The organism is Alloacidobacterium sp. (genome assembly GCF_035631355.1).
Taxonomy (GTDB): domain Bacteria; phylum Acidobacteriota; class Terriglobia; order Terriglobales; family Acidobacteriaceae; genus Alloacidobacterium.
In genome coordinates, this window is record NZ_DASQIX010000085.1 from 1 (window position 1) to 57,671 (window position 57,671).

General features: G+C 55.4%; 46 protein-coding genes and 1 tRNA gene (1 of these 47 running past the window's edge). 26 read left to right on the forward strand and 21 right to left on the reverse strand.

Going from position 1 to position 57,671, the window contains the following annotated elements; translation table 11 throughout:
* Both VEV40_RS15650 and VEV40_RS15655 read right to left on the reverse strand, forming a co-directional pair.
* Window positions 1-528: hypothetical protein (locus tag VEV40_RS15650; RefSeq protein ID WP_324833663.1), on the reverse strand; the 528-nt coding region annotated here is incomplete at its 3' end.
* 88 nt (window positions 529-616) lie between these two features.
* A complete protein-coding gene (locus VEV40_RS15655; protein ID WP_324833665.1) occupies window positions 617-1,996 on the reverse strand; it encodes a DUF1501 domain-containing protein in 1,380 nt (459 codons plus the stop codon).
* A gap of 220 nt (window positions 1,997-2,216) precedes the next feature.
* Between VEV40_RS15655 and VEV40_RS15660 the strand changes: the two genes are divergently transcribed.
* Entirely contained in the window at window positions 2,217-3,839 is a 1,623-nt protein-coding gene (locus tag VEV40_RS15660; protein WP_324833667.1) for an amidase, read from the forward strand.
* A 3-nt stretch (window positions 3,840-3,842) separates the two neighbouring features.
* On the opposite strand, the gene VEV40_RS15665 is transcribed toward VEV40_RS15660, so the two are convergent.
* The 3 genes from VEV40_RS15665 to VEV40_RS15675 form a co-directional block, all read right to left on the reverse strand.
* Window positions 3,843-6,014 carry a hypothetical protein gene (locus tag VEV40_RS15665; protein WP_324833668.1) on the reverse strand — a complete coding sequence of 724 codons (2,172 nt, stop codon included), beginning with the start codon at window positions 6,012-6,014 and terminating at the stop codon, window positions 3,843-3,845.
* A gap of 23 nt (window positions 6,015-6,037) precedes the next feature.
* Window positions 6,038-8,485 carry a hypothetical protein gene (locus tag VEV40_RS15670; protein ID WP_324833669.1) on the reverse strand — a complete coding sequence of 816 codons (2,448 nt, stop codon included), beginning with the start codon at window positions 8,483-8,485 and terminating at the stop codon, window positions 6,038-6,040.
* 130 nt (window positions 8,486-8,615) lie between these two features.
* Window positions 8,616-9,791 (reverse strand): catalase family protein, encoded by a 1,176-nt coding sequence (locus VEV40_RS15675; RefSeq protein ID WP_324833670.1) that lies wholly within the window; start codon window positions 9,789-9,791, stop codon window positions 8,616-8,618.
* Window positions 9,792-9,944: 153 nt separating this feature from the next.
* Between VEV40_RS15675 and VEV40_RS15680 the strand changes: the two genes are divergently transcribed.
* From VEV40_RS15680 to VEV40_RS15695, 4 genes are all read left to right on the forward strand, one after another.
* Window positions 9,945-11,840 carry a GMC family oxidoreductase gene (locus VEV40_RS15680; RefSeq protein ID WP_324833671.1) on the forward strand — a complete coding sequence of 632 codons (1,896 nt, stop codon included), beginning with the start codon at window positions 9,945-9,947 and terminating at the stop codon, window positions 11,838-11,840.
* Window positions 11,841-11,986: 146 nt separating this feature from the next.
* Window positions 11,987-12,427 (forward strand): hypothetical protein, encoded by a 441-nt coding sequence (locus tag VEV40_RS15685; protein WP_324833672.1) that lies wholly within the window; start codon window positions 11,987-11,989, stop codon window positions 12,425-12,427.
* 77 nt (window positions 12,428-12,504) lie between these two features.
* Window positions 12,505-13,722 (forward strand): hypothetical protein, encoded by a 1,218-nt coding sequence (locus VEV40_RS15690; RefSeq protein ID WP_324833673.1) that lies wholly within the window; start codon window positions 12,505-12,507, stop codon window positions 13,720-13,722.
* Window positions 13,723-13,730: 8 nt separating this feature from the next.
* Window positions 13,731-15,224, forward strand: coding sequence for a hypothetical protein (locus tag VEV40_RS15695; protein ID WP_324833675.1), 1,494 nt, complete (start codon window positions 13,731-13,733; stop codon window positions 15,222-15,224).
* 47 nt (window positions 15,225-15,271) lie between these two features.
* Here the strand turns inward: VEV40_RS15695 and VEV40_RS15700 are convergent, their stop codons facing one another.
* On the reverse strand, window positions 15,272-15,586 hold the full coding sequence (locus VEV40_RS15700) for a helix-turn-helix transcriptional regulator (RefSeq protein ID WP_324833676.1): 315 nt from the start codon (window positions 15,584-15,586) through the stop codon (window positions 15,272-15,274).
* A 421-nt stretch (window positions 15,587-16,007) separates the two neighbouring features.
* Here VEV40_RS15700 and VEV40_RS15705 point away from each other — a divergent pair, with 421 nt between their 5' ends.
* Window positions 16,008-17,468: a sigma-54 dependent transcriptional regulator gene (locus tag VEV40_RS15705; protein WP_324833677.1), complete on the forward strand. Its 1,461-nt coding sequence runs from the start codon at window positions 16,008-16,010 to the stop codon at window positions 17,466-17,468.
* 145 nt (window positions 17,469-17,613) lie between these two features.
* Here VEV40_RS15705 and VEV40_RS15710 read toward each other — a convergent pair whose 3' ends face one another.
* Window positions 17,614-18,870, reverse strand: coding sequence for a divalent metal cation transporter (locus VEV40_RS15710; RefSeq protein ID WP_324833679.1), 1,257 nt, complete (start codon window positions 18,868-18,870; stop codon window positions 17,614-17,616).
* Window positions 18,871-18,968: 98 nt separating this feature from the next.
* The gene (locus VEV40_RS15715) at window positions 18,969-20,222 is read right to left on the reverse strand and encodes a magnesium transporter MgtE N-terminal domain-containing protein (RefSeq protein WP_324833680.1); all 1,254 of its coding nucleotides are present in this window, start codon (window positions 20,220-20,222) and stop codon (window positions 18,969-18,971) included.
* A 191-nt stretch (window positions 20,223-20,413) separates the two neighbouring features.
* On the opposite strand from VEV40_RS15715, the gene VEV40_RS15720 reads away from it, so the two are divergent.
* On the forward strand, window positions 20,414-20,878 hold the full coding sequence (locus VEV40_RS15720; protein ID WP_186747503.1) for an ATP-binding protein: 465 nt from the start codon (window positions 20,414-20,416) through the stop codon (window positions 20,876-20,878).
* A 25-nt stretch (window positions 20,879-20,903) separates the two neighbouring features.
* On the forward strand, window positions 20,904-21,248 hold the full coding sequence (locus VEV40_RS15725; RefSeq protein WP_414637852.1) for an STAS domain-containing protein: 345 nt from the start codon (window positions 20,904-20,906) through the stop codon (window positions 21,246-21,248).
* A gap of 71 nt (window positions 21,249-21,319) precedes the next feature.
* Here the strand turns inward: VEV40_RS15725 and VEV40_RS15730 are convergent, their stop codons facing one another.
* From VEV40_RS15730 to VEV40_RS15745, 4 genes are all read right to left on the reverse strand, one after another.
* A complete protein-coding gene (locus VEV40_RS15730) occupies window positions 21,320-21,583 on the reverse strand; it encodes a hypothetical protein (protein ID WP_324833685.1) in 264 nt (87 codons plus the stop codon).
* Between the two features lie 62 nt (window positions 21,584-21,645).
* The gene (locus tag VEV40_RS15735) at window positions 21,646-22,140 is read right to left on the reverse strand and encodes a MerR family transcriptional regulator (RefSeq protein ID WP_324833687.1); all 495 of its coding nucleotides are present in this window, start codon (window positions 22,138-22,140) and stop codon (window positions 21,646-21,648) included.
* Window positions 22,141-22,252: 112 nt separating this feature from the next.
* On the reverse strand, window positions 22,253-23,365 hold the full coding sequence (locus VEV40_RS15740) for a DegT/DnrJ/EryC1/StrS family aminotransferase (RefSeq protein ID WP_324833688.1): 1,113 nt from the start codon (window positions 23,363-23,365) through the stop codon (window positions 22,253-22,255).
* A gap of 62 nt (window positions 23,366-23,427) precedes the next feature.
* The gene (locus tag VEV40_RS15745; RefSeq protein WP_324833690.1) at window positions 23,428-23,835 is read right to left on the reverse strand and encodes a carboxymuconolactone decarboxylase family protein; all 408 of its coding nucleotides are present in this window, start codon (window positions 23,833-23,835) and stop codon (window positions 23,428-23,430) included.
* A gap of 214 nt (window positions 23,836-24,049) precedes the next feature.
* Between VEV40_RS15745 and VEV40_RS15750 the strand changes: the two genes are divergently transcribed.
* On the forward strand, window positions 24,050-24,343 hold the full coding sequence (locus VEV40_RS15750) for a GYD domain-containing protein (RefSeq protein WP_324833691.1): 294 nt from the start codon (window positions 24,050-24,052) through the stop codon (window positions 24,341-24,343).
* Between the two features lie 3 nt (window positions 24,344-24,346).
* Here VEV40_RS15750 and VEV40_RS15755 read toward each other — a convergent pair whose 3' ends face one another.
* Window positions 24,347-26,752 (reverse strand): ABC transporter permease, encoded by a 2,406-nt coding sequence (locus VEV40_RS15755; RefSeq protein WP_324833693.1) that lies wholly within the window; start codon window positions 26,750-26,752, stop codon window positions 24,347-24,349.
* A 405-nt stretch (window positions 26,753-27,157) separates the two neighbouring features.
* On the opposite strand from VEV40_RS15755, the gene VEV40_RS15760 reads away from it, so the two are divergent.
* On the forward strand, window positions 27,158-28,084 hold the full coding sequence (locus VEV40_RS15760) for a hypothetical protein (RefSeq protein WP_324833694.1): 927 nt from the start codon (window positions 27,158-27,160) through the stop codon (window positions 28,082-28,084).
* Window positions 28,085-28,249: 165 nt separating this feature from the next.
* Window positions 28,250-30,808: an ABC transporter permease gene (locus VEV40_RS15765; RefSeq protein ID WP_324833696.1), complete on the forward strand. Its 2,559-nt coding sequence runs from the start codon at window positions 28,250-28,252 to the stop codon at window positions 30,806-30,808.
* A gap of 117 nt (window positions 30,809-30,925) precedes the next feature.
* Here the strand turns inward: VEV40_RS15765 and VEV40_RS15770 are convergent, their stop codons facing one another.
* Window positions 30,926-31,651 carry an SDR family NAD(P)-dependent oxidoreductase gene (locus VEV40_RS15770; RefSeq protein WP_324833741.1) on the reverse strand — a complete coding sequence of 242 codons (726 nt, stop codon included), beginning with the start codon at window positions 31,649-31,651 and terminating at the stop codon, window positions 30,926-30,928.
* A gap of 245 nt (window positions 31,652-31,896) precedes the next feature.
* On the opposite strand from VEV40_RS15770, the gene VEV40_RS15775 reads away from it, so the two are divergent.
* On the forward strand, window positions 31,897-32,460 hold the full coding sequence (locus tag VEV40_RS15775; protein WP_324833742.1) for a DUF4232 domain-containing protein: 564 nt from the start codon (window positions 31,897-31,899) through the stop codon (window positions 32,458-32,460).
* A 16-nt stretch (window positions 32,461-32,476) separates the two neighbouring features.
* Here VEV40_RS15775 and VEV40_RS15780 read toward each other — a convergent pair whose 3' ends face one another.
* Complete coding sequence (locus VEV40_RS15780) at window positions 32,477-32,989, reverse strand: carboxypeptidase-like regulatory domain-containing protein (RefSeq protein ID WP_324833697.1); 513 nt, start codon at window positions 32,987-32,989, stop codon at window positions 32,477-32,479.
* A gap of 256 nt (window positions 32,990-33,245) precedes the next feature.
* On the opposite strand from VEV40_RS15780, the gene VEV40_RS15785 reads away from it, so the two are divergent.
* The gene (locus VEV40_RS15785; protein WP_324833699.1) at window positions 33,246-36,950 is read left to right on the forward strand and encodes a TonB-dependent receptor domain-containing protein; all 3,705 of its coding nucleotides are present in this window, start codon (window positions 33,246-33,248) and stop codon (window positions 36,948-36,950) included.
* Between the two features lie 328 nt (window positions 36,951-37,278).
* On the opposite strand, the gene VEV40_RS15790 is transcribed toward VEV40_RS15785, so the two are convergent.
* Window positions 37,279-37,842: a hypothetical protein gene (locus VEV40_RS15790; RefSeq protein ID WP_324833701.1), complete on the reverse strand. Its 564-nt coding sequence runs from the start codon at window positions 37,840-37,842 to the stop codon at window positions 37,279-37,281.
* Window positions 37,843-38,578: 736 nt separating this feature from the next.
* On the opposite strand from VEV40_RS15790, the gene ligD reads away from it, so the two are divergent.
* Window positions 38,579-39,871, forward strand: a complete 1,293-nt coding sequence (gene ligD / locus VEV40_RS15795) for a non-homologous end-joining DNA ligase (RefSeq protein ID WP_324833703.1) — start codon at window positions 38,579-38,581, stop codon at window positions 39,869-39,871.
* A gap of 4 nt (window positions 39,872-39,875) precedes the next feature.
* Here ligD and VEV40_RS15800 read toward each other — a convergent pair whose 3' ends face one another.
* Window positions 39,876-40,961, reverse strand: a complete 1,086-nt coding sequence (locus VEV40_RS15800; RefSeq protein WP_324833704.1) for an ATP-dependent DNA ligase — start codon at window positions 40,959-40,961, stop codon at window positions 39,876-39,878.
* 267 nt (window positions 40,962-41,228) lie between these two features.
* On the opposite strand from VEV40_RS15800, the gene VEV40_RS15805 reads away from it, so the two are divergent.
* The 6 genes from VEV40_RS15805 to VEV40_RS15830 all read left to right on the forward strand — a co-directional run bounded on the left by VEV40_RS15805 (window position 41,229) and on the right by VEV40_RS15830 (window position 52,164).
* Window positions 41,229-43,091, forward strand: a complete 1,863-nt coding sequence (locus tag VEV40_RS15805) for a M61 family peptidase (protein ID WP_324833706.1) — start codon at window positions 41,229-41,231, stop codon at window positions 43,089-43,091.
* 1,118 nt (window positions 43,092-44,209) lie between these two features.
* Window positions 44,210-45,442 (forward strand): hypothetical protein, encoded by a 1,233-nt coding sequence (locus VEV40_RS15810; protein WP_324833707.1) that lies wholly within the window; start codon window positions 44,210-44,212, stop codon window positions 45,440-45,442.
* A 375-nt stretch (window positions 45,443-45,817) separates the two neighbouring features.
* Window positions 45,818-46,429: a carboxypeptidase-like regulatory domain-containing protein gene (locus VEV40_RS15815; protein ID WP_324833708.1), complete on the forward strand. Its 612-nt coding sequence runs from the start codon at window positions 45,818-45,820 to the stop codon at window positions 46,427-46,429.
* Between the two features lie 3 nt (window positions 46,430-46,432).
* Window positions 46,433-49,042: a hypothetical protein gene (locus VEV40_RS15820; RefSeq protein WP_324833710.1), complete on the forward strand. Its 2,610-nt coding sequence runs from the start codon at window positions 46,433-46,435 to the stop codon at window positions 49,040-49,042.
* Between the two features lie 22 nt (window positions 49,043-49,064).
* Window positions 49,065-50,690: a hypothetical protein gene (locus tag VEV40_RS15825; protein WP_324833711.1), complete on the forward strand. Its 1,626-nt coding sequence runs from the start codon at window positions 49,065-49,067 to the stop codon at window positions 50,688-50,690.
* A gap of 22 nt (window positions 50,691-50,712) precedes the next feature.
* Window positions 50,713-52,164: a hypothetical protein gene (locus tag VEV40_RS15830; protein WP_324833712.1), complete on the forward strand. Its 1,452-nt coding sequence runs from the start codon at window positions 50,713-50,715 to the stop codon at window positions 52,162-52,164.
* 63 nt (window positions 52,165-52,227) lie between these two features.
* On the opposite strand, the gene VEV40_RS15835 is transcribed toward VEV40_RS15830, so the two are convergent.
* Window positions 52,228-52,302 (reverse strand) — tRNA-Asn (locus VEV40_RS15835).
* A 211-nt stretch (window positions 52,303-52,513) separates the two neighbouring features.
* Here VEV40_RS15835 and VEV40_RS15840 point away from each other — a divergent pair.
* Genes VEV40_RS15840 through tsaA form a run of 3 tightly spaced genes read left to right on the forward strand, consistent with a single transcriptional unit; the run spans window position 52,514 to window position 53,550 of the window.
* On the forward strand, window positions 52,514-52,918 hold the full coding sequence (locus VEV40_RS15840; protein WP_324833714.1) for a carboxymuconolactone decarboxylase family protein: 405 nt from the start codon (window positions 52,514-52,516) through the stop codon (window positions 52,916-52,918).
* 1 nt (window position 52,919) lies between these two features.
* Window positions 52,920-53,072 (forward strand): hypothetical protein, encoded by a 153-nt coding sequence (locus tag VEV40_RS15845; RefSeq protein WP_324833715.1) that lies wholly within the window; start codon window positions 52,920-52,922, stop codon window positions 53,070-53,072.
* 19 nt (window positions 53,073-53,091) lie between these two features.
* Window positions 53,092-53,550, forward strand: coding sequence for a tRNA (N6-threonylcarbamoyladenosine(37)-N6)-methyltransferase TrmO (gene tsaA / locus VEV40_RS15850; RefSeq protein WP_324833716.1), 459 nt, complete (start codon window positions 53,092-53,094; stop codon window positions 53,548-53,550).
* A 184-nt stretch (window positions 53,551-53,734) separates the two neighbouring features.
* On the opposite strand, the gene VEV40_RS15855 is transcribed toward tsaA, so the two are convergent.
* Together VEV40_RS15855 and VEV40_RS15860 are read right to left on the reverse strand one after the other, a co-directional pair.
* Window positions 53,735-54,487, reverse strand: a complete 753-nt coding sequence (locus VEV40_RS15855) for a CAP domain-containing protein (protein ID WP_324833718.1) — start codon at window positions 54,485-54,487, stop codon at window positions 53,735-53,737.
* A gap of 59 nt (window positions 54,488-54,546) precedes the next feature.
* Window positions 54,547-54,918 (reverse strand): septum formation initiator family protein, encoded by a 372-nt coding sequence (locus VEV40_RS15860; RefSeq protein WP_324833719.1) that lies wholly within the window; start codon window positions 54,916-54,918, stop codon window positions 54,547-54,549.
* A 315-nt stretch (window positions 54,919-55,233) separates the two neighbouring features.
* Here VEV40_RS15860 and cutA point away from each other — a divergent pair, with 315 nt between their 5' ends.
* The 3 genes from cutA to VEV40_RS15875 all read left to right on the forward strand — a co-directional run bounded on the left by cutA (window position 55,234) and on the right by VEV40_RS15875 (window position 57,296).
* Window positions 55,234-55,551 carry a divalent-cation tolerance protein CutA gene (cutA, locus tag VEV40_RS15865; RefSeq protein WP_324833721.1) on the forward strand — a complete coding sequence of 106 codons (318 nt, stop codon included), beginning with the start codon at window positions 55,234-55,236 and terminating at the stop codon, window positions 55,549-55,551.
* Between the two features lie 212 nt (window positions 55,552-55,763).
* Window positions 55,764-56,363 (forward strand): biotin transporter BioY, encoded by a 600-nt coding sequence (locus VEV40_RS15870; protein WP_324833722.1) that lies wholly within the window; start codon window positions 55,764-55,766, stop codon window positions 56,361-56,363.
* A 45-nt stretch (window positions 56,364-56,408) separates the two neighbouring features.
* Window positions 56,409-57,296, forward strand: coding sequence for a menaquinone biosynthesis family protein (locus VEV40_RS15875; protein WP_324833723.1), 888 nt, complete (start codon window positions 56,409-56,411; stop codon window positions 57,294-57,296).
* Window positions 57,297-57,440: 144 nt separating this feature from the next.
* Here the strand turns inward: VEV40_RS15875 and VEV40_RS15880 are convergent, their stop codons facing one another.
* A protein-coding gene (locus VEV40_RS15880) for an alkaline phosphatase family protein (RefSeq protein ID WP_324833725.1) crosses the window boundary here: on the reverse strand, window positions 57,441-57,671 show its final stretch. 1,491 nt of this gene lie beyond the right edge of the window; 231 of the gene's 1,722 nt are visible here — the last part of the coding sequence; its start codon lies off the right edge, out of view — the gene reads right to left on this strand; its stop codon occupies window positions 57,441-57,443.

Here is a 57,671-nt window from a genome sequence, read left to right on the forward strand (position 1 = left end):
GCATGGGCCGGAATTGCAGCCCATCTTCGTCATGACGGGCAGTACGTCATTGCGGAAGCTCCAGATCGCGACATCGTTATAACCCTTGACGCTCAACGGCGCATTTGCGCGATGCCCCTCGACGGTCGCGAGGACAGTCGCCAGCCCTTCGCCTTGCGGGACAGCGAAATTGTCCTTGTCCACGATGGCGACCTTTGTATCCGTAACAGCGATATTGGCATGCGAGGTTACGTCCTCCTGATGACCGTCGGCGAAGGTTCCTTCAACCAGAAGCCGCTGCGCATAGTGCCGTCCGGTGATGGTGATTGAGGAAGGAATGATCTCGATCTTGGCGAGGCCGACGAGCGGGCGATGATCGCTGGCAGCTGACTTGTGCCCTGCTTGCGGCGCAGGCTCAGGCTTCATCATCTCGGGTGGATGGTAAGGAGTGTCGTTCTTTGTTTGGGCTGCTACGCCGGGAAAGCCAACTGCAGCGGCGACTATGCTCAACAGCAGAACATGATGGAACCTTATGGAGTGCTTATTCACTCTGATCATTCCCTGAACAATTTGGAAATTATCTTGCAAACGCTTCCATTCCGCGACCAATATTCGTTAACTGAGCGACGTTCTTTACCTAAACCAGCAACTCATCAATGGGGTCAAAACCATGATCCACAAGGCGCACCACTCGGCCCTGCGGAGTCTTCAATTCCAAATCCACCGGAATCCCAAGGCACTTATAAACCGTGGCCGCAACGTGAGCAGGCATTACTGGCCTGTCCTGCGGCGCAGCGCCGATCGCATCTGACGCGCCGACCACCTGCCCGCCCCTGATCCCGCCTCCGGCCAGAACCACCGTCCAGCATTGTGGCCAGTGGTCGCGCCCGCCGGCGGGATTGATGCGCGGCGTGCGCCCGAACTCACCCGTCGCCAGCACCAGCGTGGAGTCAAGCAACCCGGCGTTGCTCAAATCTTCGAGCAGCGAACTGTAGGCATTGTCAAACATGGGGCCTACGAGGTCGCTGTAGCAACTGATAGGGCTGAAGGGAGCGGAGCCGTGAATGTCCCAGGTAATGTCATTAAACACGGTCTCGAACATATTCAGCGTGACGAAGCGCACGCCCCGCTCCACCAGCCGCCGCGCCAGCAGGCAGCCCTGACCAAAGCGGTTCATGCCGTACCGTTTGCGCACGTCATCCGGTTCCTGCGTAAGCTCGAATGCCTCGCGCGCTTTGGTGGAAGTCATGAGGGTATATGCCTGATTGAACGTCGAATCCATCAGCTTCGCGTCCTGATTCGACTCCTCAAAATACTTCACCGATTGGTCGATCTCATTGCGCCAGCTTCGCCGCCGGTCGACGCGCACCGCCGAAATGTAATCGGGCGGGAGCATATCGGGTACTTTGAAGTTTGGATCGGAGGGATCGGCATTCAGTACGAACGGATCGTAGCTCTTGCCCAGAAACCCGGCTGTGTCGCCGTGAGGCAAGTTGCCACCGAGTTGGCCGATCATATAAGGAACCAGCACGTTCGCCGGCATGTCGCCTTTCGCGCCTTTTTGAAATCTCAGCACGGAGCCATAATTTGGCGACTCAAGACCACCCTGGAAGAGCCTTCCTGTCTGCATCATCTGGCAGCCGGTGTCATGCACCGCCGCCGCTGTGTGATAGCAGGACCGCAGCAGCGCGAACTTGTCGGCGTGTTTTGCCATGCGCGGAAATATCTCGGATATCTGGATGCCGGAAACATTAGTCTTGATGGGCTTATACGGTCCGCGAATGGACGACGGCGCATCGGGCTTCATGTCCCAGGTATCGAGCTGGCTGGGGCCGCCAACGAGCATTAACTGGATACAGTTGATGTCCTTATTAGGCTTTACATCAGCGGCTGCCCGGAGTTTGAGGAACTCCGGCATGGTGAGACCTAGGAAAGCTAGAGACCCCGCATGCAGAAAATCCCGCCGAGTCACGCCGTCACAAAAATGGACACGCCTGTCAGCGTCGAGCCGAAACATCGAAAACCAGACCCCCTGCCGAACTCACCGGAATTATAGTCCCGTCATCGGACATCTTGAGCCAGGTTGTGTGTTTTTATAAGAGTCGAACATTACCGAGGATTCATTGAAAATGCGACCCAGCCTCTGCTGCCTGCTTATAGCTCTCTCAATTTCTGCACCGTGCTTAAGGGCGCAGATCCAAGCCCAGCCCAGCAAGACCACGGCTTCGCAGGCAGACATGGACCGCGATCTGCTCGAAGTCACGATCCCAAGATTAGAAGAGTTATACAGCAGCCATAAGTACACCGTCACTCAAGTCGTGCAGTGGTATTTGGGACGCATTGCGAAATACAACGGAATCTACAGGGCAGTACAGAGTCTCGACGTTCCTGGAGCCATGGCAACAGCCGCCCGAGAAGATGCTGAGGCAGAGGCCGGCGGAGCCGGCTTCAAACGCGGCACGATGTGGGGTGTTCCGATTGTCATCAAGGCGAATACGTCCATCAAAGAGCTGATCACTACAGATGGATGGAAGGGCTACATGATTCCGGGACATGAATTGATAGCGCCAAAGGACGCGACCATCGTCGCCCGATTGCGGGCAGCCGGAGCAGTCATTCTCGGACAGACGAATATGCCGGACTTTGCTGCGAGCGACACGAATCGCAGCACAGCCTACGGACGAACCGGCAACGCATATGACGTACGATTCAGCCCAGGAGGCTCTTCTGGAGGCACCGTCACTGCCGTCACTGCAAATTTGGCAATTCTCGGCAACGGAACCGATACAGGCAACTCGATTCGTATGCCAGCCGCAACCAGCTCAGTTCTGGGCGTCTTTCCTACTCGCGGACTGGTGAGTATTGCCGGCATTGCGCCGCTCGACTGGCTGCTCGACAACACCGGACCCATCGCGCGCAACGTAACCGATGCCGCCATTGCGCTCGATGTGATGGCAGGAAAAGACCCGATGGATCCACGAACCGCCGAATCTGCGACGAAAGCGCAGCCCGGTCCTTATACCCAATATCTGAAGAAAGACGCGCTCAAAGGCAAACGCTTCGGCGTGCCTGCTTTCATTCTCGCGGGAGCAGGCATTCCCTTCCGGGGCATACCAGCGGCGGAGTCGTCGAGTGAAGCGGCGAAAGAGAGGGACGCCGCTCGCCTTCCTTTGCGGCCGGAAACACGCGCAGCTTTTATGAAGGCAATCGAAGGGCTGCGCGCTGCCGGTGCAACAGTGATCTTTGATGATTCCATACTGCCTGACAGTTTTGCTGAAATTGCATCGCACGTCTGCACGCTTCCTTATGTCCGCGAAGGAACCGAAAAATTTCTAGCCAGCTATGGCCCATCGCAGTACCACTCGGCTGAAGAGTACGAGAAAGCTGTTGGCTCTCCTTTGCCCGAGACGATTATCGGCGGCATGAACAGTGATGACCGGAAGGACCGCCCACAGGCTGTTCAGACAACGCTGGAGAGCGATCCGCAGGCCGCGACAAACTACTTTGCTCCGCGACAAAAAATGCTCGACGCATACAATGAAGCCTTGGACCGGCTGCATCTCGATGGATTCGTCTATCCGGCGATACAGATGCCTCCACCCGATGAGACCATGCCGCAAGACGGGCATCTGAGCGATGGCCCACACAGTGATACAAGCTGGGTCAACATGATTGGCGTTCCGGCTGTGGTTGTTCCCGGTGGGTTCTACGCCGATGGCCTGCCGTTTGGTCTGGAGATTTCTGCGCGGCGATGGAAAGACGGCGATCTGCTCGGCTGGGCCTATGCCTATGAACAAGCCACGAAACACCGCCATCCCCCTGTGCTGGTGGACAAGGGCCTTCTGCCTGATGCGCCATAGTTGCTAAAAGGTCTTCATGAATTCGATCAGGGCGCGCTTGTCAGCGTCGGGGAGGCTGGTTCCGAAGTAATGGCCGCGGTCCTCGACAAAATCCGGGCATTTGCTGATTTTTAGCAGGCCTGGCACCAGTTTCAACAAGACTGCCTGCGCCTCGTCGGGCTTCAGCTTTTCAATCTTGATTCGCAGCAATGCAGCCTGAACTTTTGCCAGGAGCTTCAGACGATCCGCTTCTTTATTCGGATTCGACAGATCGATGTCCGCATTTGCCAGAAGGTTTATTGGAGTGTTTGCAGGGATGGGGCCGATGCGCAGGTAGCCGTCTGCTGCAAACTGATTCATTTCGTTTGGAAGATAAGCAATTGGGATTTCTATGTAGCTTTGCGCCGTCGTGCGCAGGACGGATTTCAGCCCGGCACGCTTATCTGACCACAGCAGTTTCTCCATTGAGTCCTCAAATGCGGCGACTCTGCCTTTGCTCGATGGGTCTCCGGTGGGATCTCCAATCGCGCTGTTGTGCAGTAGCGGCGCCGTTGCCCAGATTCCCAGCAGCGACGGTACGCGATAGTATCCGGGGCCTCCGGTCGGCAATAGAAAGCTGCTGGTTGAGCCGTCAAACGGATTTGTGACCTCGATCTCACCTACTGATGGCAGCATTTTATAAGTCTGCGATGAAAAGTTGTCCCAGACCTGGCCGGCCATCGCGTTCGTAGCGGCAGCACGCGCGGCGTTGGTTTGGACCAGCGTTACAGGGATTCTTTCTTCGGTAGACAGGAAATTATTTTCGAGGAAGTCCGGCTTCAGTACCTGGTTCCTCATCCATTTACCGTATTGAGGTGAGTTTCGATCAATAGATGGTGGCGGCTGCTTGCTTGAGTGGCATCGCGCGCAATTCTCAGCAAACACGACCTTGCCGCGCTCCAGCACCTTTGCGTCACGAGTCATCAGTTCCCTGCCGCCGGGAGCGTCGGCCAGATGCGGGCTTTGCATAGTGAGGAGAAATTTGGCGAGGTTCGGAATTCGCTCGAGCGTCGATTGCCAATAGACTGAGCCTTTTTGCGCTTTTGCCACATCGAAGGGCCGCTGCGCCCATCCGCCGACGATCACGTTATGATCGCGCAGCCATTCCTGGCTGTATTCGCCGATGCTGACATACACGCGGCTCAACGCACCCGTCAGGCCGACTGAGTCAGCGCCGTCTTTCAGAACATGCGGGACTGCGGTCGAAGTCTGTCTATTTGAGAAATATAGTGCGCCGCCGCTTATGTCCTCAGTATGCGCGACCGAAAGACGGTCTTTCAGGTCATAGATGGAGTTGATCTTGCTTGGATCGTTCAGATTATCCGTAGCCAGAAACGATGTGTCGATGGTGCCCGGCTTCCACGAATGAAGCATCTGATAGGCATAGCTGTCAGCGTTGGCTGTTGCCGCGAATACCTTTGCGGCAACGATGTAGTGATTGCCGATAGTCGACGCAAGATTCTCCCACTTCGGCCGCTCAGGATCATCAGGCGGCTTGAGTGGATTGAAAGAGACATGGCAGAACCCACAGGCCATCCCGACAATATAAGGACGAACGAGTTTCGGGTTGGTGTAGTAAGACGGATCGTTGTAGTAGCGCTGCGGGTCCCATGCGCGCTTTGCTGCTGCGTCAAATTTTGGATTTGGGTAAACCCGCAGTCCGATCACTCCCGATGGACGGCCATAGACATTTGCGTCTACACCCTGCTCCTGCGGCCCCTGATCCAGCCAAAGGCCAAACTGGTCCGGCTGAGCGGTCTCCCCGTATCTAGGTTCGTTGATGAGGCCCATCTGTGCAAAGCGCGTGGCGCGATGGCGCGAATCCAGTGTCTTCAGCAGGTCAACGATACCGAAGCCGTTCCTAGCCATATAGTCCCAGAAAACCTGGTCTCCAGCGGTCCACAGCAGCCAGGTGTTGCGGCCCTTTGTTTCATCGGCATCGAGAGCTATGCCGCCGTCCATTGCATCGAATACGCGCGTGTCCGTCTGCGGGACATCGGCGGTTGTCTTCCCGGCCAGCATGGCGTCGTCCGGGACGATTTCGTCACGATGGTGGCGTCGCGCCAGCAGGAAAGCAATAACAACAGCAAATGCGCACAGCAAAACTGCCGCTACGATGCGAAAGCCATGCGTCGTGGAGGTTGGAGAAGAATTCACCGACCTTCCGTCGCCGCTCATGATCAGAAAGTTTTCAAAAACTCGATCAGGTCGCGCTTTTCCTGATCGGTGAGGGGCGGCTCCTCGGTAAAGTAGCTGGTGCCGAAATAGTGCCCCCGGTTGACGATGAAGTCGGGGCACTTGTTCAGATCCATCAGCGGCTGCTCAAGATTGGCAAAGACCTTGCGTGCGTCATCATCAGACGCATTCTTCGGCAGAGCTTCGAGGTCATGCTTCACTTTGAGCAGAAGCTTCAGAACTTTCTCATCGCGCTGACGCTTCTCGTCCGAGTTCGCCGGCTCACCCAGAAGATCGAAGTTCGCCAATAGATCGACTGGAGTGCCTGCCGGAATCGGGCCGATCTGGATGCCGCCTTCACCGAATATCGAGGGAAAGAGCCTCTGTCCAATGCCGAGGAGGGGTCTCAGGTAGTCCGGAAGATACCCGCCCGATACACGCAGATAGCTTGTCTGTGTTGTGCGATCAATCAATCCTGGGATCTTGTCGCCCAGCAGCTTGTCTTTATCGCGCTTCTCCGGCCAGAGCATTTTCTCAATAGAATCCTGGAATGAGTCCATACGTGCTGCAACTGAGGGGCTTGGATTGAATTTCCCTACTGCGTTGTTGAGGAGGAACGGCGCAGTCGACCAGACGCTAATGAGCGAAGCAGGCCGTGTGTATCCACGCCCGCCAGCGGGCATGGTGTAGGTGCTCGGCTTCCCTGTGTAGGGATCATATACCGTGATGTTGCCTACAGAAGGCAGGTCTTTGTAAGTCTGCGATGAGAAGTTATCCCAGACGTTTCCGGCAATCGCGTTCGTCGCCAGTGGGCTGCATGCGTTGGTTTGCAGCAGAGTCACCGGAACGCGCATGTCCGTCGAAAGGTAGTTGTTTTTCAGAAAATCTTTATCGAGGACAATCTTGCGCATGGCGGTCTTGAATTCATCCGTCTTGGTCCATGCCCAGTACTTGTTCCAGCAGCCCAGATAATCCTTGCGCGCGCAGCCGTCGGGATCGACCCCTGGCGCCGGAGACGGAATTTTGCTTGAGTGGCAGCGAGCGCAGCGGTCGGCAAAGACAATCGCTCCGCGATGCAGCAGGTTCTGGTCTTTGGTTAAGTAGGCCTCGCCGCCGGGCGCGTCTTTCAGCAGATGCGGCTCCGTGCTCTTCAGAAAGAACAAAGCCATGTCCGGAGTTTGCTGCTCGGTCGCCTTCCAATAGACAGAGTTTTTCTCTGCAGTGGATATCTCAATCGGTGTGATCGGCGCACCGCCGACCAGTTCACGGAAGTGCAGCAGCCATTCTTCGCTGAAGAGGCCAATATTGAGATAGACGCGATTCAGCGCGCCCAGAGCGCCAACGGAATCCGATCCATCCTTGAGGATGCGCGCCGTCCGAACCGTGTTCGGAGGCTGAAAAAACTGCGTCAATTCGCCTTGATGAATATATTCATTGAACTGCTTGTTATTGAGTTCCCCTCCCGCGAGCGTCTCCTTGCCCCAGCGCTTTGCAACTTCCAGGCGAGGGAGCAGGCCATAAACAGCATTCATGGTGCGTGGATTATTGATATTGTCAGAGGAAATCAATGATGTATCCAGCGTGCCCGGACGCGAAGTGTGGAACAACTGCGATGGGAAATTGCCCATGTCTGGGTTCCACACCAGAATGCGGTCCACCCAGAAATACTGCGCGCCTACGTTTGAGCTAAGATTCTCCCACTTCGGATTTTCCGGGTCGTTCGGCGGCTTGACCGGGTTGGGCCCGACATGACAAAAGGCGCACGACATGCCTACGCGATACGGCCGGATCAGGTTCTTGTCGTTGTAATAGCTGGGGTCATCGTAATAGCGCTTTGGGTCCCATTTTTTGGCGGCGGCTGCGTCAAAATCAGGATTCGGGAATAAGCGCAGGCCGACAATTCCGGTGGGATAGCCATAATAGGAACCTACAGGAACCGTGCTCCCACGCGCTCCGATCTTTACGCCCGGATACTTCTGCTCGTTCCCAAACGGATCAGGCGGGCAGCTGGGGTCGCGCTGATCGAGCCATAGGCCGAAATGATTTGGGTCCGGTCCGGTGGCTTTCTTAAAGCACGGCTCGTTCACGAGGCCGAGGTAGTCCCAGCGATTGTCGCGGGTGAACTTGTAACTCGGATACGAAGATACTGTCTTCAACAGATCAACGATGCCGACGCTGCTGGTGGCCAGCGAATCCCAGAACCGGTCGTTGCCGCCCGTCCACAGCAGCCACATATCGCGGCCCTTGACCTCATCCGAGGTCAGAGCAATGCCGCCATCCATGTCGTGAAAGTAGTCTTCATCGGCGGCTGGAAATGACGCCGGCGCACGGCCTGCGCGGAGCGCTTCATCTTTTACTTCACCTGCCTTCGGCCCATGAGTGCAACTTGTCGCAAAGGCAAGGCAAATGGAAGCGCTTGCCATCCATGGGAGAGAAGAGCGAAACCAAGACATAGTCATTTTTCAGCAGGACTCCTGTTTCGAAGCACAGACTTGGTGCATAGTGCAGCGGCACAGCTGAATGTTTCACATGAGCTTTATGGCCGAGGATGGTATCACAGCGAATCCATCCGGTCAGCACAAATTACTGCTGGAAAGTCTCTGAGCCGTCCGGCTCAATGTGAGGCGCATGATTCATGGCCTGCCGCATCTCAGACAACTGCGTGTAGATGAGCTTCCGCGCACGGTTCTGGTTCCCTAACGGGCGATGTGTTGCGGATGTATGCCATGGGTTGTAGGAAAGCACGTTAGCAAAGTCAAGCTGCTCAGGTGAGTCAAAACGCTGCCGCGGAATGCGAATTTTCGCGACTGGAACGAAGGGCGACAGGCGCTCCGGCCACTCTATCGATGCGTCTTCTATCGGCATTCTGCGCGGGTCCGTCTGGGCCTGGATCAGGAAATCCAACTCCACATCTTCATTCGCCAGCCGCATCGCCAGCGATTGTCGCAGCCAGTTATCAGGCGGATTCCACGGTATCTTCGTTTTGTGATCCGATGCCGGACGCACGGAATACTTGACCGCCAGGCCATCGCCGCACAGATATGGGACACAGCTCCAATACTGCACTTCCAGCGGACTTCGGTTCATCCTGGCGTACAGGCCCTGCATGGCAGCATCCAGCAGGTGCGAATCAAATGGTTTAAAGAAATAGAACACTGGAGTCCGAGCGTAGATCTCGCCTTGGAGCTTCAGGTTTTCTTTTGTATTCGGAGTCGTAAATGTGGGACAGCTGATGCCGAGAAAATCCTGTGTCCATTTTTCGTCGCCCAGGAGCTTGTCTCCCGCCACGCCCATGACTTTAATGCCTATGCTCAAGATTCCGGCGTCGGCTACATCAGGCGGCGACAATGGCCCAGGCCCTGAGAATCTGATCCACGCTGGATAGGTCTTAGCTTCGGCGAACACCCCTTTTCTGACGATGGGCAGTACCTCCTCCAAGACCTGAAATTCGGCGCGAACGACACCATATGTCTTTGTGTTCCCGGCTCGTTCCGCCGTGCGACCTTGGTATTCTAGCGCGGTAAACTCCTTCATCTTTTCAGTAATGGCTGCGGCGATTTGTTGCTCATCGGGTTCAACAATCTCCTGACACAGAGCGGTCTCAGGATTTTTGTGAAGCAGGCGCAGGAAGAATTGCACCATATTGACGAGAGGGTGCTGCAAGAGCGCATTAAAGCCATCTCGGAAATAGGGATCGACGCGATGTTCCAGTGTGACCAGACCGAGAATGGCGTCGTTGATGCGCGGGCCAAGAGACATCGCTATCGTTTTCTTCGGAAAATAAAGCAGTAGTAGTGCGCAATTCTATCGCGAAGATGACCCGTTCCTGAACAGATTCTTTGGGGCAAAACTTACAGTTTCGCAGCAAAAATTTCTTATAGGATGCTGGTGATCCAGGAACATCGATTACAAATGAACGCTAATGGCCCTTCACAAGACACATGGGACTATATTGTCGTCGGCTCCGGAGCGGGCGGAGGCACTGTGGCAGCTCGTCTGGCGGAGGCCGGCCATACCGTGCTTTTGCTTGAGGCAGGCAGCGACTGCAAGCAGCTTCCTGCCGCCGATGCCGGCACGCCGGGGGCCGACAGACTCCCAGACGACTACGACGTGCCCTGTTTCCACCCCTTCGCCTCAGAAAACGAAGCCATGCGCTGGGACTTCTTTGTCCGCCACTATGCCGACACGCAGGCGCAGAAGCTCGATCCAAAATATCGCGATGTGTATGACAGCAAGCAGGTCGATGGGGTCTTGTATCCACGCGCCGGAACGCTGGGCGGCTGCACCGCGCACAACGCGATGATCTTCGTCTATCCGCACAATGCCGACTGGGATGCAATCGCGCAGCTTACCGATGACCAATCCTGGAACAGCGACAACATGCGCCACTATTTCGAGCGGATGGAGGACTGCCACCATCGCTGGCCAGAGCGCCTGGAGGTAAAGTTCGGCATTAATCCTACGCGGCACGGCTGGGATGGATGGCTGCAAACCGAAGTCGCCCTTCCGCTATCGGCGTTGTTGAAGGACGACCTACTGAAAGTGTTGCTGGCATCGATCAACGAAGCAGCCGCGGAGTTAGGCGATGTTGCCGACCAGGCCCGATGGGCGATTGAAAGCCTCGGGGACCCGAACGACTGGCGGACTGTGAAAGAAAACGCGACCGGCCTGCGCTATATGCCGCTGACGACCAAGAACCATGCCAGGATGGGCGCGCGCGAGCGCTTGTTGACGGTTGCGGCAAAATATCCGAACAAGCTGCAAATCGAACTAGACGCCCTCGCCACACGTGTGCTGTTCGATGAGAACCAGCGCGCCACCGGAGTGGAATATCTGAAGGGAGCACGGCTCTATCGTGCGCACGCCTCAGCCAGCGCATCACCCGGCATAAAATGCGTCGCGAATGCCCGGCGTGAAGTCATTCTGTCTGGAGGCGCGTTCAATACGCCGCAGTTGCTCATGCTTTCGGGCATCGGACCCGCTGACGAACTGCGAGGCCATGGAATTGAGGTCCGTGTTGACCTTCCCGGCGTTGGTAAGAACCTGCAGGATCGCTATGAGATCGGTGTTGTAAATCGCATGAATTTCGCCGAGTGGGAAGTATTTAATGGCGCAAAATTCTACAAAGGCGATCCCCAGTATGAGTGCTGGGCCAATGGCCACGATGGCGCATACATAACAAACGGCACAGTGCTGTCGCTGTTCAAACGATCGGCACCCGATCGTCCCCTGCCGGATATCTTCTGCCTCGCCGTACTGGGCCGCTTTGAAGGCTATTTCCCCGGTTATTCCCAGGTGTTCGCCACCAACCGGGACTACCTGACCTGGGCTGTACTTAAGGCCCACACGAACAACCGCGCCGGTGAAGTTACGCTGCGCTCTGCTGATCCCCTTGATATGCCTCAAATCAATTTTCACTACTTCGAAGAGGGCACTCCGGATGGCGGCGAAGATCTGGATTCCGTCGTAGACGGCATCCGCTTTGTACGGACGTTGACGGACAAGCTCCGCCAGAACAATGTGATCGCAGAAGAAACATTGCCGGGCAGCGCGCTTCAGTCCGATGATGAGTTGCGCCAATATATTCGCAACAACGCATGGGGGCACCACGCTTCCTGCACCTGCGCCATTGGACCGCAAGAATCCGGTGGCGTGCTCGACAGCAGCTTTCGCGTTCATGGAACAACCGGCTTGCGCGTCGTCGACGCATCAGTCTTTCCCCGTATTCCGGGGTTCTTTATAGTGTGTTCGGTCTATATGATCGGCGAAAAAGCCGCCGACGTCATCCTTGAAGACGCGGGAAACTAGTCGAAATCTTTCGATTGACAACTTCCGGGTTCCAAACGATATTTGACTGCAATTCACAGTGCAGTCCTGCAACGCGCCGGAGTTGGGGCGCACTATTTTGTCGGAGGCGTGTATGCGCTCCAGACTTTTCGAGGAGTTCAAATTCTATGCCATATACAGTTCCTCAATTACTGGCCATGTCCCAGAAAGAGCTCGACGATCTGTTCAGCGCCAGCGAGCCTGGCGACATCCCTGACGGCCCGGCGAATGGGACCGCCATCATCGCGCCCGGCACCACGTATTCCGCTGAGATTGCCGAGTTCATTAATCATTTCGCATGGCAGGGAAAGACCTTCGACGCCGCCAGTGGAACGCTCCGCAACCGCATTCTCCCTCTTGGGATCAACGCGATCATCGCCAAGGTCTACAAAGGAACAAGCTGGTTTGATAAGAAGGACTGCATCGTTCTGGATTATTCCGAAACGTCGCTGGTGGCGCACTGGATTCGGGACGAAATTCGCATCATCAGCCCGGGGCTGTATCTCGGAATCGTCTACTGGAAGAACAGCAAACTCATCAACTTCGCAGTCCAGTTTCCGGGACAATGATTCCGCAAGCGCAATTAAACTTCGTGGCGCCCATCGCCGCCGGGCGCATAGAAGATCTGCGAAGCCTGCTACTTTCGATGAATAGCGCGCCGGGCGTGGTTGATCCGGAAAATGGGCTTGTACCCTTTGCGCGGCTGGAAGAACTGCACTTCGCGCGTCTGGTCATACTCCAAGACCAGACGCTCGGAGACATTCGTGTCTACAACCTTCCCCAGCCTGAATATCCCATTTATCTCGCGTTTCTCTGTGATTTCGATGGCACGCTCGACACTTTTCTCTCGAAATTAGTCGGGTGCTCTTCCGCGGGGCTGGCGCGCATTTTCGCGCACTGTGAAGGATTCTCACAGGGAACAGATTTAGTTGCATGGATAAAGCGATACCATCGGAATCCGGCCACCGCCTATGTGAACTGGCTTGGCCGGACGATGCAGCAGGTCCACGAAGAAAGCGCATTACAGCAGGCCATTCGCGAATGGCTTAACGCTGACAGCTCGCGTGCGAATTTGCCGCCGCGCCAGCTACAAACTGAACTGCGCGCCTTCATTACATCAGAGCAAAGCGCCGGACGGCTTCAGCTCACGCCGGAGTCGGCAACCCCGCTTCTTTGGGATATCAGAAACATCGCCCATCTTGTTGCCATACCTCTATTGTTGCTGCTTCTCCTGCCCCTGCTCATCGTGTACGCGCCCATTTTTATCCTTCAACTCCGCCGGCGCGAGCGAAGAGACCTGGAAATCGCACCTCGTCCTGATCAGACGCACGCGAACCAATTGGCTGCCCTTGAAGACCATGATGTCACCAATCAATTCAGTGCATTCGGCAGCGTGAAACCGGGTTTGTTTCGCCGCTGGACGCTCATCTATATTCTCTGGCTCATCAACTACACCACGCGGCACATCTTCAATCGCGGCCGGCTTGCACGAGTGACTACCATTCACTTCGCACGCTGGACGTTTCTCGATGACAAGAAGCGGCTCTTCTTTGCCAGCAATTACGACGGCAGCCTGGACAGCTACATGGACGACTTTATCGACAAGGTCGCTTTCGGCCTGAACGTCGTCTTCAGCAACGGCATTGGATACCCCACGAGCAACTGGCTGGTGCTCGACGGCGCCAAAGACGAGCAGAAGTTCAAGTACTTCATCCGCAGACACGAGTTGGCGACAGAGGTTTGGTACAACGGGCATCCCGGCCTGACGGCGCTCAACCTGGAGCGAAACACGCTCATTCGCCAGGGGCTTGAAAATCCGGCCATGTCTGATTCGCAGTTGCAGCAATGGGCCCAACTTCTTTGAGGACTGCCATGACGAAGCCATCTTCAGTCGATTTCGCTGACATTCAGGGCTTGGTACGTTTCGGCTATGGCGCGCTTACTGAAGCCTCATTTCACCTGCTACGCATTCGCGATGCAGCCGCAGCGCGGTCGTGGCTTGCGTCCGCGCCCGTGTCGGATGCAGTTGCCCTGTCGCAGGCTCCGGACACGGCCCTTCAGGTTGCGTTCACCGCCGACGGATTGCGCGCGCTTGGACTTGCGGAAGATATTCTCTCTGGATTCTCAGCGGAATTCTGCTCAGGCATGGCGGGTGAGGAGAACCGTTCTTTGCGACTGGGAGATATAGGCGCAAACGCTCCACAGCATTGGGAATGGGGCGGCGAAGGCAAGATTCCCCACCTCGTGGTGATGATTTATGCCCGCGAAACCCTTCTCGACAGTTGGTCGCAAACGGTTCGCGGGCCGGACTGGAACGACGCTTTTGAAGTGCTCGATTGCCTGCCTACGTCAAACCTGTTCGGCGTAGAGCCTTTCGGCTTTACTGATGGCGTCAGCCAGCCAACCATTGACTGGCAGCAGAAACGACAGGTCAAAGGCGACGAGCTTGTATACGGCAATCTGGTCTCGCTCGGGGAATTTCTGCTCGGCTACCCCAACGAATACGGCAAATATACGGACCGTCCGCTTCTTCCTGCCAGCAATTCGCCTTCAGTCTTGCCGGTTGCCGAAGATCAACCGGGGATGCTCGACCTAGGCCGGAATGGGACGTATCTGGTTTTTCGTCAGTTGACACAAGACGTTCGCGGATTCTGGCAGTTTGTCGATAAGCAGGCGCATTCCGATCCACAGGCCCGCCAGGAACTCGCCGAAGCGTTTGTGGGCCGCAGGCAGAATGGCCAACCTCTGGTGGAACTAAGCAGCCAGCCAATTGCCGGGATCGACAAAGAGGACGCCGCACGGAATCAATTCACCTTCGACGTTGACGCCCCCGGGCTGCGCTGCCCATTGGGGTCGCACATTCGGCGCGCCAATCCGCGAACAACCGACCTGCCCGGGGCGAGCAACAACATATTCTCAAAACTCAAGCACACGCTCGGCTTCGGAGAAAATTCCTTTGGCCAGGACGTGATTGCTTCCACCCGTTTTCATCGGATTCTTCGCCGCGGACGCGAATATGGGCCTGGGTTGTCGGTTGCAGACGCGCTGCACGCCGGCCTACAAGACGAGGCCAGCCGTGGAATACACTTCATTGCCCTGGGAGCCAACATCTCGCGCCAGTTTGAATTTGTGCAAAGCGCCTGGGTGATGAGCAGCAAGTTCGGCGGCCTCACCGAGGAGAGCGACCCCTTGCTGGGAAATCGCGAGCCGATTCCGGGCTGCCCCGTCACCAACACATTTTCATTGGCGCAGAAGAATTCGGCGAACCGCAGGATCAATACTCTTCCTCAGTTTGTTACCGTCCGCGGTGGCGCTTACTTCTTCATGCCCGGCATCCGCGCATTGCGCTTTCTCGCGAGGGCATAGAGATACAAGTCAGTTGACTGGCGCAACGTACCTGGCTATCTCTACGCCTATCGGTTCGGTCTATTTGACGGCATGGCTCCACTATCGAAGCCGGAATTTTCCTCAGTAATGAAGACCTTATGGAACAGCCATTCGGGGTCGGCGTGCAGGATTTCGGCGATCCGCTCCCGCAAATCTTCGCTGGGCTCACGAAAGCCGTTGATGATCTTGCTCAGATGGGCTTCATCAATGCCCAGCATTTTCGCCATTCGATTTTGACGAAGGCCGCTCGTATAAATTCTCAACTTCAGATTCGGGTAAATATCGCGATGAATTGGCACGGTATATGTCTCGAAATTTCGTGTTTGGGAACTGTATTCCATGAACAATGCTCCCCGGCTGATTTGAAAACATAGCAATCAGCGCGCCAAAGTCTTAAGCTTCCACTTTGCCAACATTTTTTTGCGTTTCGCAGGCGTAGGCTCACTTCTCAGCCTCCCGAACTTTTGCCACTATTCCTAAAGAGTGGAAAGTATTGATCGTGTCTTGGCTTAATTGCCTTGAGCTCCAGACTGCCACCTATCGGCACAAAAATAGGCATGACCGACGCTGGATGAAACAGGTAACTTACTTTGGTCTATTGATTTTACGAGGGTAAAAATCAATGGTAATCAAATGCCAAAGAAAGGTTGTTGGAGGCCCTCTGGAAATGGCACAGTGTTCAGGTAAATACTCTCGTCAGGATAGACCAATAAATTGTTGTTGAAGCAAAGCCTTCCAGCCTGACGCGAATGAAAAAATTGATTGCCGGGTGTCCAGGGAGCAGATTGGGCGACTAACGATGCGGCCAACGGGCCAAGTGAAACTATGCCAGGCGAGATTGTCATCATCGGGGAGAACCGCAGCGCTCATGTTTGCTTGAGCCAGAACTACGACCTTCTCCAGTTGAAGGACGTTCCGGAAGCGATCCCCTATCTTCGCGATCCTGATTGTGCCGCGAAGGTGGCGCTTTTCTGCAATGTCACCATGCGACGCGAGCAGGACTTCGCCGTGCTTTCAGAAATCTCGTCAATCCATCCGTACCTGCAGATTCTGCTGCTTCCTGAAAATGCACGGAGCCTGCCCAGCAATCTTCCCGTGCAGAATGGCAACATTCACATGCTGCAAAAATCAGCGACTGTGGAGGGGCTGACTCAAATCATCCAGCACGCTGCCAGTACCGCTGGAGTCTTAGCGGAAAAGGCACGGCAGGAAGACCAGACGCCACATTCAGAACATGACCATGGCGCTTCGTCTTTATTTTCGTCCAAGTTTCTTGCGCGCGTTGGCATGGCCGACGTGCCTGTTCTGCTACATGGAGAGACCGGAGTAGGAAAAGAAGTGATGGCGCGGCGATTGTGTGCCTGTTCTCCGCGCGCCAATAAGCCGTTCCTGAAACTGAACTGCGCGGCCTTGCCTTCCGAGCTCGTTGAAAGCGAGCTATTCGGCTATGAAAAAGGCGCTTTCACCGGCGCTATCATCGACAAGCCAGGCAAATTTGAAATCACACAGGGCGGGACAATTCTCCTCGACGAAATTGGCGACATGGACATTCGCCTCCAGGCGAAGCTGCTTCAGGTCCTGCAGGACGGTGAGATTCAGCCTCTGGGCAGCAACCGGACAGTCCGGGTCAATGTCCGAGTCCTTGCGGCAACGCATCGCGACCTGCGACAGGCTATCGAACAGGGAACCTTCCGCGAGGATCTGTATTATCGCTTGAACGTGGTAAGCATTGTGATTCCACCCCTGCGCGAGCGAAGGAATGAGATTCTGCCACTCGCGGAGGTTCTGCTGCGCAGGCATCTACGGCCGGGGGCCGCGATGCCTGACATTACAGAAGAACTACGTCAGGCATTGCTCGACTACAACTGGCCTGGAAATGTGCGGGAGCTCGAAAACATCATGCGCCGGTTGCTCGTTTATCAGGACCCGTCGATATTGGCGCATGAACTCGCTCAATCTGCCGCGCCAGCCATCCCCAAGCAAGTCACATCGTCGAACGACCATACGAACGGCAGGAACGGTGGCTCTTCCATCGATCGCCTCGCGGAGCAATCCCGTCTCGCGGAGTCCAGGCTATTAGTGGAAGCGCTTGAAGCAACGCGCTGGAATCGCAGGCAGGCCGCCGCCAGGCTGGACCTGGAATATCGCGCGTTTCTTTACAAATTGCAGAAATATGGAATTGCCGACAAAAAAGAGCGACCAGAAAACAAGCGGGTTTTTTAGCAGAATCTCCATCCACCGAAAGGTGGAGAGTAAAACCCGCCATCGTGCTCAAGACGGTCTGTCCGCCATCCCGTACTCTGGCAATGTCTCTTGAAAACACAATACCTCCTGACCCCAATCTTCCGCAAAGATTGGGGCTTTTCTTTTAGTGCTTCCAGACATTTCCTATCTGCTGAAACATTAGTATCCCGGACAGTATGGTCACAATAATCGCCGTCAGCCATGCCGCCGCGTTGAACCAGTGTGAATTGACGTGCTTGCCCATCAGGTCCTTGCGATTAATTAACAGCAGCATGAAAACAATAACTATAGGCAGCAATATGCCGTTCAGCGCCTGCGAAAAGATAGAGAACTGAACGAGAGGAAAATCCGGAATAAGCACTACCGCCACCCCGCCCGCAATCAACAAGGTATAAAGCCAGTAGAAAAAAGGGGCTTGAGCAAAATTCCTGTCTACTCCAGATTCGAAGCCGAGGCCCTCGCAAACTGTATATGCGGTCGACAGAGGAAGCACTGACGCCGCGAAGAACGAAGCATTAAATAGTCCGAAAGCGAAAAGCAGGAAAGCATATGAACCGGCCAGCGGCTTCATCGCTTCCGCCGCATCGGCAGGCATAGCAATGTTTCCCATCCCGTGCGCCCAGAGCGTCGCCGCGCAGGCCACGATGATGAACCATGCGACCACATCGGTGAAGATTGACCCGACGATCACGTCAAGCCGGGTTGCCGCGTACTTCCTTATGCTGACACCTTTTTCGACAATGGAAGACTGCAGATAAAACTGCATCCACGGAGCGATCGTCGTGCCAATGACGCTGACGACCATAAAGACATAGCCATGTTGATTCCAAAATGCTCGCGGGGGCAGTTTAACGGTCGCGACGATAGCAGTGTGCCAGCTTGGCCCTGAAAGCACTCCCGTAATGATGTAGGCAATGTAGAAGGCTGACGCAGTGAGAAATACCTTCTCGACGCTCTTGTAGTCCCCGCGCACAGCCAGCAGCCACACCAATGCAGCGCAAATCGGCACAGAAATGTATTTCGAGAGATGGAATAGCTGAAGACTGCCGGCAATACCGGCGAACTCTCCTATCACGTTGCCGAAATTCACGATGACCAGCAGAACCATGACGATGAAGGTCATGCGCAGGCCGAACTCTTCGCGAATGAGATCACTTAAGCCCTTGCCGGTTACAACACCCATTCGCGCGCACATTTCCTGCACGATGATGAGCGCCACTGTAATCGGAATAATCGTCCAGAGCAGTGAATAACCGAACTGCGCACCCGATTGCGAATAAGTGAGGATTCCATTCGGGTCGTTGTCCACATTCGCCGTAATGAATCCCGGCCCAAGCACCGCAAGGAACAGAAATATCCGGGTTCTCCATCGTTTCAGCATGCGTGGCGCTGGGTACTTGGTTGTTTACATCGCAAAGAATTTAGGGGAATCTTCCTATGCGAACATATCACGCGCGCACGGATTGACAGAACGCCAGCCTAGAGCCTGTCTCTGAGAAAGGCGATGACGTGGTCTGCCTCGACAATACCCACCAGCCTGCCCTCGCCGTCCACCACCGGTAATGCCCGCAGGTTGTATTTATCGAACAGCTCGGCAACGTCATTTTGATGTGCGTCCGCTCTACACGAAATAAATCGAGGATCGGTGAGGACATCCAGCCGCGTCTCCGGCTTTGCCAGAATCATCCGCGCCAATGGCACCACACCTTTCAGGGCCCTCTTCTCATCCACCAGGTAGATTTCGGTGACGCCTTCGGGATCGGCTTCAAACATGCGCAACGCCTCGATTCCATCGGCGACCGTCGCTTCCACTCTCGCCTGCACAAAGGCCGGCGTCATGCGCCCGGCTGCTGAGTCTTCGCGGAATTCGAGCAGTTCTTCCACTTCCTGCCGTTCTTCCGGTGCCATCTCTCCAAGAATGGCTTCAGAGCGCTCTTCCGGCAGTTCAGCAAGCAAATCAGCAGCCGCACCTGGATCCATCTCCTCCACAATTCCCGCAGCGGTCTCGAAATCCATCGATTCAACCAGAGCCTTCTGCAGCTTTGGTTCGACCTCTTCCAGCGTCTCTGCGGCAACCTCTTCATCCAGCGTGGTCAGAATTGCTTCGCGTTCTGCCGGGGCCAGATCTTCGAGAATGTCAGCGATGTCTGACGGATGCATCTGCGCCAGGCGATCATGCTCAATTTTCAGCTTCACCCGCCGCGCCGGATCCACCTCGATTACATCCACGAACTCCCAGGGAATAACCCGCGGCGGAAACTGCCGGGCAAGCTTGTCCAGCGCGTTTCTGGGCATGACGCCCAGCAGCAGCCTGCGAACGGCGCCCCGAAGTCCGACTTCGACCTCGCGCACGCGCAGATCCTGCTTCTCTTCGCGCGAAAACCACTGCAGGTCCACATCATTGACGCGCACAACCTTGCGCCCATGCACGTCGATAATCTGGCGGTCCAGAAGGTCATGCTTCAGCAGAATGAAATTCTCATCGCCGCGAAGCGGCTGCACTGCCTCGGTCGAGCGCAGCTCAAGCGCCCCGCTCGGAGTGCCCATCACTTCCGTCGCCGGGACCAGTTCCAGCCCTTTTTTCGTTTTGAGAACCAGGCCCGCAATCCGGCCAGCATCAGTGCCGGTCGCAACCGCAATGTCATTCAGCCGCCCAAACAGGCTTCCCCGCGGCTCGGTTATAGGCGTGCCGAGCAGCAGAGTCAGGCTGGGGCCATTGCGTTTTTCATTCATTCAGTTTCGCGTCCCGCGTGCAGTCTAACAGGACATGCGTTTTGCTGCGTCCCTTTTCAATAAGACACAAGCAGATGGCTGTTGAGCCCACTCACCGTGCAACGATTTGTTGCATCCAACCGTCCACCTGCTTGACATTGCATCGTTGAGCAAGCAAACTGCCCTACAACAGGTTAAAGAAAAGGATGTCCATGCACTATGGCGAGGATCAACAATTGACTGGATCGCAGGCAAGCCGGATAACGTATACACTCGAGTCCTCACTCGACAGCGTGAACCGGGTTGAACAAACCGCCGAACAGATGGCTAAGAAGGCAGGCGTGGACGAAGATGAGGTATTTCGCATTGCGATGGCGGTGCGCGAAGCAGCCGTAAATGCGGTACTGCACGGCAACTCCTATGATCCAGACAAGCGCATTACGGCATCCTTTGAAAATACAGGCGATTCGCTGGTAATCCGCATAGCCGATCAGGGAAAAGGGCTGGATCCGGACACCCTTCCCGACCCCCTCGCCCCGGAGAACCTTTTGCGCGGCTCAGGCCGTGGAATCTTTCTTATCCGCTCTTTTATGGATGAGGTACACTTCAAGCTATTGCATCCTGGAACCGAGCTGACACTGATCAAGCATCTTGGGACCGCTCAAACCGGCAGTTAGTTTTAAGGAGGAATCTTACGTGAGCATGAAGCTGAATACCCGTCAGGTCGACGGTGTCACCATTCTCGACCTTAGCGGCCGCATTACCCTCGGCGAAGGCAGTGTGCAGTTGCGCGATGCTGTCCGGGATCTACTGGCAAAGGGATCCAAGCTCATACTGCTCAACCTTGCTGACGTGAATTACATCGACAGCTCGGGCATTGGCGAGCTGGTCAGCGCTTACACCACAGTCCGCAACCAGGGCGGCGAGCTGAAGCTTCTGAACCTGACCAAAAAGGTCCACGATCTGCTTCAGATCACCAAGCTCTATACCGTCTTTGACGTAAAGGACGACGAAGCCAGCGCAATAGCGTCCTACACACGCGCCTAGCCTCTTACAATCGCTGTTTCCTTACAGAAAAGGCTGCCTGATGGGCAGCCTTTCTCATTTGGATTTCCAACTCAGTGCGGCTTGCGATACTCAATCTCCTCGTCGCGCAGATAGTACTCAGCCGAGCAGTTGTTTGCTCCGCAGATCATCGATTCAAGACCGGCAAATTGCGCCCGCGTAATCAGGCCGAGCGCTCCGCAGCTTGGGCAAGCCAGCACGGCCCAGTAAGGATTCTTCGCATCGCCCATACTTCCGGCGTTTTCGAGCACAAACAAGGTTCCCGGTTCCATTTGTTCGGGGATCCATTCTTCCAACAACTGCAATTCTGCGGACATACTTGCCTCCTTTTTGGGGCCAGCTTTAAATAGTGTTACTAATGTCGTCTGGGTATCGCTTTTTATGCTGTCTTCGCTGCTTCCGGTGCCCTCCTTTTGCTTCGTTGCCCAATGGCCGGTTTTTTCGGCTTTCCGGCAAGGATTTCGTTGACGTCAACCTTCAACCGGCTAACGGCGTCTGATAAACATATCAACAGCATCGGCTGGTTTGTGTTGCGCATGAGATCGACAATCTGCCGCGAATCCGACTCAAGATAGACGTGTTTGCCATCCAGAAGTAAGTGGTGCTCCACGTTGCCCTGCGCGATGTCGGCCAGGCGGCTGTGTACCTCTTTGCGCAGGAAGCGCAGCACGCGGCGCACCTGCTGCAGCGAGATGTGCCTTTGGCGAAGCTCTTCAATGACGAGGATTTCGACCAGGTCGGCTGTCGAGTAGATGCGGTTGCGGCCTTCACGCTCTGGCACTACGACGCGCTTTTCGTCCCACCACTGCAACTGGCGCGCGGTGACGCCCGTTAGTTCAAGAACGTCGCGGGTGGTGAAGCGGTCTGCCAACATAGGCGGCCCGATGACCTCAAAACATTTCGGTCTTAAAATGTTTGATGCGATTCTTCACCTGAAGGTAGCCGGTGTCAATCCCTCTATAGTTTTTCGTCTTGAATTTTTGTATTCACTTGGTAACTGTGGTCACACCGGCAACAGCCTGGCGCACTGCCTGCGCGATCATTTCGATCTGGGCTGGTTCGAGATAAGGGTGCATGGGAAGGCTCAATACGCGCTTCCCTGCCCGCTCGGAGTGCGGGAATCCCCCTTCCTTGAGATTCAGGCGGGCAAAGACAGGTTGCAGATGCAGCGGGACCGGGTAATGGACGGCGGTGGGAATTCCCGCTTGTTGCAAAGCTTGCTGGACGGTACCGCGATCATCGACCTCGACAGTGTATTGCGCCCAGGCGCTGGTGTATCCATCGCGGATGATCGGTGTTCGGACTATGTCACTGAGTTGCTCGCAGTAGGTAGCTGCGGCACGCTGACGCGCCGCCAGCTCATCGTCGAAAATGTCCACCTTGGCCAGCAGGATCGCAGCCTGAAGCGTGTCCAGCCTGCCATTGATGCCAATGCTGACATGATGGTAGCGGCCATTCTGTCCGTGGTTGCGCAGCTCGATCATCTTTCGGGCGAGGTCATCCTCGTTGGTGAAGAGCGCTCCGCCATCGCCATAGCAGCCCAGCGGCTTCGAGGGGAAGAAACTGGTGCAGCCAATCGTGCTCAGGTTGCAGGATTCGCGTCCCTTGTAGGTTCCACCGAAGCTCTGCGCAGCGTCTTCAATCACGGCGAGGCCATGTTTCGCCGCGATCTCATTGATCGGATCCATGTCCGCGCACTGACCGTAAAGGCTAACGGGCATGATTGCCTTCGTGTGTGGCGTAATGGCGGCTTCAATCTTCGCGGGATCAATGTTGTATGTTTCCGGATCAATATCCACGAAGACAGGGACGGCGCCAAGCAGCGCAATCATTTCGCCCGTGGCAAAGAAGGTGAAAGGCGAAGTAACGACCTCATCTCCGGGGCTGATGCCGAAAGCCATCATCGCCAGCAGCAGCGCATCCGTCCCACTGGCGCAACTGATGCAGTATTTCGATCCGGTGCGCGCGGCGAGACGAGATTCCAACTCTGCTACTTCCTGACCGAGGATGAACTGCCCGTGATCGAGTACCGCCTGGATGCGGGCGTCAACGTCGGATTTCAGCTTGCGGTACTGCGCTTTGAGATCAATGAACTGCATTCATTCATTTTCGCGCATCCGCGCCGTCTTGAGAGTACTGCCTGCGCCAAATACCCATCGTTCTATCCCACATTGAATTCGGGATCAATCGGAACCTGGAGCGCATTTGACAACGCATTAGTTTCCGCTGCCATGCCGACGACGGCAAGGAACTCGGCGTGCTGCTGATCGGTGAGGCCCTTCGCCCGCGCTGCTGCCGTGTGGGAATGGATGCAGTAGCTGCAACTGTTGATGGTCGATACAGCGATGTAGATCAGCTCTTTTGTCAGAGGATCGAGAGCGCCCGGTTCGACCATAACCTGCTTGATGCCTGACCACGTCCGTTCAAGAAGCTCTGGTTGATTGGCGAGCGCTCGCCAAAAGTTATTTACAAAATCGGATTTTCGGGTGACCCGTATATCGTCAAATGCCGCTTTTACGCGAGGGTTGGCTGAGACTTCTTCATCGTTCCAAAGCTTTACTGTGGCCATTCGCAGCCCTTTCAATGCAGAGTGCGGCTTGAGCAGTCGCTTCCGTCTTTGAGTATATGTGTCTCTTCGACGAAGGCTCACTCATGCAGAATCGATGGAAGATTTTCCCTCGGTAAGCCTGCATTCAGGTAGTATTCTCTCCCGACGGAGTTCCTGCCCGCTCGGATGCAACAGACTGCAGAGTCTGGGAAAGATTATCCGTCCGAGGTGATTTATGCCGAATTACGTTGTTCTCGGAAAGTGGACAAATCAGGGTATACAAAGCGTGAAGCAGAGCCCCTCGCGGCTGGACGCAGGACGAAATTTGTTTGCAGGATCCGGCGTCAAACTGAAAGATTTCTACATGACCATGGGCCGTTACGACATGGTGCTCGTCGGAGAGGCTCCTGATGACGCAACCTTTGCCAAAGCGATCCTCACTCTGGCTTCAACGGGCAACGTTCAAACCGAGACGCTGCGCGCCTTTCCCGAAGACGAATACCGCGCGATTATTTCCGGCCTGGCTTGAACTCTATTCGTAGCGGATAGCTTTCACCGGATCCAGCGCGGCGGCTCTATGCGCCGGCAGCCAGCAGGCAAACAGTCCGACGATTGCCAGTACTGCGGCGACAGTCATGAAGACGAGCGGGTCTGAGGGAGAGGCCCCAAGCGGCAGGCTTGCCATAAGCCGTGTCGCGGGCCACGCTGCAGCGAGGCCGAGAGTAAGACCCGCTGCAATCTGCCACAGCCCTCGTCTCATCACCAGGTTGAGGATATTGCCTGCATTGGCTCCAAGGGCCATGCGTATTCCAATTTCCTGCGTGCGGCTGTTAGTCGCCTGGGCAAGAACGGCATAGATCCCCACCGCCGCCATCATCAGCGCAATTAAAGCGAAGCCAGAAAAGAGCTTGCTGAAAAGATGCAGATACCACTGCTGGTGCCGAATCGCCTGAGGCAAGGTATAGACCTCCCGCAGCGGCAAATTCGGATCGAGATTCTGCACGGCGGCGCGCACTGCCGGAATGGGATTACCACTGGAGCGTATCAATAGAGCCATGCCGTTCCAGCCCATCTGGCGGAAGGGCACAAAGAGCAGAGGCTTTGGCGACTTTTCGTTGAGTTCCTGGACGATGTTTGCCGAGACTCCGACGATGGTGATCCATTCGCCCGGCTTGCCCTTGTCGTCATAGAAACGGAACCGCTTCCCAATCGCCACCTGTCTGGGCCAGAAGTGTTCCGCGCATTCCCGCGTGACTACGGCGACTTTATGATTCGCCGTGCCGTCAATCTCGTTGAAATCGCGCCCCAGCAGAATCGGCAGATTGATCGCCTCGAAGTAACCCGGCGACTGCACCACATACGACACCGCAGGCCGATGCGCCGGGTTATCTACCTCGCCACGTTCGATCTCGATATCGCTTGACGCTGCCTCCAGCCCGGGCAGGTTCGATGTAAGAGCTACATGCGTCACGCCGGGAAGCGCTTTGATTCGCGGCAGTAGCTGATCGTAGAAATGCTGGCGCGCATCCGTGCCTTTATAGCGGTCTTCAGGGAAATCGATACGCGCTGTCGTGATCTGGTCCGCCGGCACCAATCGATTGGCCGACAGGCTTTCCAGCAGGCTACGTACGAATACTCCAGCCCCGGTAAGCAGCACAAGCGTAAGCGCGAACTGGAAAACCACCAGCAGGCTTGAAAGGCTGCCGCCGCGATGCCTGCCCGCGCTGCGAGCGCCTTCCTTCATCACTTCATTCACATCCACGCGCGAAAAACGCAGCGCCGGCGCTGTACCGAAAACCAGTCCGCTAAGAATGCAGAGAGCGGCAAAGTAGCCAAAGACCGTGTAGTTCATGGTGAACTCGATCCAGTATGGCTTGCCGACGTTCTGTGTGGAGAGATCGAACCAGTGAACTCCAAGCGCGGCCAGGCCCAGCCCGAGCACGCCTCCAAGCACGCTGAGAAGCACGCTCTCGACCAGCAACTGACGCGCAACCCGCCAGCGAGATGCTCCCAGTGCCGAACGGATCGACATTTCCCTCTGCCGCAGCAAGGCTCGGCTCAGCATCATGTTTGCAACATTGGCGCAGGCAATCAGCAGCACGAATCCAACCGCTGCCATCATCAGCAGAAACACGATGCGGATGGGCCCGCCGTTATAGCGCTCATGGAACGTCTCAACAGAAATGCCAAGGTCTTTGTCGTCAGGATATTGAGCAGCCAGACGACGGGCGATTCCGTTCATTTCGACATTCGCCTGAATCATGCTCACACCGGGTTTGAGCATGGCGGAGAGCTGCAGCGACCGGTTATCGCGCTTTTCGAGTTCCGGAGTCGGAACCAGAGGCATCCACATGTCTGTATTAGTAAGAAATTTAAAGTCCTTCGGCATGACGCCGACGATGGTCGCCGGTTTTTCATTGACGCGCACCTGGCGGCCAATCACGTTAGGCGAGCTGCCGTAACGATCTTTCCAGACACCGTACCCAAGAATAAGGACCGGCGCGGCGCCTGGCTTGTCATCGCTTGGTAGAAATCCACGTCCGAGTATGGGCTGGATGTGCACCATCTCGAAGATGCCCGATGAGGCCCGTTCCATTCGGTAAGCCTGCGGCGGAATGCCATTCTCGCCCAGCACACCCTCCTCGCCAATGGATGCTTCCAGCGCTGCCAGCGAGGAGGACTGAGCACGGTAATCGCGGAAGTCCGGATATGACACTCGCATCGCATTGTCGTCTGCGTTTTGCGTAAGGTTTCGATTGCGGATCGCTACCAGTTGCGCGCCACCGGGCACAGGCACAGGCTTGAACAACACCGCGTTGACCAGCGTAAACACCATGGTGTTGAGGCCGATCCCCAGCGCGATCGTAACCACAACAGCAGCCGAAAACCACCGGTGAGAAAAGATCATGCGTAGAGCAAACCGCAGGTCGCGTGTCATGTTGCCGAATACGCGGCAATGTTGCCAGCAGTTCCAGAATTTCAGAGAGCGCGCGTGAAGAAAAATTGAACCGACACTTCGCTGTTAACGTAGTAGTCTCTGGTGCCAGTGAAAACGAGCGATCAAATCTAAAAAAATGACGATCGAGCACCTGTCATTCTCGCCGAAGGAAAGCAGGTTCTTTTTTAGCGGTCGTCAGAAAATGACAATTTCTGGAGGGCTCAAAAATAGTAGGTTCGGCAGCCGCCAGAAATCTACGAAGATTTTCGTTGACAATCTACGAATAATTTCGTAGATTGCTGAGAAGGGTTGCTTCTTTGAGAAATCACTAAAGAAAAAGTTAAAAACACGGGCTTTTGTCATTCCTGGGGTGGTCGCGCCACTTTCATGCGCAACGGAGGTTTTATGCGGCGATTCCCAGGTATTTTGATTGCTCTTTTCTCATTATTCGCGCCTTCAGTCAGCCATGCCTTATCGTCTGACACGAGGCTGCTTTCTCTTGTCTCTCCCAGCGCGCTGATTGTGGCCGGTATGGACAGTCCGCCGCCCAAGGAACTGCCGGGCAGCTTTGTTCTGATGACCCACAGCAACAGGATGGACCTCAATGATGTTCTAGCCTTGATCGGTGCTGACAGCACATTGTCTATTCACCATGCTGTTTTTGTCGCGAAGAATGACATTGGCGGCTACCTGAATGAGCACAGTTTGCTGATGAGCGGACACTTCGACCAGGCGCGCATCTATAAGTCTGCTGTAGAGAGCGGGGCTCGCCTAATCCAGTATCGTGGACTTCCTATACTTGTGATTCAACCCTTTGCGCGGGAGCGCGGTGAGATGGACGATGTCCGCTGGCTGGCGGTGCTCGGCTCAGACGTGCTGCTGTTCGGATGGATCCCGAGCGTGCGCGAGGAGCTTGACCGGTACCTGGCCCACGACGCACCAGATTCGGTTTTCGCAGGTAAGCTCGCCCATCTGCGACGCGATGACGAGACTTGGACCATGGTATGGACACCAACGCGAAACCCGGAAATAGAAGGAGTTCTGACCGCTCTCGATCCCAGGCTCGGCGAACTGGCGGAACACGCCGATGCTTTTCTGTTTGGCATTCGCTATCACAGGCAGGTTGAATTTGAATACGAGGCTTTAAAGGCGTCGGGTACGGCAGAAGGCGCTATTCCCGAGTCTGCAATGCAATCTTTTGTGGATATGAGAAAGGGGTCTGCGCTGTTGCCGCGGCAAAACCCAACGGACAATAGCATCATGGCGCACGGGATGGTGAAGATCCCTGTCGCCGAGTTCAGTAAATGGCTTGAAAAGGTCTCCACTGATTAGTCTTTGCAGTTGAATGGCGCCCAAGTCTCAAAAATCGAGACTTGGGCATTTGCAGCGTGAACGCTTTGCATCATTTAACCAATATACGAAGCGATTCGTACAATTAATTAAGCCCTTCGGGAACACGGCATTCGAACTGGTCGTATGCCATATGAGAGAACAATCATGCAAACTTTGCGACAAGACATCGTGTATGCCCTCCGTCAGATGCGGCTTTCACCGGTCTTTACCCTCACAGCGATGCTGACGCTCGCCCTCGGCATCGGAGCGACAACCGCCATCTTCTCGCTGATTCATACGATCATGCTTAAGTCGCTGCCAGTCGTCGATCCTTCCCGCCTATATCGCATAGGCGATGGCGATGATTGCTGTGTGGAAGGCAGCCCACAGGACAACTGGGGCATGTTCTCTTATCCCTTTTATGAATTGATGAAGAAGAACACTCCGGAATTCGAAGAGCTAGCCGCGTTCCAGGCCGGCGGGCGGCAGGTCAGCACCCGCCGCAGCCAGAGCGAGCGCGTGGCTAAACCCCTGCGCGAAGAATTCATCAGTGGCAATTACTTTTCGACCTTCGGAGTTGGCGCCTTCGCCGGACGCACCATTCAGCCCGCCGACGATCAGGACGCAGCCGCTCCGGTGGCCATGCTCAGCTATCGCACATGGCAGCAGCAATATGGGTCCGACCCCAAGATAGTGGGATCGTCGTTCATTCTGGATGGCCATCCATTCACGATCATTGGCATTACCCCTCCGGGATTTTTCGGTGAAACGTTGCGGAGCGATCCGCCAGATTTGTGGCTACCTATCCTGCAGGAGCCTGTCTTCACTGGGGCGAACTCCTTTCTACATCACTTCCAGGCCTGGCTGCGCGTCATTGGCCGGATCAAACCTGGCGCAAACCCGAATGCCGTTCCGGCGCGCATGACTTCACTTATCCGCCAATGGCTGGTCAATGACAGCGGCATGCCCGCTGACTGGATGGCTGGCATCAAGGCCGGACTGCCAAAACAGATTGTCAAAGTCGTTCCAGCCGGGACCGGCGTTGGCATTATGAAAGAGAACTACGGGGACAATCTTCGCATTCTGCTCGGCGTGTGCTGCCTTGTGCTGTTGATCGCCTGCGCAAATATCGCCAACCTGTTGCTGGCCCGTGGCGCCGCACGGCGCGCGCAGACTTCCGTCCGCCTCGCTTTGGGAGCGTCGCGTAAACGGCTCATTCGCCAGTCGCTGACCGAAAGCATTGTCCTCTCTGTTTTTGGCGGTGCCGCCGGATTGATCATCGCGTATTTGGGGGTGAAGCTATTGGTGGCGCTTACCTTCCATAGCGCAAAGTTTGTTCCTATTAACGCCACCCCTTTGCTTCCAGTGCTCGCTTTTGCCTTTGTGCTGTCTCTCGTCACAGGGGTGCTTTTTGGAACAGCGCCAGCATGGGTGGCCACGCACGCTGACCCGGCTGAGGCTTTGCGCGGCGCCAACCGCAGCACCCATGACCGGTCGTCGCTCTCGCAGAAGGTTCTCGTCATCTTCCAAGCAACGTTGTCCGTTGTGCTACTCGCCGGGGCGGGCCTGCTTACGCGCAGCCTCGAAAACATGCAGCACCAGAGCTTTGGGTATGAACTCGACCACCGCGCTCTCATCGGCCTTATAGGCCCTTTCAATTCTTATCCGCAACCGATGCTCGACGCAATGTACCGCGATCTGCAGGATCGCCTCGCGCATATTCCCGGCGTCGAAAGCGCCGCACTCGCACAGTATGCGCCACTGCAGGACAACTGGGGCGAATTGGTCATCCGCGAAGGCCATGGTATGCCGAACATGAATGACCCTAGCGGCTCTTCCTGGGACCACGTCAGCGTGGGCTATCTTGAGGCGATGGGAGAACCCATTCTCCGCGGGCGCTCCATCACTGAACAGGATACTGCCTCGACCCCGAACGTAACTGTGGTCAATGAGGCCTTCGTGAAGCGGTTTTTCAAACCCGGCGAAGATCCGCTCGGCCAGCGTTTCGGCCTCGACTTGCCGAAATATGGCGCGACCTTCCAGATTGTGGGCGTCGTGCGCAATGCAAAATATAACTGGGACTTCGCCAATCATAATCCACCACGGCCTCTCTTCTTCGTGCCTCTGGCGCAGCGGACGAACTACGACAATGCGATGATGCAGTCCATCGACGACGATACCCACTACATCGAGGGCGCAGTGCTGAAGTTGCACGGCAGCATGGAAGGACTTGAGTCGCAGGTCCGCCGGGTGCTCAGTGAAGTTGATCCCAACATTACTATGCTCGGCATCGAAACCATGCAGGAACATGTCGAAGCAAACCTCGACCAGCAGCGCGCCATGGCCCAGATGACTGGCCTCTTCGGATTATTGGCGCTCGTTCTTGCCGCGGTCGGGCTCTACGGCGTCACCGCATATACCGTCGAGCGCCGCACTGGTGAGATTGGAGTACGCATGGCCCTCGGGGCCGACCGCAACAGAATCGTCAAGCTCGTCCTGCGCGGGGCATTTTTTCAGATACTTATCGGACTCGCAATCGGCATACCGATATCGATTGCCAGCGGCCACCTGATAGCAGCCAAGCTCTATCAGGTAAAAAGCTGGGACCCGCTGGTGTTGGCGGGTTCCATCATCGCGTTGGGATTCTGCGCTTTGATTGCCAGCATCCTGCCTGCACAGCGCGCAGCCTCCATTGATCCGGTAAAGGCGCTTCGTATCGAGTGATCTGATAACCACAGCACGCAAACCTAAGTGCTCATCGCAGCTCGATTCGCAATGGGCACTTTCTTATTAGCAGGGGACCGTTGTCATTCTGAGCCGCACGGGCAGAATCAACGAATCTCACAGCCCGAGGCCTCCGTCCACGCTCAGGATCTGCCCTGTAATAAAATGCGGCCCGCTGGCAAAGAACATCACGGCAGCGGCCACATCCTCTGGCGTGCCATTTCGCTGCATCGGAGTCTTGTGCGCAAAATGCTCGTAGTCCTCCGAAACCTCGCCATTCACAATCATTCCGGGAGCAACGCAATTGACGCTGATCTCTGGCGCGAAGGCCTTTGACATGGTCTGCGTAAGCATATGCAGCGCAGCCTTCGACGTGCAGTAGTGCGCATGTGTAGGCCAGGGGTGCAGGCCGCCTAAAGACCCAATGTTGATGATGCGCCCGCGTGCTGCTTTCAGATACGGGTGCGCCGCCTTCGCCATAAGGAAAGGCCCGCGCGTGTTGGTTTCGAACATCGCGTCCCATTGTGCGACTGTGATCTGTTCCAGCACAGCAGTCTCGAAAACGCCCGCATTGTTCACCAGCAAATCGAGCCGTCCGAACAGCTTTGCCACTTCATTGATGGCATCTTCAACGCTCTGGGGATCACGCACGTCGCAGCGCGTCGCAAGCGCCTTCACACCAAGACTTTCGAGTTCGGCGACGGTCTTCCGCGCCTCGGCCTCGGAACCGCGATATGTAACCGCAACGTTCGCCCCGGCGCTCGCCAGCGTCAGCGCGAGTGTGCGCCCGATGCGTATGGCAGCGCCTGTGACAAGCGCCACACGACCCTGTAAACTATCCATAGAGTTGATTTTACCCATCGGCGTGCGCTTGACGTCGTGGGGCACGCAGGACATTTCCGATTCAGCATTTGCAACCTATCTGGTGCAGTAACCATCTCACCGAGTGCTCCGAGGCCCACATGACTCCCCCGCTGTCCCGTCTCTCCTCCATTGCTTTGATCAGCGGCCTTCTGATAATGTGGCCACTCATCGATAGCTGTGCGCACTCGACGCGGAATTCGTCGCTAAGGGGCAGCGCACCTGTGATGCTGAATGAAGACGCGCCGCGCGCCCATGGCGGGACAAATCCCAACGCTCCATATCTGGTAGCAGCAGGCCCGCAGTTGGTCAAGCGCGAGCCGAGCGCATCCGCTACAGCCCTCCCATGCGAGGGCAAAGACCTGTCAGTCACTGAGATTGCAGCCGCGGTGAATGGGAACTTTCGCGCCATCAAGCTGGCCTTTGATAATGAAGGCTTAGCGCCGTGTCGCATCAGCGGCTATCCGGCCATTTCCCTTCTCGATAAAACTGGAACGCCGGTAGCAAATCTGGTCGTGGATCGCGTAAGCGCATCGTCGATCAGCGCGCGGCTCTCACAGGGCCCCATGCAGGCAACCGCGGCGAAGCCGGACACGCAAATAACGATCGATCCAAAGGGCGAAGCATGGTTTCAGGTAGGATGGTCTACCGGAGACGGCTGTCCCGTCGTCGCACGCATCAATGTTACCGCACCGGGTGCAACCGAGAGCTTTACTGTGAACCATCCCCTCACCGTCTGCGAAGGGCGCGTGCAAATCACAGCTCTGCACTCTGACGAGGATGAGGATTAACGCTCAGAACCCGCTGCTAGTGGGGCTGCTCGCTCTGGTCTGAAGGTTTCGTCTCGTCCTGTCCGCCAATCTGCGAGTTGCTGTGCTTTTCGTAGATCGAATACTGGCGTCCCGGCTTCAGCAGCTTGACCTCGATGTCCTTAGTCTCCGAGTCAATCAGGTAATCAGCTCCGTAAGTCTGAAAACCAGTCGCAATGATCTGGAGGCGAACCGTGTCTCCTATCGGAATCACATCGATCACAGCCTTGCCGTCTTCATTGGTCTTCAATTCCATATTGCCTTCATCTTTGCCGTTTTTGATCGGATGAAAGACCACGCCTGCGTTTTCCACAGGCTTGCCGTTCGTAGCTTTTGTCACAGTGACTGTGATTTTGCTGGTCGGCGGAGGCGGCGTGTATTTGCGCCCGCGCTTGTTGTCCTGAGCGGAAAGCAGAAGCGGGAGACAAAGCAGAAGACCGAGTGATAAGGCTGCGGTCTTGCGGGAAAGGCACTGGGGCGAAACGACATCCATGCCCTTAATTGTATGCATTTCATCGCCATCAGGGAATGCGCTGAGTCATCAGGGTCCTACTTTTGAATTGGATTCAGCAGGAGTCCGTGCTATAAGGTGCTCCTGGGATTTATCGAATGCTCCATTACACTGATGCCGCGATCAAAACGGCTCCAGTAAACATTCATCCCTTCTTCACACGCTTCCGTTATCACTGTTGTCGATTTCAGGGACACGAGATGGTTGTCCAGCAATAACTTCACTCGACACGACAAGTCACCAAATGTGAGGCCTTATGCCGTTTACAAAAGCTGCAACTTTGTTATTCCTTTCGGCCAGCGCATTCGTATTTACGGTCGCCGCATCCGCACAGCAGACGCTCGGCCGCATCAACGGATCTGTCACCGATACCTCAGGAGCCGTCATTGGGGGTACTGAAATCGCAGTCACGAATAATCAGACAGGAGCTACGCGGCAGGTCTCGACGCAAGGCAACGGCGCCTACCTGGTGCAGGATCTGCCCATTGGAACTTACTCTCTTTCCTTCTCCCACGAGGGGTTCGACACGTCGAAGTTCCCCTCCATCCAGGTGCAGGCGGATCGCTCGACAACGCTCAACGTTCAGCTCAAGCCTGGCTCCGTCACCACCTCCATTGTGGTTGCGGCCATGCCGCTGTTGAATTCTGTGGACACGACGAATGGCTATGTGCTCGACAGTGCGCAAATCGCTTCGCGCCCGCTGGGGACGGGCAGCTTTACCCAACTGGCTACGCTGAGCCCCGGCGTTAGTGCAGATTTGCTTTCCGATACCGGAACCAATACTGGCCTAGGCAATCAGAACATCTGGGCCAATGGTCAGAGACTGTCCAGCAATACATTCACCTTCAACAGCGTCATGGCGAACAACCTGTTCAATGGCGCATCATCCAGCCAGGTCAGCGCCAACCGCGCAGTGCTCAATACAGGTGAGTCGTTCCAGAACGGCGGCACAATCAAAACAAATACTTCAATCTATGATGCTATCGGGCAGGCGCTGCCAACACCGCCGCAGGAAACCATTTCCGAGATGCGCGTCAACACGTCAATGTTCGATGTGTCACAAGGTGATACCGCCGGCGCACACGTTGACGTGACCACCAAATCCGGCACGAACGCCTTTCACGGCGCGCTCTTCGGGACCCTTGGAAATGTGGCTTTAAATGCGGACCCGTTTTTCTTTAAGCAGAACAGTCTGCCCACCCCCGATCTCCATCGTTATGATGCGGGGGCATCTGTTGGAGGTCCAATCAAGAGAGACAAGCTCTTCTTTTACACTGCGTATCAATACACTCGGGCTACCGATCAGTTGAATTCCCTAAGCCAGCTCCATGTCCCAAGCTCGCTCACCGATGATCGCAGTCCCTCAGGCCTCGCACCAGTGCTCGTGCAAGCTGGGCTTTCTCCCACGGCCACGATCGATCCCGTCGCCCTCAAATATCTTCAGGCCAAAGCGCCGAATGGTTCTCTGCTCATCCCGTCGCCAACCACCAGTGATCCGAATGCAGCATTCAACGTGACCTTCGTCGGACCAACGTCTATCTTCCTTGCCGACCGCGCGCTCCTCAACATCGACTACAACCTGACCAAGACTGATACTTTGTCCGGCAAGTACTACTATCAGCACGACCCCACGACGAGCCCGTTTTCCAGTACTCCCCTGCTCGGTTTTCCGCAAACGTTTAACTCCGGCAGCCAGGTTTTTTCTCTGGAAAACACAAAGATCTTCAATCCCAAGCTGTCGTGGGACCAGAAATTCGGCTTCCTACGCATGAAGATTGGCTCGTTTACCAGTCAGCCTTTCGGACCAGATGCTGTGGGGATCAATGTCTTCGGCAGCCCTCATCTTCCTGCTGTCAGCGTCAGAAACTTCGACACGAATTTCAACTCGCTCGACATCGGACCCGGCTCGAACTTTGCGAACACTGGCTTTGCGCAAAATACCTTTGAAGGAACGACCAATCTTAACTGGGTCCTGGGACGCCACACCTTGTCGTTCGGGGCCAATTACGACTATACACAGCTCAATATACTCAATCGCGCCAGCCAGGTTGCGAGCATTGGATTCAATTCGCTCGCAGACTTTCTCCAGGGCGGTCCGTTGCGCTCCTCCAGCTCTGCATATTTCGTCGGCCCCACGAACCGCTACTATCGCGCGCCTCAGGTGGGAGCCTACGCGCAGGACAAATGGCAACTCACTCCCAGTCTAGTTGTCACCGCAGGCGTCCGCTACGACTACGACGGCGGACTGTATGAGAAATACGGCCACCTCGTGAACTTCGATGCCACCAAATATCAATACAATTTGTCCACAGATACCATCGAGAACAGTGGACTCATTGTTGCCGGCAATAACAAGCAATACGCCACGCCCGGCGCAAGCGATTCCACGCTCAAACAGCGTCAATGGGGCATCGCACCCCGCGTCGGACTCGCTTACAGCCCAACACCCGCCATCGTATGGCGTGCAGGGTTTGGCATGTACTACGACCGCGGCGAGTACTTCACGAATTTCTCTCCCAGTGCCGGATTTGGATTCAATGGCCCGTTCGGCGTCACCCTGCAACCTCCGTTCGTTCAGCAGATCACTGCAACCTCGTCCAGCACCTTTGAAAATCCCTTCGGCGCCACGCTTCCACCGGTAGACAACAATCCTGCGGATTTCATCAACAACCTGCCGAATCAAGCCGCACTCATCAATGGAGCCAGCCCTTACCTCTTCGGCGCCTACGGCATCAACAACAAGCTTCCTTACACGGAAAACTGGAGCCTCGACTGGCAATGGCAGGTGCGGCCCGATATTGCCGTCACCGTCGGTTACACCGGAAATCATGGCGTGCGGCAGACCATTCCTCTCCCCTTTAATCAACCGTTGGTGGCAACACCAACGAATCCAGTCAACGGACAAATTTACAGCTACGGTTACAACGCTGTGGACTCCAATGGCAACAACCTGGCTACCGAACCCTACAACACATCCACTGGCGGCAATACCGATTTAAGAACACCTTATATTGGCTACAGTCCCAACTCCGTTGCCTGGACAACGGCAGGCATTTCCCATTACAACGGCCTGCTCACTTCAGCCCAGAAGAGCTTCCGCAATGGTCTCGATTTCATGGTTTCCTATACCTGGTCGCACTCGCTCGATGAAAGCAGCGGTTACGGCCTTTTCTACAACGGTAATGATCCCCGTAACCTGCGATCGGGCTACGCCTCTTCCGATTACGATCGCACCAACGTTGTGACCATCAGTTATGACTATCAGTTGCCGAAATTTAGTGTCTCAAACGCCTTCGCCAATAAGCTCGTGAATGGCTGGGGTATGTCCAGCATCATCGTTTTCGAGAGCGGCCAGCCCTACAACGTGTATGACTTCAGTGGAACTGTAGGCGGCATCTACTTCGCGTCGAATGACTTCCTGACGAACCCAGTCCTGCCGCTCGGCCCGGGAGTCAAGCCGAGCCAGGCACTCACTGGTCACAGCGGAGCATTTGCTAACTTCAACGGCGCGACCGTCGCTCCGGACAAGGTGGCCTTCAAGCCCACAGCATTTGCCTATCCCTCACTCCAGCCGGGCGAATCCGGCGTTCCGCCTTGCGGACCCTCAACGGCTGGCGCGATTGTGTGCGACACCTATGAATCCACCTTTGGGAAAGGCGGCCGCAATATCTTCCGTGGCGATTTCCAGAAGCGTGCCGATGTTTCCATCTTCAAGGAAACGCGAATTCATGAGGCCTACAACCTTCGCTTCAGTATTGACTTTTTCAATATCAGCAACACACCCAGCTTTGACACACCGGGCAATAACTTCACCGGGTCGGATTTCAACAATCCCCCCGGCATTACACCGCTAGGTCCAAATGCTCCTTCCGACGCCTTCAGCAGTCAGGGCGTAGGCGTTATCACGAATCCTCTGGGAAGCCCACGCCAGATACAGTTCACCGGCAAGTTCACTTTTTAGAAGATCTATCGAGCGCAACAGCACGTAAACGCACCGGGAATGCTCAGGGCCAAGGCGATTGTAACGAGCTTCGCATTTTGCCGTGGAATCAGGTGCGTCAGATGACGCTATGAAAAGCTGCAGAACAGTTGTGTAGGCGGGCTTTTCAGTTGGTAGTTCCGCTGTTGGTAACTGCCTTTTCTATCGTGACCAAAGACTCTACGATCTCCTGACCGGAGCAGCGAAGCGATGCGTGCATTCTCGTGGACGCTATTCGTGACTTTGAGATCACCGGAGTATCCGCCTGCTCTTTGGAATCGCGATATAGCATCGCTCCAGAGTGCGACAGCTACTTGTCGAAAAGATCCGGCTTCTGCGAGGTATGGTCAATAGCCTCCTTTGCCTTGGCTCGCTCTGTAGCAGATCTCTCCCTCTCGATCATGGATTTTCGTCTCGCAACCCCGGAATCTTTCCTCAATCGTGCCGACTGTTCGCGTACCGCTGTGGCCGTAGCAATCAGGACACGGCTCTTCTCGATCAAGCCGGCGATTTGTCGCAGCCAATCCTCAGGGCGCATCAGCGGCGGGATGACAAGGTCGAATTCACGTTCAGCAACGCCAGAACAGGAGCTATCGAACAGGACCAGGCCAGCATGCGACTTTTCACGGGTTAGCGTGACTACTTGCCGGCGCTCCATGTCAGGTGGCGCCGCAACCAGCACAGCCTTAAGGTCGGCTCCTTGTTCCAATAAGGAGCGAAATTCTCGCAGGGAAAAGCAGGGATCCACAGAGTAGCCGTCGCTGCGGAGCACCAGCAGTCGATTGCAGTTATCGGGTCCAAAATGAAGAACTCTGGCAGCCATGTTCAATCGTTTCTGGCGGCCTTCCCCTCTTAGTAGGATGCCGCGTAGCACAGATTATTTTCCTGACGGACGCTGACGATAAATTTTCTGTTGGTAACGGCGCTGATATAAGCGATTCTGTAGTTTACATGATGAGCGAGTGCTCCTCAGATGGCAGCGAACCTACAACCCTTCGGTTAACCGATGACTAAGAAGGCCGGAGTAGTAATGATTTCAATGGAGTAGAGAGGAATGAACGGAGCCATCGGAACGTAAGTTGGTCAAGATTTTGTGGGCTTACAAAGAAAACAATTAAGAATAATGCACTGTTAAAGAGGGCGGGGACCTCCTCTCGATTGTCCCTTCGAATTTTCGGTATTACGGCTCTCATGACAAAGCTCCCTTTTGTCTCGGGCTTGAGGGTCAGGAGATAGTCTTTCTCAATGGCGGCCCGCGCATCAGATCAACCTCGCCTTCTCTTTCTTTGTGCGCTGCGACTCTCAGGAAGAGATTGACAGCTACTTTGGGATAAGCTGATCGGAGCCGGCAAGCCCATGGCCTGCGGCTGGCTCACAGACGCTTCGGCCTGTGCTGGCAGATTGTGCCGCGCAATATCGGCGAGTTGATCAGCCACCCCAAAGCCGTGGAAGCTATGATGGGGATGATCAAGATGGACCTTCCTGCGGCCGAAGTGACTCGATGATGGATGTCGAACCGGCATCTGCGGGGTTTAGGCAATTCATAGCCTATAGCCATACCCCGCCGCCATCGCCGCATCCATCTGGCGTATATGGCCAGAGGTGCGCGAATGCCGAAAACGGAAGCAGCGGAAATCCTCTCGATCGATGGTCATGAGGTGCATGTTACGCATCCGGACAAGCTCTACTTCTCACGGCAGATCCGTCTTACCAAACTTGATCTTGTCCGCTATTACCTCTCGGTAGCTCCCGGCGCTCTGGCTGGAGTTCAGGATCGCCCACTTGTTTTGAAGCGCTTTGTAAATGGAGCTGAGGCAGCGGCCTTCTACCAAAAGCGCGCTCCTGCCGACCATCCTTCGTGGCTGCATACCGTCACGCTCTCTTTTCCGTCGGGACGAACCGCGGAAGAACTTGTGGTGAACAATACTGCCGGGCTTGTGTGGATTGTGAATCTGGGCTGCATTGAGCTACATCCTCACGCCATACGCGCCAACAATCTCGATCATCCCGATGAATTAAGAATCGACCTCGATCCCGGTCCCGGCGTGAGCTGGGAGGATGTCCGCAGAGTTGCCCTCGAAGTGTATGCGTTTCTCGATGAACTCGGACTTCGAGGATGGCCAAAAACGAGCGGATCGCGAGGCATGCACGTCAATATTCGGATTGAGCCGAAATGGACTTTTGAAGAAGTCCGCCGCGCCGCGCTTGCATTGTCGCGCGAAATTGAACGGCGAGCACCGGCGTTGGCCACATCCAGGTGGTGGAAGGAAGAGCGGCATGGCGTCTTCCTCGACTATAACCAGAACGCCAAAGATCGCACGACAGCATCCGCCTATTCTGTCCGGCCTGTTCCGGATGCGCGCGTATCCACTCCGCTTTCGTGGGGAGAAGTGCAGGATTGTGATCCTGCTGACTTCACCGTACTTACAGTGCCAAAACGGTTTGCCGCAATCGGTGATCCTCATGCCGATATGGACGCTTATCCCGGCTCTCTGGAAAAACTTCTTGAGATGACCGCAAGAGACGATGCAGCTGGCCTGGGGGACGCTCCATGGCCGCCTCACTTCCGCAAAGCAGCAGGTGAAGGAACCCGGGTCGCACCTTCTCGCGCCAGGAAAGCACGCGTTAAGATGCCGCTGATTGTAGTCGCCAATTCGCCGGACAAGGATGCAGCCCTCGCGGGTCTCGACAGATGGAAGACGAAACATGCAGAAGTGGCAAAGCATTTAAATCCCGCCGATGTACTCGTAGATTCAATGCGCGGCAGATTTTCCACCTGGACAAGGGTGCGGGTGAACCTCGTGAATGTGCCTGAGGATATGCGCCCAGATCAAGAAACTCCCGATCCGGATGACGATCCCAATCGCAGGCCTCGAAAATCGAAAACCAAGTCAACGAAGTAACTATTCAGCGGTTCTCCGGAAAAATTGCCTTCAGTTCTTCTGGTGGCACGATTTCCAGTTGTTCATATGTGCAATCTTCCGGTTTTTTATCGAAGCGCCAGCGGCGAAACTGCGCCATATGACGGAAACGGCCGCTTTGCATGTGCTCATAGGCGACTTCCGCGACGAGTTCCAATCGAATAGGCTCCCAGGAGAGATCTTTGCCCTGACTCCAGCGGCTCTGCCCACCTGGCCTTCGTGAGCTATTGCCATCTCCGGCCTCTTCTTCGAATGCTCCCTTCCACGGATGATCCGCGACCGCATTCTGGCGATAGGGTTTCAGGAACTCAACGAGTTCATACCGTTTTGCGAGAGGAAAACTCCCACATACTCCAATATGCTGCAATACTCCGGAATCGTCATAGAGTCCTAACAGCAGAGAGCCGATTGCAGGACGGTCGCCCTTGCGGTACCAGCGAAAACCAGCCACCACGCAATCACAATCGCGTTCGTGCTTGACCTTGAACATCGTGCGCTTGTCGGATTCATAAATATTGTCTTTGGCTTTGGCTATGACACCATCAAAGCCCGCACCCTCAAATCGCCGGAACCAGTCTTGCGCCAGGGCCAGGTCATCTGTGGCAGGAGTGATGTGAATCGGAGACTTCGCTGCGGCGAGAATAATTTCCAGCTTTTCGCGCCGCTCACTGAATACCTTCTCTCTCCAATCGTGATTGTCCTCCGCAAGCAGGTCGAAGAATACGATAGAGGCTGGTGTCTGCTCACTAAGCAGTTTCACTCGCGATGCAGCAGGATGTATGCGAAGCTGTAGCGCATCGAAATCCAGCGCGCCATTTCTCGATATGACAATTTCACCATCAAGAACACACTTGTTGGGCAATTGCTCTAACAAAGGATCGATCAGCTCCGGGAAATAACGATTCAGCGCTTTCTCATCCCGGCTTTGGATCAGAAGCTCATTTCCATCGCGAAAAATCAGAGTACGGAAGCCATCCCACTTTGGCTCATAGACCCACTCGGTACCGATAGGCAGTTCATCAATCCGCTTGGCAAGCATGGGAAGAATAGGAGGTTCGACAGGAAGGTTCATAGTTTTGCCTGGTCTCTTGAGAGATAGTCACCCCTCTGTTCGAGCCATCCTAACAGCCACCTCTCGGGCGCGTGAATAAGTACGATGGAAGGCCGCCCAATCGCCTCTCAGGATGATGCCGTAAGCAATAGCTTTGGAATTCGGTTCGGACGCACGGGACCCTATTCCAAGATCCCGAGGCTTGCCAGAAAATAATTATGCTACGGAAATTCCCGCCGAGATATGATGCGCGTGGGGATTTCACGTCTCTATATAAGGACCCTTCAAATGAAACGATGCCTCCAACGCGTCGTTTGGCCGCTCGCTCTGGCCTCGATGCTGGCTGTACCCGCCGCCGTAGCACAATCCGGTGAGGCGATCTCACTCACTGTTGACGCGACGCAGACGCAGCAGAAAATCCTACACGTTCATGAAGTGCTACCGGTCAAGCCCGGGCCGCTGACGCTTTACTATCCAAAATGGATTCCTGGAGAACATGGACCGGATGGTCCACTTTCGGATCTCACTGGTCTCAAATTCGAGGCCGATGGAAAGACGATTCCCTGGCAGCGCGATCTGCTGGATGTCTTCACTTTCCACGTCGACATTCCTGCCGGCGCCACACAGCTTGATGTTCGGTATGACTTCATCGAACCCCTCGGCGGCTCTGCCACAGACAAGTTAATGATCCTCGAATGGAATGAAGCCGTGCTCTATCCCGCGGGCACACCGGCCGCACAACTGATGTATAGCGCAACCCTGGTGGTGCCCAAAGGCTGGAAATTCGGCACGCCTCTTCCTGTGGCGACTCAATCCGGAAATCAGGTTTCATTCAAGCCGATTTCGCTCGATCTCTTGGTGGATTCACCTGTAATTGCCGGGGAATACTATCGCGCGATCGACCTTACCCCTCCGGGCGAGCCCGTTCACCATGAAATCGACATGGCCGCGGACAGCGAAGCGGCGCTCAACATGAGCCCGCAGATCCAGAAGGCCATGATCAACCTGGTTGCCGAGTCGGGCAAGCTCTTCGGCGCACGCCATTACCGCGATTACCACTTCCTCTTCGCGCTCAGCGATCACGTCGCGCATTTCGGGCTCGAGCATCACGAATCGAATGACAGCCGCCTTCCGGAACGCACATTGCTGATGCCCAGCGCCGGCATGTCATTGGGTGGTCTGCTGGCACATGAATTTGCCCACTCGTGGAACGGCAAGTTTCGCCGTCCGGCCGACCTCGCTACTCCCGATTTTGAGACGCCAATGAAGACCGACCTGCTGTGGGGTTACGAGGGTCTCACAGACTATCTCGGGCCCATGCTGGCTGCGCGCGGCGGCTTATGGACCCCGGAGCAGTATCACGAGTACCTGGCGTCAATCGCGGCGATGCTTGGCCCGGGACGTCCCGGGCGCACATGGCGTCCGCTACTCGATACTGCAGTCGGTGAACCGATACCTGGCTTCGCGCGCGGTTGGCTCAACTGGCGCCGCGGCACGGATTACTACGATGAAGGCGATCTGGTATGGCTGGAAGTCGCCACAATCATTCATCGTGAGACCAAGGGCCAGAAGTCCATCGACGATTTCTGTCATGCGTTTCATGGCGGACCCAACAACGGTCCGGAGGTGAAGACCTACACCTTCGATGAACTGGTGAGCGCGCTGAATGCGGTCGCGCCCTATGACTGGGCGGGCTTCTTCCGCGAGCGATTAAACTCCACTTCGCCCGATGCGCCCGTAGGAGGAATCGAAAACGCCGGATGGAAGATTGTCTACAACGGAGAGCCTTCGAAATTGCAAGGACGGCGCGGCAACCCGGGCGATGTCTATTCGATCGGACTCCAGCTCAGCGAGGATGGCACAGTTACGGATTCGATCGTAGGAAGTCCCGCATACAAAGCCGGCATTACGTCAGGGATGAAAGTGGTTGGTGTGAACGGCCGCGTCTATACGCATGACGGGCTCGAGGATGCCATCAAATCCGCCAATGGGACGTCGAATCCTATCGAGCTTCTGGTTGTTGTCGACGATTACTTCCGGACGTGCAAGGTCGACTACCACGGCGGCGACCGCTACCCACATCTGGTGCGGGACGAAGCCAACCCGGATTATCTCGACGAACTGATCAAGGCGCGCGCGGCTGCCCCGTGATACATATCGCGGTGGTCGCGTCCTTCAAGACTATTTCGTTCTACTATCCGGCGCCGCTCTTCTGTATACGGCCCCGACCGATGGCAACTGCAATCTCGGGCCTTCAAACTAGGCCCGATTCTATTCGCATCGCAGAGATGTGTTGGGATCAATACGGGAAGCGCCGTGCTGGAATATAGCTGGCAAAAAAAAGCGATACAAACTAGAAGAATAGGAACAGTGACAAACGTCACAACATCGGTGATTCCGGGATCAGGGCAGTAAGGATCGGGAGGCACTAACAACTCGGAACAGCAAACCTTTAAAAATGAAAAACACAGGAGAGGACGCAATGGCTGCAAATTTCGATCTGTTTTTGAGCATTTTTGAATAGTTCAAGAATGTAGTTCCGATTGTAACGAGATGAATATTCTGGTACGCGGCTAATCGTTCATTTAGATTTCCTTCATGCACGTCTTAGTTCGTCGCTTGCAATATTTTTTGGCCTTGGGTGGTTTCCTTTTCAGTTCCTGTTTCATAGGGCACAGTCAGACAGGACCTCGATACCAGCAGCCGAAATTAGCGCGAATTCTTTCGCCTATAGAAGCGACGCTGGCACCACCAATAACGTCGTGCAATCAAAGCGTGCATGGCGTGCCATGCGTCGAATCTTCTGTAGGCGTTAACAAGCACAGCGGTTCCATAGGCGGTTGAGCTTGCAAGCCATCATTGTGGATGCCACAGCCATGAGCGCTGCGAATCTGAAGAACGTGCGATGAAACATAGCCTCTGATCAGGTGTAGCCGTCGATAGCCCGTTTCTATGACGGAATTGATCCCACGGACTCTTAAACCCCACACCTCAAGGACTGTCTCAAGTTGCTCCGTTTCTGCACCAGATGCTACGATTTTTTCTTGCGGGGAAGATTTGAGGACCGGCTTGGCAAACGTCGACGCATTGGCGCATGCGCCCGCAAATGAACCGTCGATTGAAGATTGCAAGGAGCAGGTTCGTCGCGTAGTTCAATCCACTACCTTCCGAAATGCTGCAACCCTGCAGCTTCTGTTTCAGTTTTTAACTGACAAAACGATCAGCGGCGCAGCCGAGAGCTTAAAGGAATACACCATCGGCGTCGAGGCATGGGTCGCAAGCCTGACTTTGACCCCAAATTGGATCCAATCGTACGGGTGCAAAGCCATCGGCTCAGAGTCAAGCTCAAGGAGTATTACGACGTCGAAGGTAACCGCGATCCAATCCTGATCCAGTTCCCGAAAGGACACTACATCCCCACCTTTGAAGCGATGCCCGCTTCTCTTCCAGCCCTGAGCGATCTCGAAGCTATCGCAGACTCTGCCACTGAAGCGTCCGCCGAGAAGACAACCGAAAAACAAGCAAAGCCAATCCGATCGCGATGGGGGTTCGTCGTCGCTGCGGCAATCGCGATGGCCGTTTTTGGCTATTGGCTAGGAGGTTGGCGAACTGAGAAACGCCTTAGCGCAACCGGAGCAGTAGCAGTTCCTAATGATGGAGTAGTGGAATCTTTCTGGGCGCGCTTTCTCGGCAGCGATGCCTCGCCCGTTATTGCGTACCCCGACGCCGTCTTTCTGCTCGACGACTCAAACGACCTCTTCCGCTTCCGGCATGGCGCCATCGATAGCCGGGGCGCTGTGGTCGATCCTCATGTGGCGCGTGAGTTTGCTGCAAACCCCGAGATCGTCGCCAAAGCCGGCCAACTCTACTACGAGAACGGATACACAGGCACAGGAGAGCTTGAGGCGGTTGGAATGCTGGCGGGCCTGTTGGGTCGCATGGGCGTGAAACCGACCCTGAAGTCCAGCCGCGATGTAACTCCCGATCACCTGAACCAGCACAATGTCATCCTTTTGAGCTCGCCCTTCCAGAATCCCGCCGTCGCCCAGTTGATGGCAGCTGGCGACTTCAGCTATAGCAATCCTGACCAGCACCACCAACAATGGCGAGCGCAGATTCTGGATGCGCATCCCCGCGACGGAGAAGCATCAACCTACGGCACTGAGCGCGATCAGACGAGTAAGGTTCTGACCGCAGATTACAGCCTCATCACCATCGCTCCCGGTGTTACGCCAGGGCGGTGGATCGCCATTATCGGTGGCCTCGATACCAAGGGGACCGAAGGAGCAGCCATGTTTGCCACTTCGAAGCAGGGAGTCGAACGCCTGAATAACGTCCTCGACAGAATGAACAGCAACAAAAAAGAACCCCTGCCGTTTCAGGCTTTAGTGCGCGTCCAGATGGCGAAGGGTTACCAGGTTTTGGGCGCTGACCTGATTTCCGTCCATCGCCTTCAACCTGCAAAACCCGAACCCACTGCGGGCGCTGGTCCATCGCATTAACCTTATCTGTCGCAGGCCCTAGAATATCCCCCCACCTCTCACCTTCTGGTTTAGATGTGAGTCAAACCCTGCTTCATGTATTGGGCAATTTCTCGCGCCCTGCGCGAGAAAGCCCTCTCCAGACGCATGTAACGTGCCCTGTAACAGGGTGAAACGTAGCGGAATGTTAAGGAAAACGCCAGATGAAGCCGTTTCGTATCCCCGGGTAACTGGCGCATTCTTCATCTTGATCTTTAGCGTTGCGAGTGTTCGGAAGGCCAATAAGACGACGAGGTAGGAGGTCAAGATGAGATTTCAGGACATATACCGGCGCAAAGTAATTGACTTGGGTCACTGGAGAATATTCGCGCTTCTTGTTGTTTTGGCTGCAACCCCATGTCTGCTGCCCAGGGCGTAAGTGGGCGCATCGTTGGGACAGTAACCGATTCCACTGGCGCAGCCATCGCAAATGCCAGTGTGACCGTCACTAACCAGGACACTGGGATCAGCTCCTCGACAGTGAGCGACTCCCAAGGCAACTACCAGGCAAACAACCTGCCGCCGGGAAACTATCAGATCGCCATTGCAGCACCCGGCATGCAGACGATGATCTCGAAGGGAATCGTGGTGACCGTAGACAACACCACGCCGCTGCCGATTACCCTGCAGGTTGGCACTGCCAACCAGTCCGCCACGGTGACAGCCGCCAACGCACTGATCGACACCACCAGTTCATCTCTGGGAGAAGTCCTCAGCGGACAAGAGGTGAAGACCCTCCCTCTGAACGGGCGCGTTTTTTCTCAACTGGTTCAGACAGTACCCGGATCGGTCGGAGCCGGCTTCGGCAGTGCGCCTGAAGCAGCGGCGGGCGCCGGATCCTTTAGCCCCATCACCGCCAGCGTGAACGGAATGCCTTGGGGTGGCACCACCTACACGCTCGACGGCGTAAACAATATGGAGCTGCTGAACGCCTTCATCAACGTCACTCCGCCACTCGATTCGATATAGGAGATGAAGATCTCCACCAACAACGCCGACATCACCGTGGGCACCTACGGCGGAGCCCAGGTCAACGCCTTCATCAAGTCCGGCACCAATGCCGTTCACGGTTCCGCCTATGAGTTCTTCCGCGATGATGTACTGAACGCGCACAACTGGGGCGCAACCACCAAGGCTCTATACCGCGCCAACGAGTTCGGAGGGTCGCTCGGCGGCCCCATCATCCGGAATAAAGCCTTCTTCTTCCTCGACTATCAGGGGCTCCTGCTTAGCAACGGCATCAACTACATCCTTACCGTGCCAACAGAGTTGATGACGCAAGGCACCTTCCTGAAGAGCCAGTTCCCGAATCCGATCTTCGATCCACAAACGCAGCAGCCATTTCCAACTGTCAGCACGCCGCAGGGAGACGCTTGGCAAATTCCCGCAAACCGTTTCGATCCGGCTTCCGCAAATATGGTTTCCGGAAACACAATCTGGCCGGCGGCAACCGATCAGTCCAGCATCAGCAATAACTACAAGGCCAATACCGTCGAGCCCGACGACAACCACCAGTTCGACGTCAAGGCCGATTATCAGCTCACCGAAAAAGACCGGATCTTCGGTCGCGAATCCTATCAGCGTCGCGACCTGTCAGCGCCGTCGCCAGGTACACCGTTCATCCAAATCGGCGACGTAAACGCGAAGAGCCGCAATCACAATGCGGTTATCGGTTACAACCGCACATTTTCTCCCACCATGCTCAATGAGCTGCGCTTCGGTTTCAATCGCTTCTACACCCAGGATTACGGCAATGATCTGGGCACGAACGAGAATACCGCTCTCGGCATTCCGAACGGCAATGACGCCGCCTTCGGCGCAACCGGCATGGGTAACTTCAGCATCGGCAATATTGCCTCAACCGGCTCGCAGGGCTGGACCAACTCACACCGCATCAGCAACTCCTACGAGATCACCGATAACCTCACCAAAGTATGGGGCGCGCATACATTCACCTTCGGTGAGGATTTCCGCCGCCTGCAGGCATCGCTGACAAATTCCGACGCGAACAAGAACGGCGATTTCACCTACATCTCCGACTACACCAGCAGCTGCACCATGAACCCCAACTGCGTGAACCCCGTCGGCGGCAATCAGTTCGCCAGCTTCCTGCTCGGACTGCCTTCCTACCTCGATCGCGGTTATGTAGCCACCGATCCCGCAACCCGCGCGATTCTGCTAGGCACCTATGCAGGAGACCAATACCGCGTGAAACGCAACTTGACACTCACTCTCGCGCTGCGCTGGGACCTCATCACCCCTGCCGTGGACAAGGATAATCACCAGTCGAACTTCGATCTCGCCAATGGCGTACTCGACTTTGCCACCAGCAGCAACCGCGCGCCTGACGTCAACAACTACTATGGCGGATGGTCGCCCAGAGTCGGCTTTACCTACACACCCGGAAACAGCAACACCACCCTCACAGGCGCCTTTGGCGTCACGCATTTCCCCGGAAACTTCGGAGCCATGGGCGGCTTCCTAGAACGGAACTTCCCGTTCTTCGAAGTCTTCACCAATCCCGCACAGGAGCGGAACATTCCGCTTACGCCATTAAGTGTCACAGGACTGCCGCAATACATCCCAACCCCAACCAACGCGCCGATCGCACCACCGCCCGGCATTTCCGTCAGCTTCATGAACAAGAACATGCAGCCGGACGTCGCCTATGCGTGGAACGCCGGTGTGCAGCAGAAGATCACCGATGCCACGGCTTTCAGTCTGACGTATGTGGGAACGCGCGGCATTCATCTCTTCCGCCGCTACAACATCAACACTCCGCCTCCAGGAGACACGCCGTTTAACTCGCGCCTCCCATACCAGTATTTCGACCCAGCAGGCGATCAGTACGCAACGAACATCGGCTACGCGGGCGCGGACGGATCTTCCATCTACCATGCCCTGCAAGCCGAGATGAGGATCAACTTTACCCGCAGTCTCACCGGGCGCGTGAACTACACGTGGTCGAAAGAGATCGACGACATGAGTGTCTGGTGGCCGCTCGATGATCGCTACAATCGCGGCGAGGGAACAAATCAGGCTCCGAACGTTCCGCAGAACTTCATTGCCGCCCTCGTCTACCAGCTACCCTTTGGACGCGGCCAGCAGTGGGCCTCAAATGCTTCGCGGCCGACGCAACTGTTGCTCGGAGGATGGCAGTTGAGTACCATCACCAAGCTGCAGTCAGGCACGCCCCTTACGTTTAAGGCAGCGTATGACAACCTCGGAAGCGGCGTAACCAATCGCGCCAATGTAACTTGCCCCTCGGTCCGGACCATCGGTTCCGTAGGCGAGTGGTTCGACACAAACTGTTTCACCACGCCCGCGCCGTTCCAACTCGGCAACTCGGGTGCGGGCAAAGTGCACGGACCCGGCTACTACAACTCTGATCTTTCGCTCGCAAAATCGGAAACGATTCACGAGTCGATGAGGGTAACTGTGCAGGTCGATGCCTTCAACCTCACCAACACACCACACTATTCAAATCCGGACACCAATCTCTCAGACTCCAACTTTGGGCAGATCGGTGGAACCAATGGAAACCCAAGACAACTCCAGCTTGGCTTCCACTTCACCTTCTAGAACAGGCATGCGGCGTATGCTGATGAGCAACATGCGCCGTGTCAATCCTGCAAAGAAAGAAAATCTACTCGAAGGATCGCATGTGAACCGGAGGAACTTTGTCCTAAGCGGAGCCGCGACGGCGCTGGCGGCTTTCGCCGATGGGCTGCCCACCCTCAAGTATTCAGCCTCAAAGACAGGCGTGAACCTGATTCCCGAAACACCCAGCGGAGCACCGAACTACTGGTGCACCTGGGCTGTTCAGAACTACATGTACGGGCACCATCTTCAAGAGCTTTCACCGGAGATTCTCGAAGGCGACTCCGATAGCCGGCTCGCGCACAACGCAATGAACGAGCAGGTGCTTCTTGGCAAAGACGGATGGGCTCACGCATTCTTTCCTCGCATCCGCAAAGACCTGTACCTCATGCTCGATGACGGATGGGAGTCCGGCGGTACAGCAACCTTCGAGCTCGATGCAGCGAAGTTTCCATCATTCTCAGGTTCGCCAGCCGAACGCCTTGCAGGCTTGAACAAGGCCATTCAAGCTGCAGACTGGCGCGGAGCCGCTCTGTGGTGCCGCAACACTCCAGGCGGCATCAAAGATGAACGTCTCGAGATGCTAAGTCAGGATGCCGATGTCCGCTACTGGAAAATCGATATCGGCGATCCAGAGTTTCATCTCGTCGATGTGCGCAAGTCAGAGCATACGCAGCTCCAATTCGAGCACGTTCATGGCGAGCCGCCGTTGAATGGTGACTGGCACCGCGATGGAAGATTCGGTACGCAGTTCCGAGGCTCTCGACGTCAGCAGATTCTCGCACATACTGATGTGTACCGTACCTATGACGTAACTTCGATTCTCTCGCTGCCAACGACGCTCGATCGTCTCGCGGAAATGCTCAAAGGCGCCCAGGGGCAGACCAATGTGCACGCGCTTCTCAACGTCGAAGATGAGGTCTACGTTGCCGCCGTCATTGGGTGCACCATGGGCGTTCTTCGCCATCCTCTCGATGGTTTGCGTCCAGGCCCCGACACAGACCTGTTCTTTAATGGACCGCGTAAAGCCAAGCGCCGGATGGACGAAGTGGTCCGTGCTCTGCGCTGGCAGCGCATTGCGCCGCCTTTCGCAGCAGGAAGTGGAAGTATCGAAGTCAGCAATGAAATACTGACAGACAGCTGGACCTTCGAGCGCGGCCAGACATGGGAAACAGATCTGGTCGGCCTGACAACGCATCAGGGAGCGCCAGCATGCATCGCACGCAACATCGCGCTGCCTCGCGTGACATCCAGTGGTGAAAAGCCATTCGTCTTCGTATCGAAGTTTCCCAACGGCGCAGTCGCAGTCGGCATACAGGAGCGGACGCGCCCCGGTCGCGCGTGGTACATGCCCCTAGCGAACGTCGAGCTAAACGTAGGCGACGCACAGGGACCAATCGGCGTCTTCGGCTCTTGCGCAACGCTCAGCCTAATCTTTGACAAGCCGCTAGCAGGCAAGCGGATCCTCGCCCAGGACCTCGCAAGCGATGTAGCGTTGGACGTGACCGATCGTGTTCGCATTGACGGTCAGAGGCTTCAACTTACGGAGGCAAATCTGCGAAGCTTTGGTTTACGTACTGTGTCGAAGGGCGATCTCTCCTCGCCCGGAATCATTTTGGCTCTGCGGTAGGTCGTCTATTTTCAGTATGAGAATGAAGAGTCGATATTTTCTGGCTGCAGTCCTCGTCGCTGCAAGCCATCTGGCAGCGCAACAGCCGGCGTCTTCATCACCGCTCGGATTCACGTCATCGATCCCGTGGCTTACGCAATCCTTCGCATGGGCGAAGAGCCAAGCGCTCATATACAGCCGAGCTGGCTCAAAGACGATGGGCCCGTGGTGCGAAGCTGCTCTTCCCGGACGTAACGCCTTCTGCATGCGCGACGTCTCACACCAGACCGAAGGCGCAGCCGCGCTCGGATTGTCTGCGGCAAACCGAAACATGGTCGGCCTCTTCGCACAATCCGTAGCCAAGTCGCGCGACTGGGCAGCATACTGGGAGATCGACGGCGAAGGTCGTCCTTCCTCAGCCGATTATGTTTCCGACAACGACTTCTGGTTCAATCTGCCCGCAAACTTTGATGTCCTCGACGCATCTGTCCGCATGTGGCGCTGGACCGGAGACGAAACCTATCGCCGCGATCCAGTCTTCCGGCGTTTCTTCCGCATCACTATGAGCGATTACATCCAGTCGTGGCAGCTCACGCCCGATAAGATTCTGACGCGGCCTCGCATTGCCAACCAGCGGCAGACAGAAGGCCGTTTCGTTCATTCGCGCGGCATTCCCAGCTATACCGAAGGCACAAAAGATTTCATCTTCGGCACAGATCTGCTCGCAGCAGAGTATCGAGCGATACGCTCTTTCAACGAGATCGCAAGTGCAAACGACAAAGCGCTCGCGCAAAAGATGCAGCCGGAAGCAGACGCCATCCAGTCCCTGCTAGAGCATGTTGGATGGTCAGAGCAAGGCCACCACTACTTCGGCATCATCCACAAAGACCAAAGAGGATCCGGATCGGGCGACACTCTCGTCTTGTACTTCGGCGCCGCAAAAGATCCGGCCCACATTCGCGGCGCGCTCGACTACATTTCCTCGCCTACATACTGGAAGAAGATCAACATCGAGGAAGAGAGCTATGTTCCTCTTACCCTCTTCCGTTATGGAAGAAACGAAGCCGCCTACCAGACACTCGCAGACATCAGCAGTCCGCAGAACAATCGCCGCGAATACCCCGAGGTTTCCTATGCAGTGATTGCGGCCATCGTCAGCGGAGTCATTGGCCTCTCGCCCGGCCCGATCAGCGGCGACTACGACATCAGCACAATCTCAAGACTGCCAACCGGCCACGATCAAGCCGCGCTCACCAGAGTCTCCATCCTGCAAAACCAGCTCGACGTGACCCACACAGGCACCTCGACGACGCTGCTGAAAAATACTTCCGGCCCGGCACTGAGTTGGCGCGCGGAATTCCCCGGAACTCTCACTGATGTGAAGGTCGATGGAAAGGCGGTCTCTGCAAAGCACTCGACAATTGCAGAGGGCATCGCCATCAGTTGGACGGACGTAACGGTAGCACCTGGTGCCACGGTTGTAGTCACCAAATAAATGGGTAAAGCTTGGGGTATCTGCCGAAATCATCTTTTTAAGTGATTGATTTTAAAAGGAGTCTGGCTCCTCAGGTAGGACTCGAACCTACAACCCTTCGGTTAACAGCCGAATGCTCTGCCATTGAGCTACTGAGGAGTGTCTGGCGGGAATGGCATTTCGCCTAAGTTTTTATATCAAATGCTTTTGGCTGAGTCAAAAGAAGCGGCTTCTCTTCTTGACTTTGGATTCGCAGATTTTCCCTGATTGAATTGCTGCAACACTGTCACATGTCACAGCCTTTGGCTTGGCGCTTTGCTCGCCGATTCGTTTAGTCTGGTTTGTTCGCCAGACCTGAGGAGACTTTACCATGCTGAAGACCGCACCTCGTATTTCCCGCGAGCGCCGCAGCGAAGTTCCTGCTTCTACTGCCACCCTTTATGACCGCTACATGCGGATGCGCGGCAATGTGCCGAATATGTTCCGCACCATGACGAACCGTCCCGAGATTTTCGAAACAATGATCGCCCATTTCGAGGAGGTCCTGAATACGGGCACTCTTGCGGTCAAGCTCAAGGAACTGGTGATTGTGCGGACTTCGCAAATTAACCGCTGCGTGTACTGCTTTGGCTCGCACACGCAAATCGTGCAGAAGCTCGGCTGGTTGTCCAATCAGATCGAGAACCTCGCGGATTTAAGAAGAGCGCGACGATTTTACCGGCGCCGAAAAAGCCGCGCTGCACCTCGCCGAGCAGATGACGCTCGATTCAAATAACGTGTCCGATACTCTGTTTGACGAGCTGCAGTCGCACTATGATGAAGGCGAGATAATCGAGTTGATGGTGGCGATTGGATTGTTCAACTACTTCAACCGGTTCAACAACGCATTGCAGATTGAACCAACTCGCGCCGGTGAAGGCGCGGAGTAGCTGGAGGCACGGGGCCTATATGTTTGCTGCTGAACCAATCGGATATGTAAGTAGCCCTTATAAGGACACTGCTTCGATTCCGAAAGGACTTAACACGAAGCACGATGCTGAAGGAGTGCTGAGAATTCTGCGAGAATTCGAGGCCGGGCTTACAGACATTGAGGGATTCTCGCACCTGTTCGTCATCTGGCAGTTTGACCGCTCGCACGATTTCGAGTTGATGGGGTCGCCTCCCTTCGACGAACGGCCTCATGGAGTGTTCGCGACACGCTCGCCGCGTCGTCCCAATCCAATTGGCCTTACAGTTGTGGAATTACTGCGCCGCGAAAACTCTGACCTGCACGTTCGCGGCGTGGACATGCTGGATGGAACACCCATTCTTGACATCAAGCCGTACATGTCCAGTATTCCCGCAGATAAATTGCGCCGAGGATGGCTGGCGGAAGCCGAGGCGCGCAAAGCGAAAACGGGACGATAGCGAAAGACGCAGCTCACTCAAAAAAGATTGAAACAGAAGCAATCGCCACGCCACTATTCGATGCGTGCCTGAACACCAGCGCCTGAAATCCGCATAGTTCTGGTGAGTAGACAGGTATGGTTCTAATGATCTGCACCGTCAGTCACCTCATTGCGCCACCGGCAGTCATCTGCCGGTGATTTTTTTAATAGAGCAGCACAGCGATGCGGTAGGTGGTGAAGCCTTGGTTTCCAGCTACCTGGTTGCCACATGCGCCTACGGATGCAGCCTTGTATCTGCCGCTGGCGAGTCGCTGTTCCAGCGGGCCGGGCAGACGGTCCAGGTTTGTTCCCTCCCAGCGCATGATGAAAAGCGGATGCGTCCCACTGAGGTCACCTTCGTCGGCGGCGCAGTCCTTGCGGGCCGCAGCGGGCGAGCGGGATGGATCAATACCGCGCTGACTGAGGAGGGCGGCGATTTTTTGCTCGATCTGGTTGGAGGCTAGATTCTGGACGGCGTTGTCGAAGTCGACGACTGCGTACCAGTAGCCGGCGTGCTCGACAACTCCGATGCCAATGTTGGTGAGCCTGGGATCAAGAATGTTGGCGCGGTGTGGCGGCGATTTCATCCACTCCTTCTGTACGCCTTCGGCGCCATTGCCCATGGCGACGTTCTCAGCAATTTCACGGAAATGCGCTCCGGCCTCCGCTGCGCGGGCCTGGAGGTCCGGCTCGCCTGGCAATTGATGAGAGAGAGAATGCTGATCGAACATCTTCTGCGCGTGGGCCTGTGCAGCGGCAGCAAGGGACGGGTCCCAATGCAAAGGTGGCAGACCCTGCTCGATGCGCGCCTGGTTGGTAAGTTCGAGAAGCTTTTGTTGCTGATCATTTGGGAATTGCTGTGCTCGCGTTGCCGTTGCAGTCAGTAGTAAGAGAGAAATGAGGAGACGTACTTGCATGTTGTTGATTGAGATGCCGGGATTGAGATTTGAGTTCCGGCTCCTCGTTTTTCCTATGGCTATTTTGCTGCTGGTGCAGGCTGTGTCTTGTCGGCTGGTTTGTCATTCAAAGTGTAAATAACTTCGCCAGGACGGGTGTAGTGGAGGCGGGCGCGCGCTTCGTGCTCGATGACGTCGGGATCGTTCTGCAGGTGATCGACGTGGTCTTTCATCCGGGCATTCTCATCCTGCAACTGCTGGATCTGCTTTTGTAGTTCCTTGTCTTCTATACGCTTTTGTTCGTATGCAGTGACACCATTCTGTCCGGCGATGACGTGGTATCCAAGAAAAATCGCGAGAGCAACGGCTGCGGCCGTAGCGATGCGGCGGCGCATGCGGTAGAGAAATCCTGCGATGCGGATGAGGGTCGAGTTTTGTGCGAGTTGCTTCACTGCCCTATGTTCACCTTCTCTTCAACTTCGATGCGCGGTGCCAGGAACACGCATGATCGGATTACCGGCAGCTCATTTACTTGTTCATCCTCAGAGCACACAAATTCGCCACTCTGCAATTCAACAAGACTTTGACAGCCTCCTTCACCCTATTCAGTAAATTTTTCTTCCACTTGCCGCGTCAAGTGGAAGTTCTTCTTAATAGAGAAAAGGAACCAATATCGGCAAATTATCTTCAGCTAAAAAGCAGTCACATTGCAAAATACCTGCCCTTCCATCAGCCCGGTTCCGCTACATTTTTAATGGATGAAATGTATGGAACCCTATCGGATTGCGTTCACGACTGTGGCTTCGATGGAAGAGGCGAAACGGATTGCCCGGACACTGTTGGAAGAGAGACTGGCGGCTTGTGTAAATATAGTTGGCGGCCTGGCTTCCATTTATCGATGGAAGGGCGCCATTGAGGAAGCGCAGGAGGTGTTGCTGCTGATCAAGACGCGTGCGGAAAAGCTGGAGGCGCTGGAAGCGGCAGTACGCAGGCTACATTCATATGATGTACCTGAATTTGTGGTTCTAAAGTTGGACGGGGGCTGCGCGGCATATCTGAAATGGATTGATGAATGTCTCGAATAGCACCGAACAAGTTTGTTATCCTCAAGTTTGCCCATGCGTGTGCTTTATGTTGTTTTCGTGTTGAGCATTGTTGCGCTCTCCTGGACGGCTATTGCTGTGGCCCGGCACATTCGCAGGCACGAGGCACAACGGCAGCAGCATCCAGAAATTTTGGAAGAACCGCAGGCCGTTACAAAGTCGGATTCTAAACCTTAGAAGGAGAAGATCAATCTATGGCGCAGACCTCAGCATCATCGGCCGTTGCCTTCAGCGCACGGACAAATGCGGCTACCCGCTGGATCCTTTCCGTTGTTGCCGGGAGCGCGTTGGTTGCTATCTGCGCGCATGTTTCCGTGCCGCTGTTCTTTACTCCCGTGCCCATGACGCTACAGCCCTTTGCCGTACTATTGCTGGGGCTGCTGTTGGAGCCAACAGCTGCATTTGCGGCATTGGTGTTGTATCTGGTGGAAGGCGCGGCCGGACTGCCGGTATTTACGCCGCAAGGGCCAGGAGGCATGCTACAACTGATGGGACTGACAGGCGGATATCTCATGTCGTATCCGTTTGTGGCGGCGATCGTGAGTTTTTCGTATCGCAGGCTTCGCGGAAACCGCTTTGTTTCAGGGCTGGTTGCCGCTGCGGCGGGTGATGCTCTGATTCTGGCGTCGGGTGCCGCATGGATGGCAGTGGCGACCCATCAAAACTATTCCAATGTGCTTTCTCTTTCCGTGTTCCCTTTTCTTCCCGGCGATGCGCTTAAGGTTTGCCTGGCTGCCGCGATTGCCGCGGGCTGGCTGCGGATGCGTAAAATAAAGGAACAAATCAACCGCTGATTTCTCTCATCCTGTACGACTGAAGTAGAAAGGAACCACCCTGCAGTGACTGCATCCGCTTCCTCATCAAAGATTGAATCTGCCGATTCGCATTCGCACCTGCGCGAGATAAAGATCGCACACAGTCCGGACTCCGATGACGCATTTATGTTCTATGGGCTGGCGACGAACAAGATTCGCGTGAACGGCTACAAGTTTACTCATACCCTCTGCGACATCGAGACGCTGAACCAGAAGGCGATGCACGAAGCTTTCTATGACGTAACGGCGATTTCGTTCCACGCCTATCCTTACATTCAGGACAATTACGCGCTGATGGCATGCGGCGGCTCAGTGGGTGAAGGCTACGGACCGATGATCGTGGCGAGCCATAGGCTCTCCTTGAATGCTGTTAAGAAAGTGAAGATCGCCGTACCGGGTAATCTGACAACTGCATATCTGACGCTGAAACTATTTGCTCCCGAAGTCGAGACCGCGGTTGTTTCCTTCGACAAAATTATCCCGGAAGTGCTGGCAGGCAATTTTCAGGCAGGATTGATTATTCACGAGGGTCAGCTCACCTATGGACAGAGCGGTCTGCACAAGATTATCGATCTGGGTCAATGGTGGCGCGAGGAAACAAAACTTCCTCTTCCTCTAGGCGGGAATGCCATACGGCGCTCGCTGGGCAACGATGTGATGTTCAAGGTAACGCAGGCGCTGCGCGACAGCATTCAGCATGGTCTCGATCACCGTGAAGAGGCGCTGTCGTACGCCATGCAATTTGCGCGTGATCTCGATCCAAGTCTCGCCGACAAGTTTGTTGGCATGTACGTAAATGAGCGCACGCTGAACTACGGCGAGGACGGGCGCGAGGCAATTCGTAAACTGCTGGCACTCGGACATGAGCGTGGAATCATTCCCCATCCCGTGAACGTGGACTTCGTCGGCTGAGCTGGACCCCGGACAAACACGCCTTCAACGCCATGATTTTCGGTGTGAGCCTCACGGTTGCTATTAGCTTATTCAACAGTTTCACAAAAAAGAACAGGCGAAAGCTTATTCAGCTTCCGCCCGTTTTGTTTTCCAACAAATCTGCTACTTATCCAGCGCCGAATTAACCTCCGGCAGTGCGGTTGTGCCCTCAATCCCTACCGCTTGCAATGCGTTGGGGTTAAGCCCTAGCACATCAAGGATAGTTGGAGCCACTTGCGAGGTCGTGGTAAATGTCGACACCGACTTGTGCCTGATGGATGGGTTCGATACCAGCAGCATGACATTGGTGTCGTCGTGCGAAAAGCCGCCATGTTCTTCTAGCTTTGCGGCGCT

Coding starts and splice junctions, on each gene's coding strand:
- VEV40_RS15655 (WP_324833665.1), bottom strand. CDS start 1,996: ATGTTTCGGCTCGACGCTGACAGGCGTGTCCATTTTTGTGACGGCGTG.
- VEV40_RS15660 (WP_324833667.1), top strand. CDS start 2,217: ATGGACCGCGATCTGCTCGAAGTCACGATCCCAAGATTAGAAGAGTTA.
- VEV40_RS15670 (WP_324833669.1), bottom strand. CDS start 8,485: ATGTCTTGGTTTCGCTCTTCTCTCCCATGGATGGCAAGCGCTTCCATT.
- VEV40_RS15675 (WP_324833670.1), bottom strand. CDS start 9,791: ATGTCTCTTGGCCCGCGCATCAACGACGCCATTCTCGGTCTGGTCACA.
- VEV40_RS15680 (WP_324833671.1), top strand. CDS start 9,945: ATGAACGCTAATGGCCCTTCACAAGACACATGGGACTATATTGTCGTC.
- VEV40_RS15685 (WP_324833672.1), top strand. CDS start 11,987: ATGCCATATACAGTTCCTCAATTACTGGCCATGTCCCAGAAAGAGCTC.
- VEV40_RS15690 (WP_324833673.1), top strand. CDS start 12,505: ATGAATAGCGCGCCGGGCGTGGTTGATCCGGAAAATGGGCTTGTACCC.
- VEV40_RS15695 (WP_324833675.1), top strand. CDS start 13,731: ATGACGAAGCCATCTTCAGTCGATTTCGCTGACATTCAGGGCTTGGTA.
- VEV40_RS15700 (WP_324833676.1), bottom strand. CDS start 15,586: ATGGAATACAGTTCCCAAACACGAAATTTCGAGACATATACCGTGCCA.
- VEV40_RS15710 (WP_324833679.1), bottom strand. CDS start 18,870: ATGCTGAAACGATGGAGAACCCGGATATTTCTGTTCCTTGCGGTGCTT.
- VEV40_RS15715 (WP_324833680.1), bottom strand. CDS start 20,222: ATGAATGAAAAACGCAATGGCCCCAGCCTGACTCTGCTGCTCGGCACG.
- VEV40_RS15720 (WP_186747503.1), top strand. CDS start 20,414: ATGCACTATGGCGAGGATCAACAATTGACTGGATCGCAGGCAAGCCGG.
- VEV40_RS15725 (WP_414637852.1), top strand. CDS start 20,904: ATGAAGCTGAATACCCGTCAGGTCGACGGTGTCACCATTCTCGACCTT.
- VEV40_RS15730 (WP_324833685.1), bottom strand. CDS start 21,583: ATGTCCGCAGAATTGCAGTTGTTGGAAGAATGGATCCCCGAACAAATG.
- VEV40_RS15735 (WP_324833687.1), bottom strand. CDS start 22,140: ATGTTGGCAGACCGCTTCACCACCCGCGACGTTCTTGAACTAACGGGC.
- VEV40_RS15740 (WP_324833688.1), bottom strand. CDS start 23,365: ATGCAGTTCATTGATCTCAAAGCGCAGTACCGCAAGCTGAAATCCGAC.
- VEV40_RS15745 (WP_324833690.1), bottom strand. CDS start 23,835: ATGGCCACAGTAAAGCTTTGGAACGATGAAGAAGTCTCAGCCAACCCT.
- VEV40_RS15750 (WP_324833691.1), top strand. CDS start 24,050: ATGCCGAATTACGTTGTTCTCGGAAAGTGGACAAATCAGGGTATACAA.
- VEV40_RS15755 (WP_324833693.1), bottom strand. CDS start 26,752: ATGACACGCGACCTGCGGTTTGCTCTACGCATGATCTTTTCTCACCGG.
- VEV40_RS15760 (WP_324833694.1), top strand. CDS start 27,158: ATGCGGCGATTCCCAGGTATTTTGATTGCTCTTTTCTCATTATTCGCG.
- VEV40_RS15765 (WP_324833696.1), top strand. CDS start 28,250: ATGCAAACTTTGCGACAAGACATCGTGTATGCCCTCCGTCAGATGCGG.
- VEV40_RS15770 (WP_324833741.1), bottom strand. CDS start 31,651: ATGGATAGTTTACAGGGTCGTGTGGCGCTTGTCACAGGCGCTGCCATA.
- VEV40_RS15775 (WP_324833742.1), top strand. CDS start 31,897: ATGCTGAATGAAGACGCGCCGCGCGCCCATGGCGGGACAAATCCCAAC.
- VEV40_RS15780 (WP_324833697.1), bottom strand. CDS start 32,989: ATGCATACAATTAAGGGCATGGATGTCGTTTCGCCCCAGTGCCTTTCC.
- VEV40_RS15785 (WP_324833699.1), top strand. CDS start 33,246: ATGCCGTTTACAAAAGCTGCAACTTTGTTATTCCTTTCGGCCAGCGCA.
- ligD (WP_324833703.1), top strand. CDS start 38,579: ATGCCGAAAACGGAAGCAGCGGAAATCCTCTCGATCGATGGTCATGAG.
- VEV40_RS15800 (WP_324833704.1), bottom strand. CDS start 40,961: ATGAACCTTCCTGTCGAACCTCCTATTCTTCCCATGCTTGCCAAGCGG.
- VEV40_RS15805 (WP_324833706.1), top strand. CDS start 41,229: ATGAAACGATGCCTCCAACGCGTCGTTTGGCCGCTCGCTCTGGCCTCG.
- VEV40_RS15810 (WP_324833707.1), top strand. CDS start 44,210: ATGGGTCGCAAGCCTGACTTTGACCCCAAATTGGATCCAATCGTACGG.
- VEV40_RS15815 (WP_324833708.1), top strand. CDS start 45,818: ATGTCTGCTGCCCAGGGCGTAAGTGGGCGCATCGTTGGGACAGTAACC.
- VEV40_RS15820 (WP_324833710.1), top strand. CDS start 46,433: ATGAAGATCTCCACCAACAACGCCGACATCACCGTGGGCACCTACGGC.
- VEV40_RS15825 (WP_324833711.1), top strand. CDS start 49,065: ATGAGCAACATGCGCCGTGTCAATCCTGCAAAGAAAGAAAATCTACTC.
- VEV40_RS15830 (WP_324833712.1), top strand. CDS start 50,713: ATGAAGAGTCGATATTTTCTGGCTGCAGTCCTCGTCGCTGCAAGCCAT.
- VEV40_RS15840 (WP_324833714.1), top strand. CDS start 52,514: ATGCTGAAGACCGCACCTCGTATTTCCCGCGAGCGCCGCAGCGAAGTT.
- tsaA (WP_324833716.1), top strand. CDS start 53,092: ATGTTTGCTGCTGAACCAATCGGATATGTAAGTAGCCCTTATAAGGAC.
- VEV40_RS15855 (WP_324833718.1), bottom strand. CDS start 54,487: ATGCAAGTACGTCTCCTCATTTCTCTCTTACTACTGACTGCAACGGCA.
- cutA (WP_324833721.1), top strand. CDS start 55,234: ATGGAACCCTATCGGATTGCGTTCACGACTGTGGCTTCGATGGAAGAG.
- VEV40_RS15870 (WP_324833722.1), top strand. CDS start 55,764: ATGGCGCAGACCTCAGCATCATCGGCCGTTGCCTTCAGCGCACGGACA.